52 protein-coding genes, 3 rRNA genes and 1 pseudogene (2 of these 56 only partly in view) are annotated in these 57,314 nt (G+C 69.9%); 21 read left to right on the top strand and 35 right to left on the bottom strand.

The genetic code is table 11. The features are described 5' to 3' along the window. A protein-coding gene (argS, locus tag OG842_RS22355; RefSeq protein ID WP_266733744.1) for an arginine--tRNA ligase crosses the window boundary here: on the top strand, positions 1-132 show its end. Its footprint begins 1,641 nt before the window's first position; only the last 132 of its 1,773 coding nucleotides appear in the window; the start codon falls outside the window, past its left edge; it ends in the stop codon at positions 130-132. Positions 133-199: 67 nt separating this feature from the next. Here the strand turns inward: argS and OG842_RS22350 are convergent, their stop codons facing one another. Continuing rightward, entirely contained in the window at positions 200-1,588 is a 1,389-nt protein-coding gene (locus OG842_RS22350) for a helix-turn-helix domain-containing protein (RefSeq protein WP_266732009.1), read from the bottom strand. Between the two features lie 315 nt (positions 1,589-1,903). Here OG842_RS22350 and OG842_RS22345 point away from each other — a divergent pair, with 315 nt between their 5' ends. Further along, the gene (locus OG842_RS22345) at positions 1,904-2,644 is read left to right on the top strand and encodes a DUF4232 domain-containing protein (RefSeq protein WP_266732007.1); all 741 of its coding nucleotides are present in this window, start codon (positions 1,904-1,906) and stop codon (positions 2,642-2,644) included. Positions 2,645-2,688: 44 nt separating this feature from the next. Here the strand turns inward: OG842_RS22345 and OG842_RS22340 are convergent, their stop codons facing one another. After that, positions 2,689-3,282 (bottom strand): serine hydrolase domain-containing protein, encoded by a 594-nt coding sequence (locus OG842_RS22340; protein WP_266732005.1) that lies wholly within the window; start codon positions 3,280-3,282, stop codon positions 2,689-2,691. 270 nt (positions 3,283-3,552) lie between these two features. On the opposite strand from OG842_RS22340, the gene OG842_RS22335 reads away from it, so the two are divergent. Continuing rightward, entirely contained in the window at positions 3,553-4,290 is a 738-nt protein-coding gene (locus OG842_RS22335; RefSeq protein ID WP_266732004.1) for a hypothetical protein, read from the top strand. A 65-nt stretch (positions 4,291-4,355) separates the two neighbouring features. Here OG842_RS22335 and OG842_RS22330 read toward each other — a convergent pair whose 3' ends face one another. Both OG842_RS22330 and OG842_RS22325 read right to left on the bottom strand, forming a co-directional pair. Further along, positions 4,356-4,973: a GNAT family N-acetyltransferase gene (locus OG842_RS22330; RefSeq protein ID WP_266732003.1), complete on the bottom strand. Its 618-nt coding sequence runs from the start codon at positions 4,971-4,973 to the stop codon at positions 4,356-4,358. 41 nt (positions 4,974-5,014) lie between these two features. Next, entirely contained in the window at positions 5,015-5,482 is a 468-nt protein-coding gene (locus tag OG842_RS22325; RefSeq protein WP_266732001.1) for a hypothetical protein, read from the bottom strand. A 68-nt stretch (positions 5,483-5,550) separates the two neighbouring features. Between OG842_RS22325 and OG842_RS22320 the strand changes: the two genes are divergently transcribed. From OG842_RS22320 to OG842_RS22280, 9 genes and pseudogenes are all read left to right on the top strand, one after another. Then, entirely contained in the window at positions 5,551-6,354 is an 804-nt protein-coding gene (locus OG842_RS22320; protein ID WP_266731999.1) for a HEAT repeat domain-containing protein, read from the top strand. 117 nt (positions 6,355-6,471) lie between these two features. Continuing rightward, positions 6,472-7,256, top strand: a pseudogene (locus OG842_RS22315) (helix-turn-helix domain-containing protein). Continuing rightward, on the top strand, positions 7,253-7,504 hold the full coding sequence (locus OG842_RS22310) for a DUF397 domain-containing protein (protein ID WP_266731997.1): 252 nt from the start codon (positions 7,253-7,255) through the stop codon (positions 7,502-7,504). The pseudogene OG842_RS22315 and the gene OG842_RS22310 overlap by 4 nt, the downstream one beginning before the upstream one ends. A gap of 30 nt (positions 7,505-7,534) precedes the next feature. Further along, positions 7,535-8,206 carry a maltokinase N-terminal cap-like domain-containing protein gene (locus tag OG842_RS22305; protein WP_266731995.1) on the top strand — a complete coding sequence of 224 codons (672 nt, stop codon included), beginning with the start codon at positions 7,535-7,537 and terminating at the stop codon, positions 8,204-8,206. Positions 8,207-8,273: 67 nt separating this feature from the next. Beyond that, positions 8,274-9,065: a DUF4253 domain-containing protein gene (locus tag OG842_RS22300; RefSeq protein ID WP_266731994.1), complete on the top strand. Its 792-nt coding sequence runs from the start codon at positions 8,274-8,276 to the stop codon at positions 9,063-9,065. A 71-nt stretch (positions 9,066-9,136) separates the two neighbouring features. Continuing rightward, positions 9,137-9,499 (top strand): DUF983 domain-containing protein, encoded by a 363-nt coding sequence (locus OG842_RS22295; protein WP_266731993.1) that lies wholly within the window; start codon positions 9,137-9,139, stop codon positions 9,497-9,499. 25 nt (positions 9,500-9,524) lie between these two features. Beyond that, positions 9,525-9,983 (top strand): hypothetical protein, encoded by a 459-nt coding sequence (locus tag OG842_RS22290; RefSeq protein ID WP_266731991.1) that lies wholly within the window; start codon positions 9,525-9,527, stop codon positions 9,981-9,983. A 184-nt stretch (positions 9,984-10,167) separates the two neighbouring features. After that, a complete protein-coding gene (locus OG842_RS22285; protein ID WP_266731990.1) occupies positions 10,168-12,132 on the top strand; it encodes a transglycosylase domain-containing protein in 1,965 nt (654 codons plus the stop codon). A gap of 186 nt (positions 12,133-12,318) precedes the next feature. Beyond that, positions 12,319-13,596 (top strand): choice-of-anchor A family protein, encoded by a 1,278-nt coding sequence (locus OG842_RS22280; RefSeq protein ID WP_266731988.1) that lies wholly within the window; start codon positions 12,319-12,321, stop codon positions 13,594-13,596. Between the two features lie 57 nt (positions 13,597-13,653). Here the strand turns inward: OG842_RS22280 and OG842_RS22275 are convergent, their stop codons facing one another. The 7 genes from OG842_RS22275 to OG842_RS22245 form a co-directional block, all read right to left on the bottom strand. Further along, positions 13,654-14,184 (bottom strand): hypothetical protein, encoded by a 531-nt coding sequence (locus OG842_RS22275; protein ID WP_266731987.1) that lies wholly within the window; start codon positions 14,182-14,184, stop codon positions 13,654-13,656. 102 nt (positions 14,185-14,286) lie between these two features. Then, positions 14,287-15,285, bottom strand: coding sequence for a porphobilinogen synthase (gene hemB / locus OG842_RS22270; protein WP_266731985.1), 999 nt, complete (start codon positions 15,283-15,285; stop codon positions 14,287-14,289). 168 nt (positions 15,286-15,453) lie between these two features. Continuing rightward, positions 15,454-17,124 carry a bifunctional uroporphyrinogen-III C-methyltransferase/uroporphyrinogen-III synthase gene (locus OG842_RS22265; RefSeq protein WP_266731984.1) on the bottom strand — a complete coding sequence of 557 codons (1,671 nt, stop codon included), beginning with the start codon at positions 17,122-17,124 and terminating at the stop codon, positions 15,454-15,456. Continuing rightward, the gene (gene hemC, locus OG842_RS22260; protein WP_266731983.1) at positions 17,121-18,107 is read right to left on the bottom strand and encodes a hydroxymethylbilane synthase; all 987 of its coding nucleotides are present in this window, start codon (positions 18,105-18,107) and stop codon (positions 17,121-17,123) included. Before hemC ends, OG842_RS22265 begins: the two co-directional genes overlap by 4 nt. Further along, positions 18,104-19,600, bottom strand: coding sequence for a glutamyl-tRNA reductase (locus OG842_RS22255; protein ID WP_266731982.1), 1,497 nt, complete (start codon positions 19,598-19,600; stop codon positions 18,104-18,106). Before OG842_RS22255 ends, hemC begins: the two co-directional genes overlap by 4 nt. Continuing rightward, entirely contained in the window at positions 19,597-20,364 is a 768-nt protein-coding gene (locus OG842_RS22250) for a redox-sensing transcriptional repressor Rex (protein WP_266731981.1), read from the bottom strand. Before OG842_RS22250 ends, OG842_RS22255 begins: the two co-directional genes overlap by 4 nt. Positions 20,365-20,636: 272 nt before the next feature. After that, on the bottom strand, positions 20,637-20,912 hold the full coding sequence (locus OG842_RS22245; RefSeq protein ID WP_266731979.1) for a glutaredoxin family protein: 276 nt from the start codon (positions 20,910-20,912) through the stop codon (positions 20,637-20,639). 147 nt (positions 20,913-21,059) lie between these two features. Here OG842_RS22245 and OG842_RS22240 point away from each other — a divergent pair, with 147 nt between their 5' ends. From OG842_RS22240 to OG842_RS22230, 3 genes are all read left to right on the top strand, one after another. Further along, positions 21,060-22,013 carry an HAD family hydrolase gene (locus tag OG842_RS22240; protein WP_266731977.1) on the top strand — a complete coding sequence of 318 codons (954 nt, stop codon included), beginning with the start codon at positions 21,060-21,062 and terminating at the stop codon, positions 22,011-22,013. Between the two features lie 368 nt (positions 22,014-22,381). Continuing rightward, complete coding sequence (locus tag OG842_RS22235) at positions 22,382-23,158, top strand: ECF subfamily RNA polymerase sigma factor, BldN family (protein ID WP_266731976.1); 777 nt, start codon at positions 22,382-22,384, stop codon at positions 23,156-23,158. A gap of 225 nt (positions 23,159-23,383) precedes the next feature. Next, entirely contained in the window at positions 23,384-24,571 is a 1,188-nt protein-coding gene (locus OG842_RS22230) for a DUF5667 domain-containing protein (RefSeq protein WP_266731974.1), read from the top strand. Positions 24,572-24,657: 86 nt separating this feature from the next. On the opposite strand, the gene OG842_RS22225 is transcribed toward OG842_RS22230, so the two are convergent. The 12 genes from OG842_RS22225 to OG842_RS22170 all read right to left on the bottom strand — a co-directional run bounded on the left by OG842_RS22225 (position 24,658) and on the right by OG842_RS22170 (position 38,448). Next, positions 24,658-25,734, bottom strand: coding sequence for a lysophospholipid acyltransferase family protein (locus OG842_RS22225; protein WP_266731972.1), 1,077 nt, complete (start codon positions 25,732-25,734; stop codon positions 24,658-24,660). Between the two features lie 19 nt (positions 25,735-25,753). Continuing rightward, positions 25,754-26,848, bottom strand: coding sequence for an NAD-dependent epimerase/dehydratase family protein (locus OG842_RS22220; protein ID WP_266731970.1), 1,095 nt, complete (start codon positions 26,846-26,848; stop codon positions 25,754-25,756). Between the two features lie 209 nt (positions 26,849-27,057). Beyond that, positions 27,058-27,156 (bottom strand): 30S ribosomal protein bS22, encoded by a 99-nt coding sequence (locus OG842_RS22215; RefSeq protein ID WP_003948845.1) that lies wholly within the window; start codon positions 27,154-27,156, stop codon positions 27,058-27,060. A 110-nt stretch (positions 27,157-27,266) separates the two neighbouring features. Next, positions 27,267-27,479 (bottom strand): helix-turn-helix domain-containing protein, encoded by a 213-nt coding sequence (locus tag OG842_RS22210; RefSeq protein ID WP_014046653.1) that lies wholly within the window; start codon positions 27,477-27,479, stop codon positions 27,267-27,269. 128 nt (positions 27,480-27,607) lie between these two features. Beyond that, positions 27,608-28,423: a phosphatase gene (locus OG842_RS22205; protein ID WP_266731969.1), complete on the bottom strand. Its 816-nt coding sequence runs from the start codon at positions 28,421-28,423 to the stop codon at positions 27,608-27,610. Between the two features lie 122 nt (positions 28,424-28,545). Next, the gene (locus OG842_RS22200) at positions 28,546-29,718 is read right to left on the bottom strand and encodes an acetoin utilization protein AcuC (protein ID WP_266731967.1); all 1,173 of its coding nucleotides are present in this window, start codon (positions 29,716-29,718) and stop codon (positions 28,546-28,548) included. Then, complete coding sequence (locus OG842_RS22195) at positions 29,687-30,892, bottom strand: MFS transporter (protein ID WP_266731966.1); 1,206 nt, start codon at positions 30,890-30,892, stop codon at positions 29,687-29,689. The genes OG842_RS22200 and OG842_RS22195 overlap by 32 nt, the downstream gene beginning before the upstream one ends. 42 nt (positions 30,893-30,934) lie before the next feature. Beyond that, entirely contained in the window at positions 30,935-31,579 is a 645-nt protein-coding gene (locus tag OG842_RS22190; protein ID WP_266731965.1) for an HAD family hydrolase, read from the bottom strand. A gap of 74 nt (positions 31,580-31,653) precedes the next feature. Further along, a 5S ribosomal RNA gene (gene rrf, locus OG842_RS22185) occupies positions 31,654-31,770 on the bottom strand. 76 nt (positions 31,771-31,846) lie between these two features. Beyond that, positions 31,847-34,970 (bottom strand): 23S ribosomal RNA (locus tag OG842_RS22180). A 297-nt stretch (positions 34,971-35,267) separates the two neighbouring features. Continuing rightward, positions 35,268-36,793 (bottom strand): 16S ribosomal RNA (locus OG842_RS22175). Together the 16S, 23S and 5S rRNA genes form the textbook arrangement of a ribosomal RNA operon. Positions 36,794-37,458: 665 nt before the next feature. Further along, the gene (locus OG842_RS22170) at positions 37,459-38,448 is read right to left on the bottom strand and encodes a GlxA family transcriptional regulator (protein ID WP_266731963.1); all 990 of its coding nucleotides are present in this window, start codon (positions 38,446-38,448) and stop codon (positions 37,459-37,461) included. Positions 38,449-38,522: 74 nt separating this feature from the next. On the opposite strand from OG842_RS22170, the gene OG842_RS22165 reads away from it, so the two are divergent. Continuing rightward, complete coding sequence (locus OG842_RS22165; protein WP_266731962.1) at positions 38,523-39,107, top strand: cysteine hydrolase family protein; 585 nt, start codon at positions 38,523-38,525, stop codon at positions 39,105-39,107. A 1-nt stretch (position 39,108) separates the two neighbouring features. Here the strand turns inward: OG842_RS22165 and proC are convergent, their stop codons facing one another. The 6 genes from proC to OG842_RS22135 form a co-directional block, all read right to left on the bottom strand. Beyond that, entirely contained in the window at positions 39,109-39,918 is an 810-nt protein-coding gene (gene proC / locus OG842_RS22160) for a pyrroline-5-carboxylate reductase (RefSeq protein WP_266731960.1), read from the bottom strand. A gap of 74 nt (positions 39,919-39,992) precedes the next feature. Continuing rightward, a complete protein-coding gene (locus OG842_RS22155; protein WP_266731958.1) occupies positions 39,993-40,781 on the bottom strand; it encodes an ABC transporter permease in 789 nt (262 codons plus the stop codon). Then, positions 40,778-41,545 (bottom strand): ABC transporter ATP-binding protein, encoded by a 768-nt coding sequence (locus tag OG842_RS22150; RefSeq protein WP_266731957.1) that lies wholly within the window; start codon positions 41,543-41,545, stop codon positions 40,778-40,780. The genes OG842_RS22155 and OG842_RS22150 overlap by 4 nt, the downstream gene beginning before the upstream one ends. Positions 41,546-41,576: 31 nt before the next feature. Continuing rightward, positions 41,577-42,410, bottom strand: coding sequence for a class I SAM-dependent methyltransferase (locus tag OG842_RS22145; protein ID WP_266731956.1), 834 nt, complete (start codon positions 42,408-42,410; stop codon positions 41,577-41,579). Positions 42,411-42,509: 99 nt separating this feature from the next. Next, on the bottom strand, positions 42,510-43,031 hold the full coding sequence (locus tag OG842_RS22140) for a hypothetical protein (RefSeq protein ID WP_266731954.1): 522 nt from the start codon (positions 43,029-43,031) through the stop codon (positions 42,510-42,512). A gap of 55 nt (positions 43,032-43,086) precedes the next feature. After that, positions 43,087-43,428: an SH3 domain-containing protein gene (locus tag OG842_RS22135; RefSeq protein ID WP_401875453.1), complete on the bottom strand. Its 342-nt coding sequence runs from the start codon at positions 43,426-43,428 to the stop codon at positions 43,087-43,089. A 130-nt stretch (positions 43,429-43,558) separates the two neighbouring features. Here OG842_RS22135 and OG842_RS22130 point away from each other — a divergent pair, with 130 nt between their 5' ends. Then, complete coding sequence (locus OG842_RS22130; RefSeq protein WP_266731950.1) at positions 43,559-45,763, top strand: serine/threonine-protein kinase; 2,205 nt, start codon at positions 43,559-43,561, stop codon at positions 45,761-45,763. A gap of 40 nt (positions 45,764-45,803) precedes the next feature. Here OG842_RS22130 and ilvD read toward each other — a convergent pair whose 3' ends face one another. The 4 genes from ilvD to OG842_RS22110 all read right to left on the bottom strand — a co-directional run bounded on the left by ilvD (position 45,804) and on the right by OG842_RS22110 (position 50,301). Next, complete coding sequence (gene ilvD / locus OG842_RS22125) at positions 45,804-47,654, bottom strand: dihydroxy-acid dehydratase (protein ID WP_266731949.1); 1,851 nt, start codon at positions 47,652-47,654, stop codon at positions 45,804-45,806. A 124-nt stretch (positions 47,655-47,778) separates the two neighbouring features. After that, the gene (locus OG842_RS22120) at positions 47,779-48,417 is read right to left on the bottom strand and encodes a TetR/AcrR family transcriptional regulator (RefSeq protein ID WP_266731947.1); all 639 of its coding nucleotides are present in this window, start codon (positions 48,415-48,417) and stop codon (positions 47,779-47,781) included. Next, positions 48,414-49,241: a sugar phosphate isomerase/epimerase family protein gene (locus OG842_RS22115; protein ID WP_266731945.1), complete on the bottom strand. Its 828-nt coding sequence runs from the start codon at positions 49,239-49,241 to the stop codon at positions 48,414-48,416. The genes OG842_RS22120 and OG842_RS22115 overlap by 4 nt, the downstream gene beginning before the upstream one ends. Positions 49,242-49,347: 106 nt before the next feature. Continuing rightward, on the bottom strand, positions 49,348-50,301 hold the full coding sequence (locus tag OG842_RS22110) for a Ppx/GppA phosphatase family protein (RefSeq protein WP_266731943.1): 954 nt from the start codon (positions 50,299-50,301) through the stop codon (positions 49,348-49,350). Between the two features lie 40 nt (positions 50,302-50,341). Here OG842_RS22110 and OG842_RS22105 point away from each other — a divergent pair, with 40 nt between their 5' ends. Then, on the top strand, positions 50,342-51,202 hold the full coding sequence (locus OG842_RS22105) for a hypothetical protein (protein ID WP_266731942.1): 861 nt from the start codon (positions 50,342-50,344) through the stop codon (positions 51,200-51,202). A gap of 71 nt (positions 51,203-51,273) precedes the next feature. On the opposite strand, the gene OG842_RS22100 is transcribed toward OG842_RS22105, so the two are convergent. Further along, the gene (locus OG842_RS22100; protein WP_266731940.1) at positions 51,274-53,154 is read right to left on the bottom strand and encodes a BACON domain-containing protein; all 1,881 of its coding nucleotides are present in this window, start codon (positions 53,152-53,154) and stop codon (positions 51,274-51,276) included. Positions 53,155-53,371: 217 nt separating this feature from the next. Between OG842_RS22100 and radA the strand changes: the two genes are divergently transcribed. Beyond that, entirely contained in the window at positions 53,372-54,784 is a 1,413-nt protein-coding gene (radA, locus tag OG842_RS22095) for a DNA repair protein RadA (protein WP_266731938.1), read from the top strand. An 80-nt stretch (positions 54,785-54,864) separates the two neighbouring features. Continuing rightward, a complete protein-coding gene (gene disA, locus OG842_RS22090; protein WP_266731937.1) occupies positions 54,865-55,989 on the top strand; it encodes a DNA integrity scanning diadenylate cyclase DisA in 1,125 nt (374 codons plus the stop codon). 88 nt (positions 55,990-56,077) lie between these two features. Here disA and OG842_RS22085 read toward each other — a convergent pair whose 3' ends face one another. After that, positions 56,078-56,890, bottom strand: a complete 813-nt coding sequence (locus tag OG842_RS22085) for a hypothetical protein (protein WP_266731935.1) — start codon at positions 56,888-56,890, stop codon at positions 56,078-56,080. Positions 56,891-57,074: 184 nt separating this feature from the next. On the opposite strand from OG842_RS22085, the gene OG842_RS22080 reads away from it, so the two are divergent. After that, positions 57,075-57,314, top strand: partial view of a phosphatase PAP2 family protein gene (locus OG842_RS22080; protein WP_328512445.1) — the 5' end (the start) only. 408 nt of this gene lie beyond the right edge of the window; 240 of the gene's 648 nt are visible here — the first part of the coding sequence; its start codon is at positions 57,075-57,077; its stop codon lies off the right edge, out of view.

The following is a 57,314-nucleotide window of genomic DNA, read 5'->3' as shown; positions in this document are numbered from 1 at the left end:
CAGTGCCCGGTGCTCAAGCCCGAGGTGCCGGGCGATGTGGCCGAGAACCGGCTCTTCCTCTCGGACCTCACCGCCCGCACCCTGCACCAGGGCATGGAGCTGCTCGGCATCCGGACCCCCGAGCGCCTCTGACCAGGACGTCGGTCAGTCAGTACGGATTCCGTACGCCCCGGCCCGGTGGCCGTGACCACGAGGGACGCTAGTCCCACTCCTTGGTCACCCACTGGGCCGTGTCGTACCGGTACATGTACTTCGGCCGCGCCTGGATGCTGCTGGTACGGAACGGCTTCCCGCCGTCGTCGATGCGCAGCATCCCCGTCCGGCCGCCACTGCTCCACTCCAGGTCCAGGTACCAGCTGACGTCGTGCCCCTCGACGTGGACCTTGAGGTCGAACACCTCCACATCGGTGGAGGACACCCGGAACGGGAAGTCCTTCGGCGGCACCCGCTCGTCCCCCTGCTGCCCCGCCACCGGGGTGAGGTTCGGCCGGCCGTCGTCGAGGTCGACGTCGAAGGACTGCGGGGTGATACCGCTCCCGCAGCCCTCGCCCATCGAGTACGCCGACCACGCCAACGGCGCCTTCCGGGACAGCGTCCGCACATGCAGTCCGTTCAGCACGACGGCCTGCCCCGACTTCCCCTGCACGGTGAGCTCGAGCTGCATGCTGCCGCCGTCCACCCCGCCGAGCGCCTTGGCCCAGCCCCGGGTGCCCTGCGGCGAGGGCGGCGGAGGCACGTCCTCCGGCTTCTGGTCCAACACGTAGTGCTGGCCGCAGGGCTCTTCCCAGTTGTACGAGCTGATGGTGGCGCTCAGCGGCACGCCCCCGCTCTGCCGCCCACTCGAACCGGATCCCGTGCCGCGCCCCCCGGTCGTGGCGGAGGCGCCGCCGGACGGCGGGGACGAGACGGTCGCCGAGCCGGACGGCACGGGCTTGCCCGACTTCTTCGCCCCGCTCGGTGAGGCGGTGGCGCTCGCGTCGTGGCCGGGCCCGGCGAGCTCGGGCTCGTCCGGGTCCTTCGGGTCCACGGCGGGTGCGTTGCTGAGATCGTCCTTGTCCGTACCCGACAGATTGCTGACGACGATCGAGGCCGGCACGGTCAGCGCGACGACGGCGACGGCCGCGAGCAGCACCCGCGTCCGTGCGGAGGCCAGGAACCGCCGGGGCCGTCCCGCCCCACCGGCCAGGATCGCGGGTTCGGATTCGGGCGTGAGCTCGGAAACCGCATCCCGCACCGGCTCCGCAGGCGCAGAAGCAGGCGCAGGCGCAGGCGCGGAAACAGGATCAGGATCAGGATCAGGCGCAAGAACAGCCTCGGGCGGCGCAGCCACGGCAGGGCGTCTACGCGCCGCATCCGCCACGATCCACCGCCGGTGCAGCTCCACCAGCTCCTCCGGGGTCGCCGCACACAACCGCGCCAGCCGCTCCACCGGGGCGTACTCATTGGGCACCGCGTCCCCGTTGCAGTACCGGTGAAGTGTTGACGTACTGACGTGCAGTCTTCCGGCAAGGACCCCGTAACTGCGTCCCGAACGGTCCTTCAGTTCCTTCAGCAGAGCCGCGAATTCTGCGGCCTCCGGCGTCGCCACTGCAGCGTTCCCCCTCCTTGTCCGTCCCGGAACACCGTTCCAGGGACGTGGAATCTGCCCAGGTCACAGTACGCGCAGCCATTCCAGCATCCCCAATGGGCTGTTCGGCGTTGCGGCCGGAATCCGTCACCCCGCAATCTGTGGACACACCGCAGCGACCACTGGGACAACGCAGTGCGAATCCACTTCCGCATCGAGCTCATCGATGCCGTGGCCATCAGCGTGGTGATCGTGTCCACCACGATCGTCATCGCCCTGATCTGCCACAACTGACCGAACATCAACACCGGCCCACGCACGGGGAGTACCACCACCATGCGCAACAACCGCATCCGCACCACCGCCCTCGCCGCGACCGCCCTCCTGGCCGCCCTCTCGCTCACCGCCTGCAACGGCACCGAGGACGGCGCGATGTCCGGCCCGTCGACCACGGCGAGCGACTCCGCCGCCACGGACACGGGCAAGGAAACGGGCAAGGACACCCAGGGGACCGGAGCCGACACCGACTCCGGCACCGACTCCAAGTCCCCGGCCGAGAACACGGCCTCCGGCTCCAAGAACTCCACCGGCTCCACCAGCGGACGGAAGAGCGACACCAACGGCCAGAGCAGCACCACCGGGAACAGCAGCAAGTCCCCCGTCACCTGCACCGGCTCGAACACCAAGGTCACCGTCACCAAGGTGAGCCGCCCCATCAACCACCTGCTGCTCACCGCGACCAACACCGGTTCCGGCCCCTGCTACGCCTACCACGCCCCGGCGCTCCGGTTCGACGACGCCCAGGCCGCCTTCCCGGTCCTCCGCGACAGCATCCCGCAGGCCGTGGTCACCCTTGAGCCGGGGCAGTCCGCCTACGCCTCGATCGGGCTGTCCGGTGAGCCCGACGGCCAGGAACTGCACAAGGGCACCCACCTCTCGGTGTACTTCACCGGCAAGGCCAACCAGGGCTCCACGGGTGCCCCGGCCGAGCTGACGCTCCCCGCCGGCACCTCCTGGGGCGACAACGGCTTCGTCACCTACTGGCAGAGCGAAATGGACGCCGCCCTCACGTACTGATCCTCCGGTGCCCGGTCCCGGCGAAGGCGGCGAGCTCGGACACGCTACCCGCGGGCCGAGAGACGGCCCGCGGACAGGGCCGTCCGGACCGCCGCCTCGATGTCATCGCTCTGGGCGTCCGAACCCCCGGGGCCGAGATTCACCATGACCGTCGCCCGCCTGCCGTCGACCGTGGCACCGGCCATGGTCTCGAACCCCAGGAAGTCACCGGCGTGCCCCCAGTAGAGACCCCCGCCGGGCAGCGGCCTGCTCTCCAGACCGAGGCCGTACGCACGGCCGTCCTCGTTGCCGGTGTCCCGGGTCCTCATCATTTCCCGGAGCTCGGCCGGGTGCAGCAGGTCTCCGCGGAGGAGGGCGCCCAGGAACCGGTTGAGGTCGGTGCCGCTGGAGATCATCCCGCCGGCCGCACCGCCGACGGACGGGTCGACCTCCGTGATGTCCAGGAGCGGCGCGTCCTCGCCGGGCTGCGCGTAACCGCGCGGGTGCGGTCCGGGGATCGCCGAGGCGCGCGGCACGTATGTCTTGCGCAGATGCAGCGGTTCGATGATGCGCTTGCGGATCTCCTGGGCATACGTGTGACCAGTCACCTTCTCGATGATCAGGCCGGCGAGCAGGTAATTCGTATTGCGCTTCGTCACGTGTACGTCCTCAATCCTTGAAGTCACGGCAGCGGCGACGCACCTGACGGTTCATCAATCTCCGCTGCTCTGTGCCCTCCACGGTGCCCGCCGGGTGCGGGTCGGCACGATGGGGCGGTCATCCGCATCGGCGATCGGGGTATCCCCCCTTGTCGCGGTGACCGCACCCACTCCGCGACCACCACGAAGGCGAGACTCGGCGCTCCGGCAACTCACGTTCCCCCGAGGGCAGTCGATCGTAGAATCGGAGATCGAGCCCGAGGGGGAAACGTGCGTACGAAGAGCGGTCGCATACCGCCGTCATCACGCAGCCACGCTGCCGCTGCCGCGACCGCCGCCACGGTCGCGGCGCTGGCGCTGATCACCGGATGCGGGAAGGCGGGCGACGACCATCCGTCGGACCTGACCCAGGCATCCGCCACCGCCGTCGCCCCGCCGGCCCCCTCCGTGAACCCGTCGTACGGAGAGCAGTTCCTCGCCGAGGGTGAGTGCGCGGCCGCCGAGCCGGGCCAGAAGGTCGTCTACCGCGAGGTTCCCTGCGACGGCCCCGAGGCCGTCGCGAAGGTCATCTACCGGGTCGACACCGGCTTCCCCGATCCGTTCGAGGCCACTCTCTGTTCCGACAACTCCGACTTCGCGGTCAACGTGCCGGTCAGTATCGCGATCCTGGAGGACAAGCCGGTCTCCGGCGAGGGTTACGCCTGCATGCGCAACCTGAAGGCCCCGCACCCCGGCGACCCCGGCGGGGGCGGTGGCCCGCGGATCGAGGTCGGTGACTGTGTGCACAGCGCGGCCAAGAACGGGAGCCCTGTCTCGGAAGTGGCCTGCCGCACCAAGGGCAAGAAGGACGGCGCCACCCACAAGGTCACGAAGATCCTTGAGGACGCCGTCGTGGGCGGCTTCGACGACCCGTGCGACGGCGAGGCGGACGCCATGTTCACCGAGAACTCGTTGATCGACAACGACCCGGTGCACAGCGAACGCCTCCTCTGCGCCGACAAGCTCTAGCCGCTCTCCGACTGCTGCGGAACGTGGAGTCGGCCAGTCTCAGCCAGTCGGTCGGTACGCGGTCCTCAGGCGCCGTCCCGCGTACGGGGAGCGCGCCGCATGGCCCACAGCTTCGGTCCGCCGCCCGGCAGTTCCGCCTCGCCGAGCACGGTGAAGCCGAAGTGCTCGTAGAAGGGCAGGTTGTCCGGCTTGGAGGACTCCAGGTAGACGGGCAGGCCCGCCGCGTCGGCCTTGGCCAGGCCCGAACGCAGCAGTGCCGCCCCGTGCCCCTGCCCCCGGGCGGCCGGGTCCGCGCCGACCACCGCCAGATACCAGTGGGGCTCCTTCGGCCCGTGCTCGGCCGCTGCCTCGACGGCCTCACGGAACAGCGGAGCCCGGTCGCCGAGAATGTTCTCGAGCTCCTGGACGGTCTCCGCGTCGGGAACGGCCTTCTCCTGGCCCTCCGGCGACACCCAGAAGGCGGCCGCCGCGCCGGTCCGCTCGCACACGCCGTGCCGGACGTACTGCCGGGCGAAGATCGTGCTGAAGTAGCGGGCCATCCCCTCCTCGCGGGAGGAGTCCTCGGGGAAGAACCAACGCATCATCGGGTCGTCGTCGAAGGCACCGGCCAGCATGCGGCCGATCTCCTCAGCATCGTCGACCGTTGCCGTTTCAGGGGTGTTCGTTATCGACATACGACCCATTCTGCACTCTTGATGATCAACAACGGCCGGCGGGCCGCCTGCTACCCGATCCAGGTCTCCACGGATTCGGCGCTGTACACGGGTGCCCCGAGAAATAGATTCGACGGAGGGCGGCCGATGGCCGCGACGTTCACGAGCGTCATCCGGACCCGCCGGCGCCCGCTGGACGTGTCCCGCCAGCGCAGCCACTGCCCGGCCGCCAGCCGACGGGCAGGAGGAGCGGTGACCCGCCGGTTCCGGTCGGCGAAGACGCGTACGCCGTCGGCCTCCACCGCGAGCCGCAACGGCGTGTCGCTCTCCAGCGGGCGAAGACTGTCGATCGTACGGAAGCGCGGCACGAACCCGTTCGGCTCGTCGCAGTCCACACGGTGGACAACGGGCCCGGACACCCCCTCGGGCAGCAGGAACCCCTTCGGCACCCGGCTTCGAAGTCGGGCACCCTCGCCGCCCCGGGACGACACGGTCCACCGCACGACGATCATCTGCACGACCACGCTGCCCGTATCCACACCGCCGAGCATCCCAGAACACACACCGGACCCGGCCGACCGCACACCCACTCGTTAGCATCGCCCGCATGGCAATGTTCGTGCACCTGACACCTGCGGCGAACGCTCCACGCGTCCGCCGCTCCGGAATACGGGCCATCAGCCACGGCCGCGACGCCTCATTGCCACGGGGCCTCTACTGCTTCCCCGTCCTCCCCTCGTACACCCTCACCCACCAGTGGCTGCGCGAACTGTCCAGGCGCAGCGGCCCGCGCGGACTCGTCGCCGTGCACATCCGCCTGCCGGACGACGAACCCGTCACCCTGGGCCGCTACCACCGCGACCCCGCGACCGTCACGGCGGCCGAAGCCGTACGCCGGGTCTCCGCCCTGCCCGACCCGCGCGGCTGGGAGGTGTTCGTCCCCCGGCCGGTCACCAAGCGCGAGGTGCACCGCATCCGCGCGGTCAGCCAGGTCACCGGCTGGCGCTACTTCCCCGACTCGAACGGCAAGGTGCCCTGCACCTGCTTCGGCTGCCGGGTACGCGGCGAGTACGGCTCGCAGCGCCTGCGGCAACGCCGCCCGCACCCGCTCGACGGCCCTCCCCCCGCCTCCGCGGTCCTCGTGCGCCGGATCGCCGCGGCGGGCAGCCCCGGCGACTCCGAACAACTCGTCCAGGCCCTCCACTGGTTCGGGATGCGCCGACGGGGACCGGTCGACAAACTGGCGCACCTCGCGGACCACCCGGACCCGAAGGTCCGCAGGGCCCTCGTATGGGCCGTCGAGAACTGGTCGAGCCCGGCCGCCAAGGAACTCCTCCACCGCCTCGCCCAGGACCCGGACGCGACGGTCCGGGAGGCCGTCGAATGGACCCCGCCCGAGCCCCGGTCCTGACGGGACTCGCACCCGTACAGATTTCTTGTACGGGTCATGCGCGCGTGACGCGAGCGCGCACGTGGAAGTTCGCTCCGTATGCACCCCGGAAAGCGGAAGCGCAAGAACGCGTCGGCAATGAAACTCGTGGGCAGACTGGTCGCCGTCTTCCGCAGGGCGGCCGGCCTGACCCAGGCCCAACTCGCGGACCTGGTGGGCCATCAGGTGGAGACGATCGCCTCCATCGAACAGGGCAGACGCGCCCTGCTGCCCGACCTCGCCGCCAAGTTGGACGAACGGCTGGACATCAAGGGCGCGTTGAAGGAGGCGGTGGCGAACCTGCCGGAGATCGACCTGGTCCCGGCGTGGGCGGAGGAGTACTTGTAACTGGAACGGGAGGCCCTGGCGCTGTCCTGGTACGACAACCAGGTCGTACCGGGCCTCCTCCAGACGAGCCGCTACGCCGAGGCGGTGTTCCGCAATCGGGTCCCGGCCTTCAGCGAGGAGAAGGTCGCCATCCAGACGGAAGCCCGCTTGGAACGCCAGGAGATCCTTCATCGGCCGTCGCCCCGACCATCAGCTTCGTCGTCTGGGAACCGGTCCTGATGCTCCAACTCCTCGACGACGATGGGCATGCGGAGCAGCTGAACCACCTGCGGACGTGTGCCGCGCTCCCCGGCATCTGCCTCCAGGTCCTGCCGCTGAACCACCGCACCCACGCCGGACTGAACGGCCCCTTCACCCTGCTGGAAACGCCGGACTTCCAGCGCGTCGCCTACTCCGAGACACAGCGCGGCAGCCTGCTCGTCTCCGACCCCGATGAGGTCAGCATCCTCGCCCGGAAATATGCGATGCTGCGAGCCCAGGCCCTCAGCCCCGAGGCCACCGTGGGCCTGCTGGACCGTCTGCTGGGAGAGCAATGAGCACTGCACGTAAGTGGTTCAAGTCCAGCTACAGCGGCGACGAGGGCGGGCAGTGCCTCGAAGTCGCCTACGACTGGCAGAAATCAAGTTACAGCGGCAGCGAAGGCGGCGAATGCGTCGAGATCGCCGCCCACCCCGCCGCCATCCACATCCGCGACTCCAAGAACCCCGACGGCCCCGTCCTCACCGTCGCCCCCACCACCTGGACGGCCTTCGCCGGCTTCGCCGCCGACCCGCGACTCGTCTGAGCCCACGTCCCCGGGAGGAATACCACCGCCATGGCTGTCATCCACCACACCACCCTGACGCCCACCAAGCTGGAACTCCTCACCACCTGGCTGCCCGCACAGCCCTGGTACCGCGGCACGGGGCAGCAGCCCGAGCTGGCCCGGACCGGCGGATTCCGCCTGGACGACCCGAAGGGCGAGGTCGGGATCGAGTTCATGGTGGTCACCGACACCTCGGGGGACCAACCAGCCGAGTACCAGGTGCTGTTCAGCTACCGAGGCGCACCGCTCCCGGGCGCCGACGACGCACTCATCGGCACGACCGAGCACGGCGTGCTGGGGCAGCGCTGGGTGTACGACGGGGCGCATGACCCTGTCGTCGTGGCCCAGCTGCTCGCGCTCGTCGTCGGCGAGGCCGAGCCGCAGATGCAGAGCACGAGCGACACCCCGGACCCGTCCGTCACCGCCCGGCTCGACGAACCGGGCATCACGGCGGAGCTCGCCGCCTCCACCGCCACCAACAGCCCGGACGGCACAGCCATCCTGGTCACGACGGCACCCGACGGGCGCCAACTCACCCTCCGCGTCAACCGCGAACTCCGGCCCGGCCGGCCCGGCCAGAGCGCGAACGGCCAGGCGCTCGGCCACGTCACCGCGCCCGCACCACTGCCCGACGGCACCACGGCGCCCACCACGTTCGTCGAGGTTCACGCACACCCGTAGCCGCACCGCGCCACACCGCACTGCGGCGCCCGGCCGATTGTCAGTGGCCGCGCCTAGAGTCGTGGTCATGGCGACGCTCCCGAATCCGCTTCCGTCCCTGGCCACGTCAGGGCTCCAACTCCCGCCCGGCTCACTGGTGGACGCCACGATCGACGGCACCTGGCACGAGCCACTGCTCTGGTGTGCCGATGAGCCCGCGACCCACGGCACATGGCGCACGCTGCGCGCGGCCGGGCGGGCGGGCGGGCTGCTCCCCGTGCTGATAGACGGTGGGCGGCGCGACCAGTGGCCCGACACCTGGGACCTGATCCCGGACAGCACGTCGTACCCCGGCGATCACGACGCCGAGGAGGTGCTCAGCGAGTACTGGGAGGACTGCGCGCCCGAGGAGCTCGACGCCGCAGAAGGCGACTGGCCGGGCCTGGCCCCCGTCCCGGCCGCCGAGGGGCAGGACACCCCCGACGACCTGGCGGCCGCGATCGCCGAGGAGTGCGTCGGCCCGGACGGCTGGTACGCCGGCTCACGGCTGGCGCTCGTCCCGGCCCGGCGCAGCGCGGACATACCGGCGGCGATCGGCTGGTCGGGTCCGGTCAACTACGAGGAGGACACGGCCCGGCTCAGCGCCGTGCTCCGCTCCTGGGAGGACCGCTTCGGCATACGGGTCGTGGTGCTGGGCTTCGACACCCTGATGGTCTCGGTCGGCCGCCCGCCCACCACCCTCCCGGAGGCCCGCGCGGTCGCCGCCGAGCACTTCGCGTTCTGCCCGGACAACATCGAGCAGAACCCGCCGTACGACCTGGACGTCTACGCCGAGAAGATGGTGCTGAACCAGGAGACCTGGTCCTTCTGGTGGGACTGACCCGAAGCGACCGGAGGCCTTAGGTACGGCAACTCATGTGCCGTACCGGGGCGCCCGGTTGAATCACACGCATGCCCGACAACCTCACGGACGAAGCCCCCGACCGCACCGACGGCCCCCGGCACACCTGGATCGCCTCGCTGATCTCCACGGTCGTCACGCTCCCGCTCGCGTTCTTCGCCCTGGTGTACAGCATGCTTTCGCCGATGGCCTGCGACTCCTGCTCGGAGGCGGATGCCGACCGATTCGACGCGAGTTTCGGTCCGGCCTGGACGGTCTCCTGCTGCGGCCTGCTGCTGGCTCTGGTCGTCCTGGTGGCGAGCTGGGTGTTCACCAGGCGCAGGCCACCGGCCGCGATCGGCCTCGCCGTGGCTGCGCCCGCCACCGTGTTCTTCACCTGGGTCGCCTTCATGACCCTGATCAACTGGCCCTGAATCTCCGGACGGAGGAACACCGCCCATGAACCCCGAGTCGGCCCCGGACGACACCACCCGCGCCGACCGCCTCGCCCATCTCTCCCGCCTCGTCGAGGAGTACCGCGCCCTGCCGGCCGACAGCGACAGGAAGCGCGAGATCATCGCCGAACTGGACGGCAACGCGGCCGCGCAGCCGTTCCTCGTCTCGGTGCTCGCCGACGCGGGCGAGTACGACCTCGCCCGCGTCGAGTGCGCCACGGTCCTGCGTCTGTGGCCCCCGGCCGACCCCGACCTGCGACACCGCGCGGGCAGAGCACTGCTGGCGGCGCTGAACGACCCCGAGGAGGATCTGGTACGCCAGTACGCGGCGATGGCACTCGGCCCCTACGCATCGGACGACCCGGCGGTCGCCGAGGCCCTGATCGCCGCCGGGGAGTCCGAGGAGGACCCCCTCGTCCGGGCCTGCGCGAGGTCGGCCCTGGAAGAGGCGGGCCTCGCCTGAGCGCACCCGGTCGCAGGACCGGCCGACAAAGCCGGGCATCGCGGACTGTTCCTCCGGAAAGGCCGTCCGGTACAAGGTCATCGCTCCCACCGGACAGGCCCCGAGACAACCTGATCGCGATCCGGAACATCTTCTCTCACAAGCCCGCGCCACCGGTACGGGACGGTGAACGAGGAGCTGGACCATGGCCCGACGCCCCAACCGCCCGACCCGCCCGACCCGCCATCGCAGACTCGCTGTCGACTACCCCCGCCGGGGGAAACGTACTTGGCGCCGCTGGGTCCCTTCGTGGCGGCAGGTGCTGAGCGGGGTCATGCTCGGACTCGTCGCGCTGACAGGCCTGTTCGCCGCGGTGTACGCGTCCGTCGACATCCCGGACGAGAACGACGAGGCGCGCAGGCAGGGCACCGTCTACTACTGGGCGGACGGCAGCCAGTTGGTGAGCGTGGGCGCGGTCAACCGGCAGAACGTCACGCTCGCCGACATACCCGACTCGGTGGAGAACGCGGTCATCGCCGCCGAGAACGAGACCTTCTACTCCGACCCGGGGGTATCGGCGACGGGAATCGCCCGCGCGGCCGTAAGCATCGTCACGGGCGGTGAGACCCAGGGCGGCTCCACCATCACCCAGCAGTACGTGAAGAACACCTATCTCAGCCAGGAGCAGTCGGCCACCCGGAAGTTCAAGGAATTCTTCATCTCGCTGAAGCTGAACAACAAGCAGGGCAAGAAGGAGATCCTCCAGGGGTATCTGAACACCAGTTGGTTCGGCCGCGGCGCCTACGGCATCCAGGCAGCGGCGAACGCGTACTACGGAATCCCCGCGAAGGACCTCGACCCCAGCCAGGCGGCGCTGCTCGCGTCCCTGCTCAAGGGGGCGGAGCAGTACGACCCCGCGGGCAGCAAGGCCAACCACGAACGCGCCGTCGACCGCTGGGAGTGGATCCTCGACCGGCAGGTGGAGATCGGCACGATGACGAAGGCCGAGCGGGCCACGTACCGGAAGTTCCCCGAGCCGAAGCCGGCCGCTAAGCCGACCAGCCTCGGCGGCCAGACCGGCTATCTCGTCGACATCGCCAACAAGTACATCAAGAAGCGTTCGGGCCTCACCGACAAGGACCTCTTCCGGGGCGGCTACCGGGTGCACACCACCTTCGACAAGGCCAGGGTGGGGCAGCTGGAACGGGCCGTGCGGAGCGTACGCAAGCGCGACTTGGACCCCGAGAAGCGTCCCGAGGACAAGTACGTCGAGGTCGGCGCCGCATCCGTGCGCTCCGACGGGGCCGTGGTCGCGGTGTACGGCGGAGCCGACGCGGTCACCCACTTCGCCAACAACGCCGACACCGCGGGCGTCCCCGTCGGCTCGGCCTTCAAGCCCTTCGTACTGGCCGCGGCCCTTCAGCACGGCGACGGGATCACCCTGGACAGCGGCTACGACAGTGGCGGGCGTCTGATCAAGGACGGCCCGTACGCGCCCCCCGCCCCGTCGGGTTCCGGCCCCGGCCAGACGATGGTCACGGCGCCGACTTCCCTGCGCGATGCGCTGATCAAGTCGTCCAACGCCACCTTCACGCTGCTCGGCAAGGACATCGGGCTGAAGAAGGTGAAGGAACTCGCGGTATCGGCCGGGCTGCACAAGGAGAGCCTGGCCCGTCTGGACAAGTCCTTCCCCCTTGGCACGTCCACGCCGAGCGCGGTCAGGATGGCGGACGCGTACACCGCCTTCAGCAACGAAGGCATGCGGGCCGACCCCTACTCGGTGACCGGGATGACCCGGGACGGCGAGAAGGTCGAGGGCTTCGGGAAGCCCGAGCCGCGGCGCGCGATGGACGTCTCGGTGGCCAACGACGTGAACAACACCCTGGGGATGCTGGCCTGGACGCGGCTCGGCCAGGACGGGAAGCTCGCCACGTTCGCCAGGATCAAGGCTGCCGACAACCTCTCGGCGGGCGCGACCGGCGAGGACGACCGGATGAAGTCGGCGTGGTTCATCGGCCACGCCGACGGGCTGACCACGGCCGTCACGATGTTCCGCAACAAGCCGGGCACCCCTCAACTGCTGGGAATGCAGGGCGTGGGCGGGTCCGATTCGGAACGCGGCAACGTCTTCCCGCTCCGGATCTGGAACGCCTACGTCACGGGGAAGTAGGCCCATGGGCCAGGGGCTGACAACGGCGTGGGGCCGAGAGCCGGCAACGGCATGGGGCCAAGAACTGACAACCGGACAGAGCAGCACTCCGCGCATTGGTCTTGACCAATATCCTATTGTGTGAAGAACTTGGCCGAAGCTGCCACGGAATCTTTACAAGCACCTCCGCTGGAGAGACACGCCCCCATGCGCATATCCGCAACCGCCGCCACCGCATCCGCAGTTCTCGGCGGAGCCCTCGTCCTCGGTCTCACGGCCGTCCCCGCCGCTCAGGCCGCGCCCGCCGCCGATCCGACGGCCTGCACCACCGATGCCTTCGGAATCGCCGGAAAGTACGGCGAGTTCGTCCTCGGTGACGACGTCCACACCCCCGACGCGGAAGGCGCGGTGGCCGTGGGCGGCAACGCCGACTTCCGCGGCGGCTTCAGCGCCGCCAACGAACTGACGGCCGCCGAGGTCGACGCACTGCCCGGCCGGGCGTCGCTCGTCGTCCGCGGCGACCTGCTCAACGGCAGTTCGGTCACCGCGGTGATGAAGGGCAACGCGGTCGTCGGCGGCAAGGTCAGCGACCGCGCCCTCGAAATGCACTCCGGCACCTTCGGCAAGAACGCCGGACTGATCGATTTCGACGCCGAGTTCGGCAAGCTCCGGGCCTACTCCGCCGCACTGGCGAAGGAACCCGCGACCGGCGGCACCGAAGTGGAACTGAGCGGCAGCAAGCTCACCCTGGAGGGCGGGAACACCACCCGCAACATCTTCAAGGTGACGGCCGATCAGCTGGAAGCGGCCAAGGACATCTACCTCAAGGTCCCCGCCGGCTCCACCACGGTCGTCAACGTCAGCGGCACGACGTACGACATGGCCAAGGCCGGCACCACCGGCTTCTTCCTCTCCGGCGGCCAGGACTACGTACTGGACGACAAGCTCCAGAGCGCCTCCGACGGCAAGGTCCGCGCCCGCCTGCTGTGGAACTTCCCCGAGGCCACCACCGTCACCAAGAGCAGCCAGGCCGCCTGGCCCGGCAGCGTGCTGGCACCCGGCGCACACCTGGAGCTGGGCACCGGCGCCCCGGTCAACGGCTCGGTGTGGGTCGCCTCGCTGCACGGCTCGGGCGGCGCGGAGACGCACCACTTCCCCTTCACCGGCTGCCTCCCGGAGACCGGCGGAACGACGCCTCCGGCCACCCCGACCCCGGGCAACACCCCCGGAACCACACCCCCGACCGGCACGCCCTCCACCCCGGCGAGCACGCCCCCGGCAAGCGGCACACCGTCCGCCGGTTCGTCCGAGTCCGCACCGGCCACCCCGGCCCCGTCGCAGAGCACGACGCCCGGCGGCAAGGACGGCGACCTGGCCTCGACCGGCAGCAGCGGCACGATCCCGCTGGTCATCGGCACCGCCGTGGTCCTCGCCGCGGGCACCGGCCTGACCGTGGTGGCCCGCCGCCGCTCCAAGCGGGCCTGAAACAGCACGGTGCCTGTGGGAACCCCGCACCCGCGGGGCCCCACAGGCACCGTCACCTCACTGAGCCAGCCACTCCCGCAGCAGCCGCTCCCGCTCCGTCCCCCGGGGCGTCCCGTCCCCCGACGTACGGCCCCACTCGGACATCGCCGCCAGCGTCGTGGACATCGTCGCGGCACCCTCCGTGAGGCGGGCCATCAGTGCGCGGGAGAGGTCGACCTCGGTCTCGGGGTAACCGACGGCCGCAGCCGCGTAGGCCGCCAGCCGGTGCTCGCCCCTGGACGATTCCACGCGCACCCTCATCATCGGCGGGGGACCCTCCACCCGGCCCGTACCCATGGGCAGAGCCAGGTGCATCACCGTGTCCACAGCCAGGTCCTTGACCACGGCTGCCCGCCGCATCAGGGACTTCTCGGGGATGTCCGCCACCGTCAGGGCACGCACGTCCTCCCACAGGTGGAGGCCGGACTGCCCGTCGCCGACCGCCACCACCCCCTCGGGGGTCAGCCGCACCCCGGGCCCCATGCCGGACGGCTTCGCGCCCACGTACACATCGCCCTCGGCGATCCAGAACAGGCCGACCATGGCCATGGATTGCTCACTTCTCCCCGATGACGGCACCGCCGCCATGTCTCACAAATCCGTTCGCTCCGAACGGCCGGATCGCCCTCCGAGCAACGGCCCGAACGCGGCCTAGCGCCGCCCCAGCCGCTGCGCGACCTCAGTCGCCCAGTAGGTGAGGATCATCTGCGCCCCCGCGCGCCGGATCCCGGTCAGGCTCTCCAGAATGGCCGCCTCCCGGTCGATCCAGCCCTTCTCCGCGGCGGCCTCGATCATCGAGTACTCACCGCTGATCTGGTACGCCGCGACCGGCACGTCCACCGAGTCGGCGACCTTCGCGACGATGTCGAGGTACGGACCGGCCGGCTTCACCATGACCATGTCGGCGCCCTCTTCGACGTCGAGCGCCAGCTCGCGCAGCGACTCACGGGCGTTCGCCGGGTCCTGCTGGTACGTCTTGCGGTCGCCCATGAGCGAGGAACCGACGGCCTCGCGGAACGGCCCGTAGAACGCCGAGGAGTACTTCACGGTGTAGGCGAGGATCGAGACGTCCTCGTGGCCCGTCTGGTCGAGCGCGTCGCGGACGACACCGACCTGGCCGTCCATCATGCCGCTGGGGCCCACCACATGGGCGCCCGCGTCGGCCTGGACCTGTGCCATCTCGGCGTAACGCTCCAGCGTCACGTCGTTGTCGACCCGGCCGTCCTCGGTCAGCACACCGCAGTGGCCGTGGTCGGTGTACTCGTCCAGGCACAGGTCCGACATGATGACGAGATCGTCACCGACCTCCTGGCGCACCGCGCGCAGCGCCACCTGGAGGATGCCGTCCGGGTCGGTGCCCGCCGTGCCCCGGGCGTCCTTCTTCTCGTCCTCGGGGACACCGAAGAGCATGATCCCGGAGACCCCGGCCGACACCGCCTCGACGGCGGCCTTCCGCAGGGTGTCCAGGGTGTGCTGCTGCACGCCGGGCATGGCCGAGATGGCGACCGGGGCGTCGATGCCCTCGCGCACGAACGCGGGCAGGATCAGATTCGCCGCGTCGAGCCGTGTCTCAGCGACCATCCGCCGCATCGCCGGGGTCGTCCGCAGCCGCCGGGGGCGGGAGCCGGGGAAGTTTCCGTACACAGTCATCCTTCGAGATTAGACCCGTACACATCACCGTCTTACCGACACCCGTGCCGGAAAAAGACCGCGGAACGGGTGCAGAGCGGGCGCGGGACGAGCGCGGAACGGGCAAGGGCCCGGCCGCCGAAGCAACCGGGCCCCTCACACGTTCCGGACACGTTCCGACCGCGCGGGTCAGGTCGTCGTACGACGCCGCCGCGCTCCGGGACGCCGCTCGCTCGGCCGCGTCACCGGATCGCCGGCCTCCTTCGCCGCCTCCCGGCGCCGCGCGCCGAACTCGGCCAGCGCCTCGGCCAGCTTGTGCACCGAAGGCTCCGGGGAGAGGACGTCGACCCGCAGGCCGTGCTCCTCGGCGGTCTTCGCCGTCGCCGGGCCGATACACGCGATCACCGTCACGTTGTGCGGCTTGCCCGCGATGCCGACCAGGTTCCGGACGGTCGAGGACGAGGTGAAGAGCACCGCGTCGAAGCCGCCGCCCTTGATCGCCTCGCGGGTGTCGGCGGGCGGCGGCGAGGCGCGGACCGTGCGGTACGCGGTGACGTCGTCGACCTCCCAGCCCAGCTCGATGAGCCCGGCCACCAGCGTCTCGGTGGCGATGTCGGCACGCGGCAGGAAGACCCTGTCGATCGGGTCGAAGACCGGGTCGTACGGCGGCCAGTCCTCCAGCAGACCGGCGGCGGACTGCTCACCGGACGGCACCAGGTCCGGCTTCACACCGAAATCGACCAGCGCGGCGGCGGTCTGCTCACCCACGGCCGCGACCTTGATCCCGGCGAAGGCACGGGCATCGAGCCCGTACTCCTCGAACTTCTCCCGGACGGCCTTCACCGCGTTGACGCTGGTGAAGGCGATCCACTCGTAACGGCCCGTGACCAGGCCCTTGACCGCGCGCTCCATCTGCTGGGGCGTACGGGGCGGCTCGACGGCGATCGTCGGGACCTCGTGCGGCACGGCACCGTAGGAACGAAGCTGGTCGGAGAGCGACGCGGACTGCTCCTTGGTACGCGGTACGAGCACCTTCCAGCCGAACAGCGGCTTGGACTCGAACCACGCGAGCTGGTCGCGCTGGGCTGCGGAGCTGCGCTCACCGACCACGGCTATGACGGGCCGGTGACCCTCCGGGGAGGGCAGCACCTTCGCCTGCTTCAGGACCTGGGCGATCGTCCCGAGGGTCGCCGTCCAGGTGCGCTGGCGGGTCGTCGTACCGGCGACCGTCACGGTCAGCGGGGTGTCGGGCTTGCGGCCGGCCGAGACCAGCTCACCGGCGGCCGCGGCCACCGAGTCGAGCGTCGTCGAGATGACGGCCGTGGCATCGCTGGCGCCGACCTCGGTCCAGCAGCGGTCGGACGCGGTACGGGCGTCGACGAACCTGACGTCCGCGCCCTGCGTGTCACGCAGCGGCACACCGGCGTACGCGGGCACGCCCACGGCGTTGGCGACGCCCGGCACGACCTCGAAGGGGATGCCGGCGGCAGCGCAGGCGAGCATCTCGGCACCCGCGTTCCCGTCCAGTCCCGGGTCGCCCGAGACGGCACGGACGACCCGCCTGCCGCCCCTCACTGCCTCCATGACAAGATTGACCGCATCCCTGAGAACGGGAACACCGGCGGCTGCTGACTGCGCGTCAACAACCGTCAGCTCAGGTGCGCTTGCGCTTGCCCGCGCATGGCAGCGAACGACGCCGAGGACGTCCGGCTCGGCGACAAGGACGTCCGCGCTCGCAAGCGCCTCGACGGCGCGCAGAGTCAGCAGTCCCGGGTCGCCGGGACCGGCGCCGAGGAAGGTGACGTGCCCTTGTGCGGACAGGGCCGGAAAGTCGGATGCGGCGGGGCCGGTGGGGCTCAAAGTGCTCGCTCCCCCATAAGACCGGCCGCACCCTTGGCAAGCATCTCGGCCGCGAGCTCGCGACCGAGGGCCGCCGCGTCGTCCTGCGACGTGGGAACGGGACCGGTGGTGGACAGCTGCACCAGCGAGGAACCGTCGGTGGAACCGACGACACCGCGCAGGCGCAGTTCGTTGACAGCCTGTCCGTCGACCAGGAGGTCGGCCAGCGCACCCACAGGTGCGGAGCAACCGGCCTCCAGGGCGGCGAGCAGGGCACGCTCGGCGGTCACGGCGGCCCGGGTGTACGGGTCGTCGAGCTCGGCGAGCGCGGCGGCGAGGTCGGCGCTGGTCTCAGCGCACTCGATCGCCAGTGCTCCCTGGCCGGGAGCGGGCAGGACGGTGTCGACCGACAGGAAGTCGGTCGCCTCACCGCTCCGGCCGAGGCGGCTGAGCCCGGCCGCGGCGAGTACCACCGCGTCCAGCTCACCGCTCCGGACGAATCCGATACGCGTATCGACGTTCCCCCGGATCGGCACGGTCTCGATGTCGAGGCCGTGGTTCCGGGCGTACGCGTTGAGCTGCGCCATGCGGCGCGGCGAACCGGTACCGATGCGGGCACCGGACGGCAGCTGCTCGAAGGTCAGCCCGTCCCGCGCGACCAGTACGTCGCGCGGGTCCTCGCGCACCGGCACGGCGGCCAGCACGAGGCCCTCGGGCTGCGCGGTCGGCAGGTCCTTGAGCGAGTGGACGGCGAAGTCCACCTCACCGCGCAGCAGCGCGTCGCGCAGCGCCGCGACGAACACACCGGTGCCGCCGATCTGCGAGAGGTGCTCCCGCGAGGTGTCGCCGTACGTGGTGATCTCGACGAGCTCGACGGCGCGCCCGGTCACCTCGCTGACGGCGTCGGCGACCATGCCGGACTGCGCCATGGCGAGCTTGCTGCGCCGGGTGCCCAGCCTCAGCGGCTTGTCGGCCCCCGCGACCGGGGTTGAGTTGTCGGTCATGACCGCCCTCGATTCGGGTCGTTCAGGTCTGCCCGGGAGACGGCTGCGACCGTCTGCGGGTCGAGGTCGAAGAGTTCCCGCAGCGCATCGGCGTACCCGGCGCCGCCGGGCTCGCTGGCGAGCTGCTTGACCCGCACGGTGGGCGCGTGCAGGAGTTTGTCGACGACGCGGCGCACGGTCTGCGTGATCTCGGCGCGCTGCTTCTCGTCCAGATCGGGGAGGCGCCCGTCGAGCCGCGCGATCTCGCCCGCGACCACTCCGGCGGCCATCGTGCGCAGCGCGACGACGGTCGGGGTGATGTGGGCGGCGCGCTGGGCGGCGCCGAAGGCGGCGACCTCGTCGGCGACGATGGTGCGCACCTGGTCCACGTCGGCGGCCATCGGGGCATCCGCCGACGCCTCGGCGAGCGACTCGATGTCGACGAGGCGCACACCGTCGAGCCGGGCCGTCCCGCCGTCGATGTCGCGCGGCATGGCCAGGTCGAGCAGGGCCAGGCGTACGGGGCCGGAGCCCTGGGCGGGCACGGTGGCCCGCGGGGCCGTCCGGTGCACCGTGGCGGCGCTGCCGTTCTCCACCCAGGCGGCGTGCCGGTCGGCGTCGGCCGGGGCGGGCACCGAGAGCGTGGCTGCGGGCGTCTCGACGGCGTCGCCGACGTCCAGGCCGAGCGCGGTGGCAACGGCCTCGGCGGTCAGCACGAGACCGGTCGCGCCGGTGCAGGAGACGACGACATCGGCACGTGTCAGTTCATCGCGGACCGCGGCCATCTCCACGGCACGGGCGGTCACGCCGGTGCCCCCGGGCTGGACCAGGATCTCGACGAGCCGGTCGGCGCGGGCCCGGGTCCGGTTGGCGACGACGATCTCGGCGACACCGGTACGGGCCAGGGTGGCGGCGGCGAGCGAGGACATCGAGCCCGCGCCGATCACCAGGGCGCGCTTGCCCGCGGCCCAGTCCGCGACGTCCGCACCGGCCGCGAGCTGCTCCAGGCCGAAGGTGACGAGCGACTGCCCGGCCCGGTCGATCCCGGTCTCGCTGTGGGCCCGCTTGCCGACCCGCAGGGCCTGCTGGAACAGGTCGTTCAGCAGCCGGCCCGCGGTGTGGAGCTCCTGCCCCAGTGCCAGCGCGTCCTTGATCTGACCGAGGATCTGGCCCTCGCCGACGACCATCGAGTCCAGCCCGCACGCCACCGAGAAGAGGTGGTGGACGGCCCGGTCCTCGTAGTGCACATAGAGATACGGAGTGAGCTCGTCCAGGCCGACGCCGCTGTGCTGGGCGAGGAGCGTGGACAGCTCGGCGACGCCCGCGTGGAACTTGTCCACGTCGGCGTACAGCTCGATGCGGTTGCACGTGGCCAGGACGGCGGCCTCGGCCGCGGGCTCCGCGGCGAGGGTGTCCTGGAGCAGCTTGGCCTGCGCCTCGGCGGCCAGCGAGGCCCGCTCCAGTACGGAGACCGGGGCGCTGCGGTGACTCAGTCCTACGACAAGAAGACTCATGCCGGCATCACGGCGGGCATGTCCCCGTCGGGTCCCTTCCGTCCGGTGGAGGCCGAGCGCACCGGGGGTGCGGACGGGTCCGAGCTGCCCTCGGCGGTCTCCTCGCCGGCCTTGCGCTGCTCGTGGAAGGCGAGGATCTGCAGCTCGATGGAGAGGTCGACCTTGCGGACGTCCACGCCGTCGGGCACGGACAGCACGGTCGGCGCGAAGTTCAGGATGGAGGTGACGCCCGCGGCGACGAGCCGGTCGCAGACCTGCTGCGCGGCACCGGCCGGGGTCGAGATGACACCGATCGACACGCCGTTGTCGCCGACGATCTGCTCCAGTTCGTCGGCGTGCTGGACGGGAATGCCCGCGACCGGCGTTCCGGCCATCGCGGGGTCGGCGTCGATCAGCGCGGCGACCCGGAAACCACGGGAGGCGAAGCCGCCGTAGTTGGCGAGCGCGGCGCCGAGGTTACCGATGCCGACGATCACGACCGGCCAGTCCTGGGTGAGCCCGAGTTCGCGGGAGATCTGGTACACGAGATACTCGACGTCGTAGCCGACACCGCGCGTCCCGTACGAGCCGAGGTAGCTGAAGTCCTTGCGCAGCTTGGCGGAGTTGACCCCCGCCGCCGCGGCGAGTTCCTCGGACGAGACCGTGGGTACCGAGCGCTCGGAGAGCGCGGTCAGTGCGCGCAGGTACAGCGGAAGTCGGGCGACGGTGGCCTCGGGAATTCCTCGGCTACGGGTCGCCGGTCGGTGAGTTCGGCCAGTTGCCACGGTGCTCCTGCGGGATGAGCGGGGCTGCAGGCGGCCGTAGTTCCCAAGACCGCCCCGTCGAATGCAGGCTATGTCTTTGTGAACGCGTGCACAAAGATAGTGTCCGTTTTGTCCGGTCAAAGTGACCGGGGTCACGCACATTCGTCGCGCGATCCCGGAACCAAGGATCGCATCAGCCCGTTGCGGGCCCGAAGGGAGCAAAGCGGCACACACTCCTCACAGCCACTCCCCCGAGAGCACTCAAAACGCCCATGATGGTAACCGGCTTTCGCTCACGAGCGCAGTGCCGTGCGCAGCCTCCCCGGGTCCACCCGCCAGAACGTGTGCTGTTGGTCATCGATCAGCACCACCGGAATCTGCTCCCAGTACTCCCGGTACAGCTCCTCGTCCACGGTGATGTCCTTCTCCTCCCAGGACGCGCCGGTCTCCTCGCACACCTCCCGCACCACCTGCCTCGCGTCGTCACAGAGGTGACACCCGGGCTTCCCGACCAGGGTCACCACGCGCTCCGAGGGCTTCTTCTTCGTACGTCGCAGCAAGGCACTCATGCCTTCATTCTGCGCCGGGAGCAGACCTGTTCCGAGCTCGATCCGGTACGCCCGGTATCACCCGTTCATCGGATCGGCGGCCCAGAGTTCACGCCGCGGCATCCCAGCAGGTCGGGAACGGCCGAACCGACTGGCTATGCTCACGACATGGCCGCTCCTGGATGGCTCACACCCCGTAGGCGCCCCGCGACAGCACGGAGCGTGCTGGCCGGCGAGGCAGCAGCTGAGGCAGCACGGAAATCCACCCTCCCCGACGACCGGTCCACCGGCACCGAGCAGGACACCGCCGCGAAGGCGGAGGCCGAGGAGGCCCCCTTCCCCGTCGTCGGTGACGAACGCGCCGCCGCCTTCTTCGACCTCGACAACACCGTCATGCAGGGCGCGGCGATCTTCCACTTCGGCCGCGGTCTGTACAAGCGGAAGTTCTTCCAGCGCCGCGAGCTGACCCGGTTCGCCTGGCAGCAGGCCTGGTTCAGGCTGGCGGGCGTCGAGGACCCGGAACACATGCAGGACGCCCGCGACAGCGCCCTGTCCATCGTCAAGGGCCACCGGGTCTCGGAGCTGATGTCCATCGGCGAGGAGATCTACGACGAGTACATGGCCGACCGCATCTGGCCCGGCACCCGGGCCCTGGCCCAGGCCCACCTGGACGCCGGGCAGCGCGTCTGGCTGGTCACCGCCGCCCCGGTGGAGACCGCCACGATCATCGCCCGCCGGCTCGGCCTGACCGGCGCGCTCGGCACGGTCGCCGAATCCGTCGACGGCGTCTACACCGGCCGCCTGGTCGGCGAGCCGCTGCACGGCCCCGCGAAGGCCGAGGCGGTCCGCGCCCTGGCCGCCGCCGAGGGCCTGGACCTCGACCGCTGCGCGGCGTACAGCGATTCGCACAACGACATCCCGATGCTGTCCCTGGTCGGGCACCCGTACGCGATCAACCCGGACGCCAAGCTCCGCAAGCACGCCCGCGCGCGCGACTGGCGGCTGCGGGACTACCGGACGGGCCGCAAGGCGGCCAAGGTCGGCATCCCGGCCGCGGCCGGCGTGGGCGCGATCGCGGGCGGCACCGCCGCCGCCGTCGCCCTGCACCGCCGCCGCCGCTGACCCCCACCACCACCGCCCGGCCCCTCCGCGGGCCGGGCGCCGGGCCTGCCACGCCCGAACCCCGGCGGCCGATCCGAATCCCTTACCCGCCGACCGCTCCGGCCAGTCGTATTGCTCGCACACGACCACAACCCGTCGCGACGACAGGCAGATAGCGAAGTAATTCGATCAACAAACGGTCACGATGTGCTACTTGATACGTCGTTTAGTCGCTACAGAAGCGACGTAATCGATGATTTGAGCAACTGGGCGTAGCACTGCCTGTACGAAGCGTTATTCTCCTCAGACGCATTCCGGAACCCATCACTCACTACGACGAGTGACGGTTTCGCACTGCACGTGATGGAAGCTCTGCCTCTGGGAGTCCCGTGTACCCACACGTCGGGGTTGACGCCTCGGGCCTGGCTACGCTGCGCGCAACGGTCGCCAACCGCTTGCGCGGCTTCGTCCCCACCGCGTACGCCGTACCCGCATTTGCCACCCCTGCACCTGCCGGCCCCTGCTACGCCCTGGCCGAACGCAGTGCGGCGGTCGGAAGACGCAGCAACCGCGGCGCAACGACCACGTCCACCGTTCGTCGGCCGACGGCCGACAGCGACAGCGCGCGCATGATGGATCTCGTCGAGCGCGCACAGGCCGGCGAGGCCGACGCCTTCGGCCGCCTCTACGACCAGTACAGCGACACCGTCTACCGCTACATCTACTACCGCGTGGGCGGCAAGGCGACGGCGGAGGACCTCACCAGTGAGACCTTCCTGCGCGCCCTGCGCCGCATCTCCACGTTCACCTGGCAGGGCCGCGACTTCGGCGCCTGGCTGGTCACCATCGCCCGCAACCTGGTGGCCGACCACTTCAAGTCCAGCCGCTTCCGGCTGGAAGTGACCACCGGCGAAATGCTCGACGCCAACGAGGTCGAGCGCAGCCCCGAGGACTCCGTCCTGGAGTCCCTCTCCAACGCCGCACTCCTCCAGGCCGTGCGCCGGCTCAACCCCCAGCAGCAGGAGTGCGTGACCCTGCGCTTCCTGCAGGGCCTCTCGGTCGCCGAGACCGCCCGGGTCATGGGCAAGAACGAGGGTGCGATCAAGACCCTCCAGTACCGTGCCGTCCGCACGCTGGCCCGGCTCCTTCCGGACGATGCCCGCTGACCACACCCCCCGGCCGAGTCACTCTCGGCGACACCCCCATCACGCACTGGTCCGATCATCCTTCGTGCGTAACCCATGTGCCGCGCCCCTCGTTGTGCCGGTTGCAGACCCCCTGTCGTCACCCCATGTCCGCCGACACTCACTCATTCGTGTGGAAGCGCTCAAGGTGTGCAACCTTCCGGAACTCAGGGGAGTCGACCGTCATGACGAGAGGAGGTGCCGCCAGTGATCGCAAACGTTTCGGCACACCGGCGGGCGAACGCCTTCGCCCAGGCCCTGGAGGAGCAGTCGCTCCGTGGTGCGGCGGCCGCACAGCCCGAGGAACCGGCCGAATCGGCCGACCACGGACCGCTGTTGGCCCTGGCGAACGGCCTCGGTGAGGTACCGAGGCCGGAGTTGGATCCCGAGGTCAAAGTGGTGCAGCGAGCCCAGCTCGTCGCCGCCATGGAGGCCATGTTCACCCAGGGCGGCGCGCCCGCGGGCCCTACGGTGCCCGAACAGCGGACCAAGGGGGCCCACCGGGCCTCCCCGCTCCGGAAGTTGCGTCCGCGTTCACGCTGGACGAAGGGCCTCGCGGCCGGCGGGCTCACCGTCGGTGTGGCGGCGGGCGCCTTCGGCGGAGTGGCCGCTGCCAGTTCCGACGCCCTGCCGGGTGATTCGCTGTACGGGCTCAAGCGCGGCATGGAGGACATCCACCTCGGCATGGCCAGCGGCGACGCCGACCGCGGCGAGGCCTACCTCGACCAGGCATCCACCCGGCTCAGCGAGGCCCGCCGGCTGATGGAGCGCGCCCGCTCCGGCGACCTGGACCACGAACAGCTCGGCGAGGTCAGGCGAACGCTCAACGGCATGACGCACGACGCCAGCGAGGGCCACCGTCTGCTCCACTCCGCCTACCAGCAGGACGGCGCCATCGGCCCCATCCAGACCCTGGACTCGTTCTCCCGCTCGCACCGCGACAGCTGGAGCAGCCTCCGCGACCGGCTCCCCGTACAGCTGACGGACGTCGGCGACCAGGTCAGCTCGGTCTTCGACGCCATAGACCAAGAGGTCCAGCCGCTCCAGTCGCTGCTGCCCCGCACCCCGGACAGCGGCGACGCCCCGCAGTCGGACACCGCGGACCGGCGCACGCGCCCCTCGCGCACGGCCCCCTCCGCGCCCACGTCCCCGGAAGCCTCCCAGGGCCGTACGGACGGCAGCGCCTCGCCCCGCCCGTCGGGATCGGGCAGCGCCTCGTCCGAGGGCCTGATCGGCGGCACGGACGGCCTGTTCGGCACCCCGCCCCCCGGCACCGTCCCGTCCACCGACGGCCGCGCAAGCACCCCGCCCGCCCCGGACGTGACCCTCCCGCCGCTCCTCCCCGGCCTCCTCCCGGGCCTGGGGATCAACGGCGAGGACCTGAAGAGCGACTAGCACCGCCTCGCGCGGAGACGGAGGGGGACGGCTCGGCGAGCCGTCCCCCTCCGCGTGCCTGCACGCCCGTCAGAAGAACACCGGCCTCAGAAGAACACCGACCTCCGCTGCACCAGCAGCTTGTACAGCGTGTGCTGGATCTGTTCCCGCACCTGATCCGTCAGGTTGAACATCAGCATCGGATCCTCCGCCGCCTCCACCGGAAACCCGCTCGTGGAGATCGGCTCCCCGAACTGGATCGTCCACTTCGTCGGCAGCGGCACCGCCCCGAGCGGCCCCAGCCACGGGAACGTCGGCGTGATCGGGAAGTACGGGAAGCCCAACAGCCGCGCCAGCGTCTTCGAGTTGCCGATCATCGGGTAGATCTCCTCCGCCCCCACGATCGAGCACGGAATGATCGGCACCCCGGCCCGCAGCGCCGTGGACACGAAGCCGCCCCGCCCGAAACGCTGCAACTTGTACCGCTCCCCGAACGGCTTCCCGATGCCCTTGAACCCCTCCGGCATCACCCCGACGACCTCGCCCCGCCGCAGCAGCCGCTCCGCGTCCTCCGCACAGGCCAGCGTGTGCCCGGCCTTGCGGGCCAGCTCGTTCACCACCGGCAGCATGAACACCAGATCGGCGGCGAGCAGCCGCAGATGCCGGCCCGCCGGATGGTTGTCGTGCACGGCGACCTGGAGCATCAGCCCGTCCAGCGGCAGCGTCCCCGAATGGTTGGACACGATCAGCGCCCCGCCCTCGGAAGGGATGTTCTCGATGCCCTTCACCTCGACCCGGAAGTACTGCTCGTACAGCGGTCGGAGCATCGACATCAGGACCTGGTCGGTCAGCTCCTCGTCGTACCCGAACTCGTCGACGTCGTACTCACCCGTGACCCGCCGCCGCAGGAACGCGAGCCCGCCGGCGATCCGCCGGTCCCAGCCGCCACGCCCGTCCCGCTCCAGCGGCTGCCGCCCGGCCCGCTGAAGATCCTCCTGCGGCTCCTGTGGCGGCTTCGAGGCGTCCTGCTGCCCGGGAAGTGCGCTCACGGCCGCGGTCCCCACCACGGAGGCCGCAGTGGGCCCCCGGCCACCGCCCCCCGCGGGCCGGCGCCGTGCGGGGCGCGCTGAACCACCCGTCCGCGAACGGTCGTCGTCGAACGGAATGACCTTGGCATCCGCCATCGTCGGTGCGCTCCTCGCTCTACCTGGCGCTGGGGGCCGGCTCGGTGTCGCCGACCCCGGTGGTCCCCGAAACATCGCCGCCCGCCCCGGCGAACGGCATGGCGGCCAGTCGGTCGACCGCCCTGCCCACCGCCTCGGGCGGCAGCAGTCCGGGCCCCTGACTGCGCGCGAACTCCGCGAACGTCTCCGCGGTACTGAACCGGGGGTGGAAGCCGAGGGTCTCGCGCATCTGGACGGTGGAGACCACCCGGCCGTGGGTGAGCAGCCGGATCTGCTCCGGCGAGAAATCCGTCATGCCGACCGTACGCAGCGCCTGGCCGACCCAGGTGACCGCGGGCAGCAGCAGCGGCATCGTCGGCCGCCCCAGCCGCCGCGAGCACTGCGAGAGCAGCAGCACCCCGTCCCCGGCGATGTTGAACGTGCCGCTGTTCAGCGTCCCGCGCACCGGCTCGCCGGACGCGACTCCCAGAACGTCGACGACATCGTCCTCGTGCACGAACTGGAGCCTCGGGTCGTACCCGAACACCGTCGGCAGCACGGGCAGCGAAAGATAGTCGGCGAGCGGCGAATCGGCCTGCGGCCCGAGGATGTTCGCGAACCTGAGCACGCACACGGCGACATCCGGCCTGCGGCGCGCGAAGCCCCGTACGTACCCCTCGACCTCCACCGCGTCCTTGGCGAAGCCCCCGCTGGGCAGCGACTTGGGCGGGGTGGTCTCGGTGAACACCGCCGGATCGCGGGGCGCCGAGCCGTACACGTTCGTACTGGACTTGATCACCAGCCGCCGCACGCTCGGCGCCTTCTGGCAGGCACCGAGCAGCTGCATGGTGCCGATGACGTTGGTCTCCTTGACCGTCGTCCGGCCGCCCGTGCCGACCGCCTTGGCCGAGACGTCCAGATGCACCACCGTGTCGACGGAGTGCTCGGCAAGGACTCTGGCGATCGCTGGCTGGCGGATGTCCGCCGTCACGAAATCGGCGTCGCCCAACTCGTGTCCGGGCACGACCGCGTCGACGGCGATCACCCGGTCCACACCCGGATCACGCTGGATGCGCCGCACGAAGCGGCCGCCCAGCTGCCGGGCCGCTCCCGTGACCAGCACGACCTTCCCCAAGATCAGCGCCTTCCGTCGAAAGGTTTCCCCTAAGGGCCCGTAGCCGTCACCGTAGCGGGTGGATGTTGCCCTGTGATGACCGCGCGGCTGCCTTCCCCCAAGTCTTTGGGCCGAATGCGGGCGACCGCCGGGGGCGGCTGTCCCCGGAACGCACCGCAGCCCTCCCACCGGACCGGTGGGAGGGCTGCGGATTCACGAACCGCGTTCGCTTACTTCTTGTTGCGACGCTGAACGCGCGTGCGCTTGAGCAGCTTGCGGTGCTTCTTCTTGGCCATCCGCTTGCGCCGCTTCTTGATAACAGAGCCCACGACTACCCTCGCTCACTTCTTCTTCACTGGTGCGGGGCGTCTGGGCCCACACGACCTACGTCGGCCTAGCCTACCCGCCAGCGCGTGAGGGGCGTAATCCGAGGTGAACCTCAGGCGGACTCCACCCCCACAAAGGACTCGCGGAGATACTCGTGAACCGCTTGCTCCGGAACCCGGAAGGACCTGCCCACCCGGATCGCCGGCAGATGACCGCTGTGCACCAAGCGGTACACGGTCATCTTCGACACTCTCATGACCGAGGCGACTTCCGCCACGGTCAGAAACTTGACCTCGTTGAGAGGCCTCTCGCTGCCAGCAGCCATGACCCACCTGTACCTTCCGCACGAGACGCCCACCGGCTTCCCCTCCGGTGACTCTTCGTCGTTGTGCGCTCACTCCCCAGATTAGGGGCGGGTGATGCGAGTGGGGAAGAGGTGAGACTATCGGCCGCCTACCGTGACAGAAACGCCCGATTGAGTACATAGCGCGTCAGCGGCCGGTAGTACGCGGACGGCACCGCGTCGTCGAGCGGCACGACGACCGCCACCCGCCCCTCGGCCTCCCCGACGAACAGCGCGGGATCGTCCGTATCGGCGAGACCGATCGCCTCAATGCCCAGCTGACCTGCCCCGCAGACCCAGCCGTGGTCCCCCACGACCAGTTCCGGCAACCGCCCGCGACCCTCCGCCGCCGCCTCCAGGACCACCCTGACGGGCAACGGGGAATGGGTATGTGCGCCGGTGTCACCACCGTGCGACCGCACGCCGGGTTCACGCACCATCGCGACTCCCCGTACGTAGTCGAGGCTGCACGTGCGTACGCCGAACCGGGTCGTTATGTCGATACATCTCCCCTGCGCGGGGGTGAGTACGGAACACCCGGCCGCCGACATGGCGTCTGCCAGCGCTGCGTAGAAACCGAGCAGCCGGTGCGGATGACCGGTCCCGAACAGCACCGGCGCCTGCCGGACCGCGGCGTGCGACAACCGCTCGGCGAAAGCGTCCAGACCTGCCAGGGTCCGCTCCGGATCGATCACATCGGGCCCCGAGACATGAGCCGGATCGTCCGAGACCCCGCACCTGTCGGCCATCAGACGGAGCAGATCCCGCTCCTCCCAGCCCAGCCCGGGGTCGAGGCCGAGCGTCACCCGTGGATCCCGGGCCGCGAAGAGCCGATAACTCCGCAGACTCACCTCCCGCGAGGTGGCCACGGGCCCGGCCAGCCGGGCCGCCAGCAGATGCGCACGCAACGCTCCGGTGCTCAACACCCCACCGATGCTCCCCCAATCACCCGGACGGGGGGCCGGAAGCCCGGTTACGCCCCACAGTTGGCGTAACCATTACGCGCCACCGCACGGAAACGGCCACACCGCGACCGCCTCCGCCCGGCTCAGGTCAGCAGCCCCCGCAACGGGAACACCGCCCGCCGCGTCGCCAGCACCGCCTGGTCCAGCCGGTCCGCAGGGTCGTACCCCTCCTCCCACGACTTCCAGGAGGGCGTACGGCCGTCCGTCATCCGGGCCGGTCCCAACTGCCGGGTCCGGGCGTAGACCTCGTCCCGCCACGACGACGGAATCACCGACTCCGGGTCCACCGGCGCGTGCGCGGCGATCCCCACCAGATGCGTCCAGGACCGCGGCACCACATCGACCACCGCGTAACCGCCCCCGCCGAGCGCCAGCCAACGCCCGCCCTCCACGTACTCATGGGCAAGGTCGTGACAGGCCGACATCACCGCCCGCTGCGCGTCCAGCGACACCGCGAGATGGGCGAGCGGGTCCTCGAAATGCGTATCGGCCCCGTGCTGGCTCACCAGCACCTGCGGCCGGAAGTCCGCCAGCAGCTCCGGCACCACCGCGTGGAACGCCCGCAGCCACCCCGCGTCCCCCGTACCGGCCGGCAGCGCCAGATTCACCGCACTGCCCTCACCCGCCCCGGAGCCGGTCTCCTCCGGCCAGCCGGTCTGCGGGAAGAGCGTCCGCGGGTGCTCGTGCAGCGAGATGGTCAGGACCCTCGGGTCCTCCCAGAAGGCCGCCTGCACCCCGTCGCCGTGGTGCACGTCCACATCCACGTACGCGACCCGCTCGGCGCCCAGCTCCAGCATCCGCGCGATGGCGAGCGCCGGATCGTTGTAGACGCAGAACCCCGCCGCGCCGCCCGGCATCGCGTGGTGCAGCCCGCCCGTGAAGTTCACGGCGTGCGAGGTGTCCCCGCGCCACACCGCCTCGGCCGCCGCCACCGACTGCCCGGCGATCAGCGCCGACACCTCGTGCATCCCCGCGAACGCCGGATCGTCCACCGTCCCGAGCCCGTAGCGCTGATCGGCCCGCTCCGGATCCGCCGACGCGGCGCGCACCGCGGCCACATAGTCCTCGCGGTGCACCAGCCTCAGCGTCGACTCCCCGGCAGGCCTGGCCGACACCACGTCCACCGCGTCGTCGAGCCCGAACGCCCGGACCAGCCCCATGGTCAGAGCGAGCCTGACCGGGTCCATCGGATGACTTTCCCCGAAGTCGTATCCCGTTACTGCGTCATCCCACATCAACAGTGCGCGGCCGCTCATGCCCGCCACCGTATCGGGCGGACTCAGCGCCGAACGACTTGGCGTACACCAGCGTCGCGAGCACCAGCACCATCGGTACGAGCATCGCCCCCCGGTAGCTCCAGGCGTCCCCGAGCGCCCCCACCAACGGCGATCCCACCAGGAATCCCACGTAGTTGAAGACGTTCAGCCTCGCGATGGCCGAATCGCTCGCCCCGGGGAACATCCGCCCGGCGGCGGCGAAGGTCTGCGGCACGATCACACAGAGCCCGAGCCCCAGCATGGTGAACCCGAGCATCCCGGTCCACGCCCCACCGGCCACCGCCACCACGGCGAACCCGGCGGCGGCCAGCACGCTCCCGCCCCGCACCACGGCCACGGCCCCGAACCGCCGCACCCCGAAGTCCCCGACGGCCCGCCCCAGCAGGGTCGTCACCATGTAGACGTTGTACGGAACGGTCGACAGCTGCTCCGAGCTCCCCAGCACGTCCTGCAGGTACTTGGCGCTCCAGTTGGAGACCGTCGAGTCCCCGATGTACGCGAAGCTCATCACCAGACAGAGCGGCATCAGCAGCTTGAAGGAGACCGAGGCCGCCCCCTTGCCCTGCGCCTCTTCCGGCTTCGCGTCCGACTCCGTGCCTTCGGCGTACCAACGGCTCCCGATGAACGCGACGGGCAGCAGCACCACGACCGCCGGCAGGTAGGAGACCAGCAGCGAAAGGTCCCAGTGCGCCCCGGCCCAGGCCATGGATGCCCCGGCGATCCCGCCGAGGCTGTACGCGGCGTGGAACCCGAGCATGATGGATCGCCCGTACGCCCGCTGGAGGCTGACGCCCATCATGTTCATGGAGGCATCGAGCGCCCCGACGGAGAGCCCGAACACGCCCAGCGCCAGGGCCGCCTCCCACAGCGCGTTCCCGGCGCCGGCGCCGAGCAGCGCGAGCATCACGACGGGCTGTGCCCACCTCAGCACAACCCTGGGCCGCACCCGAACGACCAGCTTCTCGGTGACCACACTGCCCACCCCGGCCAGGATGGGCACGGCAGCCAGGAAGACGGGCAGCAGCCCGTCGGATATCCCGTACCGGTCCTGAATGGCGGGAATCCGAGTCACCAGCAGAGCGAAGGTGACCCCCTGCACGAAGAAACTCACCGCGAGGGAGGCCCTGCCGTGCCGCAAACGAGCATTTGTCATGGCCGCGAGCGTAGGGCCAGTTTCTACCGGTGGGTAGATGGATCAGGCGAGCAATTCCCGGAGTTGGCTCATGTCGGAGAAATGCCCGGTCACCCCGGCGAGCCGGTCCGCCGGCATCATCGACGTGAACCCGTACACATCCATCCCCGCGGCCCTGGCCGCCTCAACTCCGAGCGGGCTGTCCTCGATGACGACACACCGCTCGGGCGGGACCCCCATCCGCTCGGCGGCGAGCAGGAACAGGTCGGGCGCCGGCTTGCCCCGCCCCACGTCCTCCGCGCTGAAGATCCACTCCTCCTCGAACCACTGGTCGAGCCCGGTCCTGCGGTGCCCGACCCGGATCCGCTCGTGCGTACTGGAGGACGCGACGCAGTACGGAATCCCGTCGGCCACGAGCTTCCCGAGCACGTCCTCGACCCCGGCCACCGGTTCCAGCTCCCGCTCGAACGCGGCGAAGATCCGTGAGTGGAGCGTCGCGTCGAAGTCCGCGGGCAGCTTCTCCCCGGTCCGTTCCTCGACGAGATCGTGCACCCGGTGCACGGCGGACCCCATGTAGTCCCGAAGGCTCTCCTGGTACGAGGTGGGGTGACCGAGCTCCGTGAGGTACTCGGCCAGGATGGTGTTGGAGATCGGCTCGCTGTCCACGAGCACACCGTCGTTGTCGAAGATGACCAGTTCGTAGCGCATGGTTCGAGCCTAGACGTTCGGAAACGCAGAAAAGCCCCGTGTCCACAAGGACACGGGGCTTTCCCGTAAAAGGAGTTCGGCGGCGTCCTACTCTCCCACAGGGTCCCCCCTGCAGTACCATCGGCGCTGAAAGGCTTAGCTTCCGGGTTCGGAATGTAACCGGGCGTTTCCCTAACGCAATGACCACCGAAACACTATGAAATAAACAACACCGGAACAACACGGCCGTTCGTTATTTCAGAACTAACACAGTGGACGCGAGCAACTGAGGACAAGCCCTCGGCCTATTAGTACCAGTCAGCTCCACCCGTTACCGGGCTTCCACATCTGGCCTATCAACCCAGTCGTCTACTGGGAGCCTTAACCAATCAAGTTGGTGGGAATACTCATCTCGAAGCAGGCTTCCCGCTTAGATGCTTTCAGCGGTTATCCTTTCCGAACGTAGCCAACCAGCCATGCCCTTGGCAGAACAACTGGCACACCAGAGGTTCGTCCGTCCCGGTCCTCTCGTACTAGGGACAGCCCTTCTCAATATTCCTACGCGCACAGCGGATAGGGACCGAACTGTCTCACGACGTTCTAAACCCAGCTCGCGTACCGCTTTAATGGGCGAACAGCCCAACCCTTGGGACCGACTCCAGCCCCAGGATGCGACGAGCCGACATCGAGGTGCCAAACCATCCCGTCGATATGGACTCTTGGGGAAGATCAGCCTGTTATCCCCGGGGTACCTTTTATCCGTTGAGCGACAGCGCTTCCACAAGCCACTGCCGGATCACTAGTCCCGACTTTCGTCCCTGCTCGACCCGTCGGTCTCACAGTCAAGCTCCCTTGTGCACTTACACTCAACACCTGATTGCCAACCAGGCTGAGGGAACCTTTGGGCGCCTCCGTTACTCTTTAGGAGGCAACCGCCCCAGTTAAACTACCCATCAGACACTGTCCCTGATCCGGATCACGGACCCAGGTTAGACATCCAGCACGACCAGAGTGGTATTTCAACGGCGACTCCACAACCACTGGCGTGGCTGCTTCAAAGTCTCCCACCTATCCTACACAAGCCGAACCGAACACCAATATCAAACTGTAGTAAAGGTCCCGGGGTCTTTCCGTCCTGCTGCGCGAAACGAGCATCTTTACTCGTAGTGCAATTTCACCGGGCCTATGGTTGAGACAGTCGAGAAGTCGTTACGCCATTCGTGCAGGTCGGAACTTACCCGACAAGGAATTTCGCTACCTTAGGATGGTTATAGTTACCACCGCCGTTTACTGGCGCTTAAGTTCTCAGCTTCGCCGACCCGAAAGTCAGCTAACCGGTCCCCTTAACGTTCCAGCACCGGGCAGGCGTCAGTCCGTATACATCGCCTTACGGCTTCGCACGGACCTGTGTTTTTAGTAAACAGTCGCTTCTCGCTGGTCTCTGCGGCCACCCCCAGCTCGGAGAGCAAGTCTCCTCACCAGTGATGGCCCCCCTTCTCCCGAAGTTACGGGGGCATTTTGCCGAGTTCCTTAACCATAGTTCACCCGAACGCCTCGGTATTCTCTACCTGACCACCTGAGTCGGTTTAGGGTACGGGCCGCCATGAAACTCGCTAGAGGCTTTTCTCGACAGCATAGGATCATCCACTTCACCACAATCGGCTCGGCATCAGGTCTCAGACTTATATGCACGACGGATTTACCTACCGTGCGTCCTACACCCTTACCCCGGGACAACCACCGCCCGGGCTGGACTACCTTCCTGCGTCACCCCATCGCTTACCTACTACCACCTTGGTTCATCGGCTCCACCACTACCCTCAACTCCGAAGAGATCGGGCCGGCTTCACGGACTTAGCATTAATGGGCTCAGTATTGGGCGTTTCAAAGCGGGTACCGGAATATCAACCGGTTGTCCATCGACTACGCCTGTCGGCCTCGCCTTAGGTCCCGACTTACCCTGGGCAGATCAGCTTGACCCAGGAACCCTTAGTCAATCGGCGCACACGTTTCTCACGTGTGTATCGCTACTCATGCCTGCATTCTCACTCGTGAACCGTCCACAACTCGCTTCCGCGGCTGCTTCACCCGGCACACGACGCTCCCCTACCCATCCACACAGGCGTTGGCCCTTCATGTGTGAATGACACGACTTCGGCGGTACGCTTGAGCCCCGCTACATTGTCGGCGCGGAATCACTTGACCAGTGAGCTATTACGCACTCTTTCAAGGGTGGCTGCTTCTAAGCCAACCTCCTGGTTGTCTCTGCGACTCCACATCCTTTCCCACTTAGCGTACGCTTAGGGGCCTTAGTCGATGCTCTGGGCTGTTTCCCTCTCGACCATGGAGCTTATCCCCCACAGTCTCACTGCCGTGCTCTCACTTACCGGCATTCGGAGTTTGGCTAAGGTCAGTAACCCGGTAGGGCCCATCGCCTATCCAGTGCTCTACCTCCGGCAAGAAACACACGACGCTGCACCTAAATGCATTTCGGGGAGAACCAGCTATCACGGAGTTTGATTGGCCTTTCACCCCTAACCACAGGTCATCCCCCAGGTTTTCAACCCTGGTGGGTTCGGTCCTCCACGAAGTCTTACCTCCGCTTCAACCTGCCCATGGCTAGATCACTCCGCTTCGGGTCTTGAGCGTGCTACTGAAACGCCCTATTCGGACTCGCTTTCGCTACGGCTTCCCCACACGGGTTAACCTCGCAACACACCGCAAACTCGCAGGCTCATTCTTCAAAAGGCACGCAGTCACGACATGCAAGCAAGCTTGCATGCGACGCTCCCACGGCTTGTAGGCACACGGTTTCAGGTACTATTTCACTCCGCTCCCGCGGTACTTTTCACCATTCCCTCACGGTACTATCCGCTATCGGTCACCAGGGAATATTTAGGCTTAGCGGGTGGTCCCGCCAGATTCACACGGGATTTCTCGGGCCCCGTGCTACTTGGGTGTCTCTCAAACGAGCCGTCAATGTTTCAGCTACGGGGGTCTTACCCTCTACGCCGGACCTTTCGCATGTCCTTCGCCTACATCAACGGTTTCTGACTCGTCCCACGGCCGGCAGACCGTGGAAGAGAGATCCCACAACCCCGCATGCGCAACCCCTGCCGGGTATCACACGCATACGGTTTGGCCTCATCCGGTTTCGCTCGCCACTACTCCCGGAATCACGGTTGTTTTCTCTTCCTGAGGGTACTGAGATGTTTCACTTCCCCTCGTTCCCTCCACACTGCCTATGTGTTCAGCAGCGGGTGACAGCCCATGACGACTGCCGGGTTTCCCCATTCGGACACCCCCGGATCAAAGCTCGGTTGACAGCTCCCCGGGGCCTATCGTGGCCTCCCACGTCCTTCATCGGTTCCTGGTGCCAAGGCATCCACCGTGCGCCCTTAAAAACTTGGCCACAGATGCTCGCGTCCACTGTGCAGTTCTCAAACAACGACCAGCCACCCATCACCCCGCTCCGAAGAACAGGTTCACTGGGGCCGGCAACTGAAGGCGACCATCACGGCCGTACCCTCAGATACCCAACAACGTGCCCGACCCGATCCACCAGAATTCACTTTCCACGCCGAAGCAGTACTAACGAACTCTGAAGAACCGTGCCGAATAGTCAACGTTCCACCCATGAGCTGACCACCGTCGAACATTTGCCGACGTAGTGGCTCTGGATTCCTTGCGGAATCTAGATGCTCCTTAGAAAGGAGGTGATCCAGCCGCACCTTCCGGTACGGCTACCTTGTTACGACTTCGTCCCAATCGCCAGTCCCACCTTCGACAGCTCCCTCCCACAAGGGGTTGGGCCACCGGCTTCGGGTGTTACCGACTTTCGTGACGTGACGGGCGGTGTGTACAAGGCCCGGGAACGTATTCACCGCAGCAATGCTGATCTGCGATTACTAGCAACTCCGACTTCATGGGGTCGAGTTGCAGACCCCAATCCGAACTGAGACCGGCTTTTTGAGATTCGCTCCGCCTCGCGGCATCGCAGCTCATTGTACCGGCCATTGTAGCACGTGTGCAGCCCAAGACATAAGGGGCATGATGACTTGACGTCGTCCCCACCTTCCTCCGAGTTGACCCCGGCAGTCTCCTGTGAGTCCCCATCACCCCGAAGGGCATGCTGGCAACACAGAACAAGGGTTGCGCTCGTTGCGGGACTTAACCCAACATCTCACGACACGAGCTGACGACAGCCATGCACCACCTGTACACCGACCACAAGGGGGGCACCATCTCTGATGCTTTCCGGTGTATGTCAAGCCTTGGTAAGGTTCTTCGCGTTGCGTCGAATTAAGCCACATGCTCCGCTGCTTGTGCGGGCCCCCGTCAATTCCTTTGAGTTTTAGCCTTGCGGCCGTACTCCCCAGGCGGGGAACTTAATGCGTTAGCTGCGGCACCGACGACGTGGAATGTCGCCAACACCTAGTTCCCAACGTTTACGGCGTGGACTACCAGGGTATCTAATCCTGTTCGCTCCCCACGCTTTCGCTCCTCAGCGTCAGTAATGGCCCAGAGATCCGCCTTCGCCACCGGTGTTCCTCCTGATATCTGCGCATTTCACCGCTACACCAGGAATTCCGATCTCCCCTACCACACTCTAGCCTGCCCGTATCGACTGCAGACCCGGGGTTAAGCCCCGGGCTTTCACAACCGACGCAACAAGCCGCCTACGAGCTCTTTACGCCCAATAATTCCGGACAACGCTTGCGCCCTACGTATTACCGCGGCTGCTGGCACGTAGTTAGCCGGCGCTTCTTCTGCAGGTACCGTCACTCTCGCTTCTTCCCTGCTGAAAGAGGTTTACAACCCGAAGGCCGTCATCCCTCACGCGGCGTCGCTGCATCAGGCTTTCGCCCATTGTGCAATATTCCCCACTGCTGCCTCCCGTAGGAGTCTGGGCCGTGTCTCAGTCCCAGTGTGGCCGGTCGCCCTCTCAGGCCGGCTACCCGTCGTCGCCTTGGTAGGCCATCACCCCACCAACAAGCTGATAGGCCGCGGGCTCATCCTTCACCGCCGGAGCTTTCAACCCCGTCCCATGCGGGACAGAGTGTTATCCGGTATTAGACCCCGTTTCCAGGGCTTGTCCCAGAGTGAAGGGCAGATTGCCCACGTGTTACTCACCCGTTCGCCACTAATCCACCCCGAAGGGCTTCATCGTTCGACTTGCATGTGTTAAGCACGCCGCCAGCGTTCGTCCTGAGCCAGGATCAAACTCTCCGTGAATGTTTTCCCGTGATCGGGACAACACAACACGAGAGCGGAACGACCGGACGGAATAAGACCGGTCGTTCACAGCGTCCTCGCTGTGTAAATTGCCCACCAGGTCAGTGACCTCGCGGGACTTTCAAAGGAACCTCCAACCTGCCGAAGCAGGCCGGGGTATCAACATATCTGGCGTTGACTTTTGGCACGCTGTTGAGTTCTCAAGGAACGGACGCTTCCTTTGTACTCACCCTCTCGGGCTTTCCTCCGGGCTTTTCCCTTCGGTCTTGCGTTTCCGACTCTATCAGACTCTTTCGTGTCCGATTCCCGGTCGAAGCGGGATCCTGCTTTTTCGCTTTCCAGTTCTTCGCTTTCGCGTTTCCCTTTCCGGCGAGTCCGACTCTATCAGATCCTTTCGGGCCTGATTCCCAGTCAGCGGGGTTTGTCTTCCTGGCCGTTGGGCCGTTCCGACGAGTGAGACTTTAGCGGAATCCTGGGCCCCGACGCTAATCGGGGGTCCCGCTCCTTCGAACGTGGATTCCTCATTCCGCAAATGCGCACAGAAAGTCCGGCGACAGATGTCGCTGGTCAGATGTGGTTACTGCGGGATGGCTGTCCGGGGACCGACCGGAGTCGGCGCTCACGTCGGACAACTCGGAGCACATTACGGATGCGGGCAGGGCGTGTCAACCCCGGGCCGGGTCCGGTTGCCGGTGGAAGGCCAGGCGGTAGTCGCGGGGGCTGGTGGACAGGTGGGTGGCGAAGTGCTGGCGCATGGTGATCTCGCTGCCGAAGCCGGTGCGGCGGGCCACCTCGGGGAGAGGGAGGTCGGTGCGTTCCAGGAGCTTCTGGGCTGCGGCGATGCGTTGGGTGATCAGCCAGCGCAGCGGGGTCGTGCCGGTGGTGGCCTGGAAGTGGCGGGCGAAGGAGCGGGGGGACATTCCGGCACGGGTGGCGAGGGAGGCGACCGTGTGCGGTTCGGCCAGATGGGCCAGGGCGAAGGCGCGTACCGCGGCGAGGGTGTCGGCGTCGCGGTCGGCGCGGGGGGTGGGGTGCTCGATGAACTGGGCCTGGGTGCCGGTGCGGAACGGGGCCGTGACCATCGAACGGGCGATCGTGGCCGCGATCTCGGCCCCGTGCATCCTGCGTACGAGGTGGAGACAGAGGTCGATGCCGGCCGCGGTGCCCGCCGACGTCCAGATGTTGGCGTCGTGGAGGAAGAGGGCGTCCTGGGTCACCTTCACATGGGGGTAGGTGGCGCGGAGGTCGTCGGCGAGGCGCCAGTGGGTGACCGCTCGGCGGCCGGCCAGGAGGCCGGCCTGGGCGAGCGGGAAGGCTCCGCCGCACAGGGACGCGATCGGGGTGGCTCGGGCGTGGGCGCGGCGGAGGGCCTCCAGGACCGGGGCGGGGGCCGGGATCAGGTGGTCGTCGAGGCCGGGGACGACGATCAGGTCGGCGCGGGCGAGCCAGGCGAGGGTGCGGTCCGGGGTGAGGGAGAGGCCGCCGCGCAGGGCGATGGGGGCCGGTTCGGCGGCGGTGCGGCGCAGCTCGAAGGGCGGGACGCCGCGGTCGGTGCGGTCGACGCCCCAGACCTCCGTGATGACCGAGACGTCGAAAGCGCGTACGCCGGGGAAGGAGACGAGCGCGATGCGGGTGGGATCGGGGGTGGTCGCCATAGTGGCAGTAAAGCATCGATCGATGGCTTTCTGACCTCTGGGACGTGGCGCCGCCGGGCGGCAGGATCGTTCGCATGGAGATCGCAGAGAACGCGGCACTGATCGTGATTGACGTACAGAACGGCTTCGAGGAGGAGGCGTACTGGGGGCCTCGGAACAACCCGGAGGCGGACCGGAACATCGCGGGGCTGATCGATGCCTGGCAGTCGAGCGGGCGGCCGGTGGTGTTCGTACGGCATGACTCGCCCAAGCCGGACTCGCCGTTGCGGGTGGGTCAGCCGGGGAACGACTTCAAGGGGTACGTGGAGGAGCGGCGCGGGAAGGGCGGTGGGCCCGAACTGTTGCTGACGAAGAGCGTGAACTCCGCCTTCTACGGGACGCCCGATCTCGCCGAGTGGCTGGAGCGGAGCGGGATCCGGCAGCTCGTGGTGGTCGGGATCCAGACCAACATGTGCGTCGAGACCACGGCGCGGATGGGCGGGAACCTCGGGTACGAGGTGTTCGTACCGCTGGACGCGACGCACACCTTCGATCTGACCGGGCCGTGGGGGTGGACGCAGAGCGCGGACCAGCTGGCGCGGGCCACCGCCGTGTCGTTGCACGGCGGTGGCTTCGCGAAGGTGGTGCGCAGCGCGGAGCTGATCGCTGCCGCGGTGTAGGTCAGCCGTTGCCGGAGGCGAGTTCGCGGCTGCGGTCGCGGGCGGCTTCGAGGGCGGCGATGAGGGCGGCTCGTACGCCGTGGTTCTCCAGTTCACGGATGGCGCTGATGGTGGTGCCGGCCGGGCTGGTGACGGCTTCGCGCAGCTTGACGGGGTGTTCGCCGCTGTCGCGGAGCATCACGGCGGCGCCGATGGCGGCCTGGACGATCAGGTCGTGGGCCTGGGCGCGGGGCAGGCCGAGCAGGATGCCGGCGTCGGTCATCGCCTCGACGAGGAAGTAGAAGTACGCGGGGCCCGATCCGGACAGGGCGGTTGCCGCGTCCTGCTGGGACTCGGGGACGCGGAGGGTCTTGCCGACGCCGCCGAAGATCGCCTCCGCGGCGGTGAGGTGGTCGGTGGTGGCGTGGCTGCCGGCCGAGATGACGGACATGCCCTCGTCGACGAGGACGGGGGTGTTCGGCATGACGCGCACGACCGGGGTGCTCGCGGCGAGGCGGTCCTCGATGAAGGCGGTCGTGATGCCCGCGGCAGCGCTGATGACCAGGCGGTCGGGGGTGATGTGCCCGGAGAGCTCGTCGAGGAGCCGGCCCATGTCCTGGGGCTTGACCGCGAGGATGAGGATGTCGGCGCGCTCGGCGGCCTCGGCGTTGCTGACGGAGTCGACGCCGTAGCGGTTGTGGAGTTCCTCGGCGCGCTCGGAGCGGCGCGTGGTGACCAGCAGGTTCGCCGGGCGCCAGCCCGCCCGGATCATGCCGCTGAGCAGGGCCTCGCCGATCTTGCCGGTGCCGAGTACTGCGACTGTCTGGGTCATGTGGTTCACCCTCCGGGCTGTGCTGACGGATCTCGGTGCTCGGTGCTCGTGTCCGTCATCCTCGCACCGGCCCGTCAGGCGGTGCGGCGGCGGAGGGTGGCGGCGCCGAGGGCGAGTACCAGGAGGGCGCAGCCCGCCACGACCAGTACGTCGCGGACGAAGTCGCCGGTGATGTCGGTGTGGCCGAGGACCTGGTTCATGCCGTCGACCGCGTACGACATGGGCAGCACGTTCGAGATCGCTTCGAGGAAGGGGGCCATCCGGTCGCGGGCGATGAACAGTCCGCAGAGCAGGAGCTGCGGGAAGATCACGGCGGGCATGAACTGGACGGCCTGGAACTCGGAAGCGGCGAAGGCGGAGACGAACAGGCCCAGTGCCGTGCCGAGCAGCGCGTCGAGCAGGGCGACCAGGAGCAGCAGCCACGGGGAGCCGATGACGTCCAGGCCCAGCGCCCAGACCGAGACCGCGGTGGCCAGGAGCGACTGGACAATCGCCACGGCGCCGAACGCGAGGGCGTAGCCGGCGATCAGGTCGCCCTTGCCGAGCGGCATCGCGAGGAGGCGTTCGAGGGTGCCCGAGGTGCGTTCGCGCAGGGTGGCGATCGAGGTCACCAGGAACATCGTGATCAGCGGGAAGATGCCGAGGAGCGAGGCGCCGATGGCGTCGAAGGTGCGGGGGCTGCCGTCGAACACGTACCGGAGCAGGCTGATCAGCACGACCGGGACCAGGAGCAGCAGGGCGACGGTGCGGGCGTCGTGGCTGAGCTGGCGCAGGACCCGGGCGGCGGTGGCGAGGGTGCGGGCCGGGCTCAGGGGCGGGGTGCCGGTCGCCGGGGTGGGTGCCGGGGTCGGTGTCGTACTCATCGGGCGGGCTCCTGGCGGGTGGCGGCCTGGTCGACCAGGTGGAGGAACGCCGCTTCGACGGTGTCCGCGCGGGCGGCGGTGCGCAGCGCCTCGGGGGTGCCGTCGGCGAGGATCTCGCCCTCGCGCATGAGGAGCAGGCGGTGGCAGCGTTCGGCCTCGTCCATGACGTGCGAGGAGACGAGGAGCGTGGTGCCGCGGTCGGCGGCTAGGCGGTGGAAGAGGTTCCACAGGTCGCGGCGGAGTACGGGGTCCAGGCCCACGGTGGGTTCGTCGAGGACCAGGAGTTCCGGGGTGCCGAGCAGGGCCACGGCGAGGGAGGCGCGGGCGAGCTGGCCGCCGGAGAGGGTGCCGGCGAGGGCGTCGGCGTGGCTGGTCAGGTCGACCTCGGTGATGGCGCGGGTGACGGCGGCGCGGCGGGCGTCGCGCTGTCGGCGGCCCGGCCGGAGGATCGCCGCGAAGTAGTCCAGGTTCTGCCGGACGGTCAGGTCGGTGTAGACGGACGGGTCCTGGGTGACGTATCCGATGCGTGGGCGGAGCGCGGGGTGGCCCGCGGGGCTGCCGAGCACGTCGAGGGTGCCGGTGACCTTGGCCTGGGTGCCCACGACGGACCGCATCAGGGTCGATTTCCCGCAGCCGGAGGGGCCGAGGAGGCCGGTGATCCTGCCGGGTTCGACGGTGAAGTCGATGGAGCGCAGGACCGTGCGGTCGCCTCGTACGACCGTGAGGCCGTGGGCCTCGATGGCGGCACCCCGGTTATTCATCATGTGATGAATATGATCCCGGGGTGCCTGCCCGTCAAGAGGTGGTGCCAAGGCCGACGGGGACGACGGCCACGCTCAGGTCGACCGCGTAGCTCTCCTCGACCGTGCCGTCCGGGAAGAGTTCCGCGAGCCGGGCGCCCTCCTCGGCGAGGAAGCGCCGCGTGGGTTCCGCGCCGAGGACGAGGAAGGCGGAGTGGCTGCCGAGGTTGGCGAGGTGGGTGTCGAGGGGCACCCGCCGCGTCCAGGGCACCCGGCGGTGCGCGAAGTCGAGCCCGGACGGCAGGTCGCGGGAGCGGACGGCCGAACCGTGGGCGGAGTCGCCGGCGCCGAAGAAACGGCGCAGCCGGGCGTCCTGCTCGGCGATCCACGGGACGGAGTGGTCGGAGACGTTCCACCAGAGGGCGAGGGCGCCGCCGGGGCGAAGGACGCGCAGCGCCTCGGGGGCGGCGAGGGCCGGGTCCGTCCAGTGCCAGGACTGGGCGTACGTGATCAGGTCGGCCGATGCGGTGGCGAGGGGGAGGCGGTTGCCGTCGCCGCGTACGACGGGCAGGTGCGGGAACGAGCGGTGGAGCTCCGCCGCCATGCCGGCGCCCGGTTCGACGGCGGTGACCCGGGCACCGCGTTCGTGGAGGAGCCGGGTGGAGATGCCCGTGCCGGCGCCGATGTCGACGGTGCGGGCGCCGCGCAGGGGGCGGTGGGCCAGTTCCTCGACGGCGTCGAAGAGCGCGGGCGGGTAGCCGGGGCGGGCCGCGGCGTACTGGGCGGCGGCCCGGTCGAAAGAGAGCGCTCGGGGCGTGGCCGGGGTGGCCGGCGGTGAGGAGGTGGGGGCGGATGCGGGTGCGGGGCGGTGGGAATCGGCGGGAACCATGGGTTCATCGTGGCTCGCGCCGGGGGCGTGCGCCGGTGATTTCTACCGGGTCGGCGAGCGGGCGCGGGCGCACGCGCCGTCGGGACGGAGCAGGGGCGCCTACTTGCGCTTGGGACGCTTGCCCTTGGTGTTCTTGCGGGCCGCGGGGTTCCCGGTGCGGGCGGTGCGGCGCTTCTCGTAGCGGGCCAGGGCCGTCTCGTACTCCGTGCGGTGCAGCTGCTCGCCCGGTGCCTCGCGGAAGGTACGGAGGAAGTACGCGATCAGTGAGCCGACGAAGCCGATCGTCTTGAGACCGCGCAGATTGGCCTCGCGCGCCGGGTCGGCGGGGCGGCGGCTGAACCCTTCCCAGGTCTTGCGGAAGGCGATGGCGCTGCAGATGGCGAACATCAGCACGACCAGGATGCCGACGAAGCTGCCGACGTCGGCGATCTCGAGCCCCTGGTAGGCGAACCGGAGCACGAAGCAGGCGGCGACCGCGGCGGCCAGCGAGCCGACCGCCGCCCCGACGCGTCGCAGCCCGTAGCCCCCGCTGTGGTCGACCCAGGTCGTACCGAAGAAGCGCAGGGGCTCGGGCTGCGGGCCGGGCGTGCTGGAGCCGGGGGCTTCACTGTTCTCGCTCACGAAGCCGATTATCCCCGGGCGGTCGCGGCGCCGGACGCGCCGGGCACCGCCCCGGTCAGTCGCAGCGCGGTGCGATGTAGCCGTCGCTGCCCGTGTGGACGTAGGCGTCCGCCACGAACTGGCCGTTGGCGATGTTGTCCCAGAGGTTCGAGGTGCCGTACGGGCCGGTGACCCGCTCCCCCGGCTTCTGGCAGTAGACCGGGACCTTCATCCCGTACGGGAGGGTCCTGACGATCCCGTACTGGGTGCCCGGTCCGGTGCGGACGTTGACGCGGTAGCCGGGCGCGATCGGGTACCTGGTGACGTCGTCGGAACCGGCGAGCGCCGCCACGTCCTCGGTGACGTCGGCCGCGGCGGCGGTGGTGGCGGCGGTCGTGATGTCGGTGTGCTCGTCCATGGCCATGAGGCCCTCCCCCGTTGAGAGTCGGTGTGTACGACGCGCAGGCTACTAAGCCCCGTCCGGATCGCACGCACCATCGACTAGGCTCCGTGCGTCGCGCTTGCGGACGAACACACGGGGGTGGGCGATGCCGCCGCTGCGAGGTACCGGAGCCAACCCGGAAGCGGAGCATCCGGATTACGCCGGGCAGTACCGTCTTGAGGCACGTCTCGGCGCGGGCGGCATGGGGGTCGTGCACCTGGCCCGCTCCGCCTCCGGACTGCAGCTCGCCGTCAAGGTGGTGCACGAGCAGTACGCGGCGAACCCGGAGTTCAGGGCGCGTTTCCGGCAGGAGGTCGGGGCGGCCCGGCGGGTCAGCGGCGCCTTCACCGCGCCGGTCGTCGATGCCGATCCGGACGCCGAACGGCCCTGGATGGCCACCCTGTACGTGCCCGGCCCCACACTCGCCGATCAGGTGAAGCGGAACGGGCCGATGGCCCCGGCCGGGCTGCGCAGACTGACGGCCGGGCTCGCCGAGGCGCTGCGGGACATCCACCGGGCCGGTGTCATCCACCGTGACCTCAAGCCGAGCAACGTACTGCTCTCCGACTCCGGGCCCAAGGTCATCGACTTCGGGATCTCCCGCCCGTACGACAGCGATCTGCGCACCGAGACCGGCAAGCTGATCGGCTCGCCGCCCTACATGGCGCCCGAGCAGTTCCAGCGGCCGCGTGAGGTCGGGCCCGCCGCCGACGTGTTCGCCCTGGGGGCCGTGCTCGTCCACGCGGCGACCGGCCGGGGGCCCTTCGACTCGGACAGCCCGTACATCGTGGCCTACCAGGTGGTGCACGACGAGGCCGATCTGACGGGGGTGCCGTCGGACCTGGCCCCGCTGATCGGGCAGTGCCTGACGAAGGACCCCGCCGGGCGGCCCACTCCGGACGAGATCATGACGACGCTGCGTCCGCCCTCGTACGAGGCCGCAGCGTTCATACCGTCGCAGCGGCGGCCGGTCACCGGTCCGGCGCCCGTGCCGCAGGCCGGGGCCGACACCCCTTCCGGCGCGGAAGCGGACACGCACGTGGGCGAGGGCTCGGCGGTGCGGGGCGGGAAGGCGGCTGCCGGAAGCGGCAAGCGGCGGTGGCTGGCGGCCACCGCCGCGCTGCTGGTCATGGGGGCCGGCGGGGTGTGGGCCGTCGGCACGGGCGCCGATTCCGGCGGGGCCGGTGAGTCGGGCGGTACGGGCGGGACGAAGGACTCGGCGCAGGAGTTCGCCCCGTGGCGGACGGCCCTGCGGACCGCCGGCAAGGCGACCCCGGCCTGTTCCCCGGCGGACGGCGCCGGGGCGGAGGCGTCCGGTCCGCCCGCGCTGTACTGCGCGGCGGACGGCATCGGTGTCTCCCGGCTGGATCCCGCGGACGGCCGGGTGCTGTGGTCGCGCGGCGCCGAGGCCGACGCGCCGGCGGTCGGCGTGGTGTCGGTCTCCGGCGGTCTGGTGCACACGGCGGTGCCGGGCGGGAAGCTCCGGGCGTACGACCCCGCCAAGGGCGAACAGGTCTGGGCCGCGGACCTCTCCCCGTACCTGGGCACCCCCTTCGACGCGGGTGACGCGCTGCTGCTGGTCGCCGAGGACGGCACCACCGAGGCGCTCGACTCCGCGACCGGAGTGTCCCTCTGGCGGCATCGGCTCGCCGGGCACCAGCGCCCGGACTACGCGCTGTACGACGCCCGCACCGGGCTGGCCTACGCGTTCGAGCACTCGGCCTACGGATCGACCACGCTGGTCTCCGCCGTCCACGCCACGACGGGGCGCACGGCGTGGCAGCGGCGGCTGGACGGGATGCTGACCCCGGTGGGGACCTCGGACGGTGCGCTCGTCATGACGGCCATGAACGGGGATGCCCAGACCGTCGGGCTCGTCCGCTACGAACCGGGGGCGCGCAGCGCCGTACGGATGGCGCTGCCCTTCCGGATGAACGAGCCGGAGGTCGTACTGGGCGGGGACACCGCCTATCTGCTGGCGCACGGCGGGACGCTGGTCGCCGTCGACACCCGCCCGGCCGAGGGCGGAAAAACGGTGCGCTGGCAGCTGGAGACCGGTGCCGGGCGGACCTCCGCTCCCGTCCTCGCCGCCGGGGACCGGCTGTACTTCTCGACGGCGGACGGGCGGCTGCTGGCCGTGGACACCGAGCACGGGAAGCTGCTGGGGCAGACGGGCCCACGGCTGCGGAACGGGAGGCTCACGTACTCCTCGGCGCTGCCCGCCCCGGTAGCCGCCGGGCGGACCGTCTTCGGGACCGCGCCCGACGGGTCCGTGTTCGCCGTGGACGGGCAGGACCCCGCCCGCTGGTGAGAGCGGGCGGGGTCCGGTGGTCCGTCGGCCGGCGGGCCGGTCAGCCCAGCTTGGACACGTCGCGCACCGCGCCCCGGTCGGCGCTCGTCGCCATCGCCGCGTAGGCGCGCAGCGCGGCCGAGACCTTGCGCTCGCGGTTCTTCGGCGCGTACACGCCGTTCAGCGCCTCGCGGCGGGTGGCCAGCTCGGCCTCGGGGACGAGGAGCTCGATCGAACGGTTCGGGATGTCGATCCTGATCCGGTCACCGTCCTCGACCAGCGCGATCGTGCCGCCCGACGCGGCCTCCGGCGACGCGTGGCCGATGGACAGGCCCGACGTACCGCCGGAGAAGCGGCCGTCGGTCACCAGGGCGCAGCTCTTGCCGAGGCCGCGGCCCTTGAGGAAGGAGGTCGGGTAGAGCATCTCCTGCATGCCGGGGCCGCCGCGCGGACCCTCGTAACGGATGACGACGACGTCGCCCTCCTTGATCTCCTTGCGGAGGATCTTGTCGACGGCCTCGTCCTGCGACTCGCAGACGACCGCCGGGCCCTCGAAGGTCCAGATCGACTCGTCGACGCCCGCCGTCTTCACGACACAGCCGTCCTCGGCGAGGTTCCCCTTGAGGACCGCGAGACCGCCGTCCTTGGAGTAGGCGTGCGCCAGGTCGCGGATGCAGCCGCCGGCCGCGTCCAGGTCGAGGGTCTCCCAGCGCTCCGACTGCGAGAAGGCCGTCGCGGAACGGACGCATCCGGGGGCCGCGTGCCAGAGCTCGACGGCCTCCGGGGACGGGGAGCCGCCGCGGATGTCCCAGTCCTTCAGCCACTGGGCGAGGGAGTCGGAGTGGACCGAGTGCACGTCCTCGTCGAGCAGGCCGGCGCGGTGCAGCTCGCCGAGGAGGGCGGGGATGCCGCCGGCCCGGTGGACGTCCTCCATGTAGTACGTGCCGCCGGGGGCCACGTTGGGGGCGACCTTCGACAGGCAGGGGACGCGGCGCGAGACCGCGTCGATGTCGGCGAGGTCGTAGGACAGCTCGGCCTCCTGCGCCGCGGCGAGCAGGTGCAGGATCGTGTTGGTGGAGCCGCCCATCGCGATGTCCAGCGCCATCGCGTTGTCGAACGCGGCGCGGGTGCCGATGGAGCGGGGCAGGACCGTCGCGTCGTCCTGCTCGTAGTAGCGCCTGGTGATCTCGACGACCGTGCGGCCGGCCTCCTCGTACAGCGCCTTGCGGGCGGTGTGCGTGGCGAGGACGGAGCCGTTGCCGGGGAGGGAGAGGCCGAGGGCCTCGGTCAGGCAGTTCATCGAGTTGGCGGTGAACATGCCGGAACAGCTGCCGCAGGTGGGACAGGCGTTCTCCTCGATACGGAGGATGTCCTCGTCCGAGATGCTCTCGTCGACGGCGTCACTGATCGCGTTGACCAGGTCGAGCTTGCGGACCGTGCCGTCGACCAGGGTGGCCTTGCCCGCCTCCATCGGGCCGCCGGAGACGAAGACCGTCGGGATGTTGAGGCGCATCGCGGCCATCAGCATGCCGGGGGTGATCTTGTCGCAGTTGGAGATGCAGATCAGCGCGTCCGCGCAGTGCGCCTCGACCATGTACTCGACGGAGTCGGCGATCAGGTCGCGGGAGGGGAGGCTGTAGAGCATCCCGCCGTGGCCCATCGCGATGCCGTCGTCGACGGCGATGGTGTTGAACTCGCGCGGCACGGCGCCCGCGGCCTTGATGGCGTCGGAGACGATCCGGCCGACCGGGGCCAGGTGGGTGTGGCCGGGGACGAACTCGGTGAAGGAGTTGGCGACCGCGATGATCGGCTTGCCGATGTCCTCGCTCGCTACGCCCGAGGCCCGCATAAGGGCGCGGGCGCCCGCCATGTTGCGGCCGTGGGTGACAGTGCGGGACCTCAGCTGGGGCATCGTCTCTCGCTCCTTCGACGTTTAAGACTGCCTCCGAGCGTACGCCTCCGGCTCCAAGATCTGGACACAGTGTCCGAAATGCGGGACGAAGTGCTCGGTGGATGGGCGGGGTGCCCGTGCGGGTTCAGGACTCCGTCAGATAGCGCTGGAGCGTCGGGGCGACCATCGCGATGATCTCCTCGGGGTCCGCCGAAGCCAGCGGTTCCGCCCGGATCACATAGCGGAGCATCACGATCCCGAGCATCTGCGAGGCCGCCAGCTCCGCGCGGAACGTGGCGTCCGGTACGTCCAGTGCCTCCGCGATCCGTTCCAGGAGCCGGCGCAGCACGAAGCCCCGCAGGACCTTCGCGGCCGCCTCGTGGGTGAGGGCGGATCGCATGACGGCCAGCAGCGGGGCCCTGGACGCCGGGTTCTCCCACACGGCGATGAAGTAGCGGGCCAGCCGCTCCCCCAGCCCGTCCGTGCCGTCGCCGAGGACGGCCGGGATCACCAGGGCCGGCTCGAAGGACAGCTCGATGGCGGCCGCGAAGACCTCTTCCTTCGTACCGAAGTAGTGGTGGACCAGGGCGGAGTCGACGCCCGCCGCCTTGGCGATGCCCCGGACCGACGTCTTGTCGTAGCCGCGCTCCGCGAATTCGTTGCGGGCCGCCTCCAGGATGCGGGTGCGCGCGTCGGGGCCGGTGGTCTCGGCGGTACGGGAGGGGCGGCCGCGGCGCTTGGGGGGTGTGGGGCCGGTGGAGCCAGCGGGGCCGTCGCCTGTCATGGGCGCGGTGCCCGGGTCGGGGACGACGCCAGGTGGAGCCGGGTGAAGGCCAGCGCCTCCGCCAGATCGGCCTCGCGTTCGGCGGTGGACATGGCACGGCGGGTGTTGACCTCGATGACGACATGACCGTCGAAGCCGGTGCGGGCCAGGTGCTCCAGGAGTTCGGCACAGGGCTGGTCGCCGCGGCCGGGCACCAGGTGCTCGTCCTTGTTGGAGCCCTTGCCGTCGGCGAGGTGGATGTGGGCGAGCCGGTCGCCCATCCGGTCGACCATCGCCATGCCGTCCGTGCGGGCCGTCGCGGTGTGCGAGAGGTCCACGGTGAAGTGGCGGTAGTCGTCGTTGGTGACGTCCCAGTCGGGGGCGTACGCGAGCATCTCGCGGTCCCGGTACCGCCAGGGGTACATGTTCTCCACGGCGAACCGCACATCGGTCTCGTCCGCCATGCGCCAGATCCCGGTGACGAAGTCACGCGCGTAATTGCGCTGCCAACGGAACGGCGGATGGACGACCACGGTCGTCGCCCCGAGCTTCTCCGCCGCGGCGCGGGCCCGCTGGAGCTTCACCCACGGATCGGTGGACCAGACGCGCTGGGTGATCAGCAGACAGGGCGCGTGGACGGCGAGGATCGGCACCTGATGGTAGTCGGAGAGCCGCCGCAGGGCCTCGATGTCCTGGCTGACGGGGTCGGTCCACACCATGACCTCGACACCGTCGTAACCGAGGCGCGCGGCGATCTCGAAGGCCGTCGCCGTCGACTCCGGGTAGACGGAAGCCGTCGACAGGGCGACCTTCGCATCCGGGATGCGCACCACTGGTTCTGCCACTGGGACAGCGTACGGGCAGTGGTACGCCCCGCCGAGAGGTCCCGGCGGAAAGTGAGCAGTGCCATGGCGGGTTTCCGGCCGCCCGGCGACGCCCGGCCCGGCGCGCTCAGCCGCCCAGCGCGTCCGGCTCCTCCGTCGGCAGGTGGTCCAGGCGGCGCAGGATGACGCCCTCGCGCAGCGCCCAGGGGCAGATCTCCAGCTCCTCGACCCCGAACAGGTCCATGGCGCCCTCCGCGACCAGCGCCCCGGCGAGCAGCTGCGCGGCCCGGCCCTCGGAGACGCCGGGCAGGCCGCCGCGCTGCTCGGCCGTCATCGCCGCCAGCTTCGGCACCCACTCCTCCAGCGATTTACGGGTGAGGGCGCGCTGCACGTACAGGCCCTCGGTGGAGCGTGCGGCGCCGGCGATTCTGGCGAGCTGCTTGAAGGTCTTGGACGTGGCCACGACATGGTCCGGGCGGCCGAGGCGGGTGAACTCCCCGACGCTCCGGGCGATCCTGGCCCGGACATGGCGGCGCAGCGCCTTCACCTCCGCCGGGTCCGGGGGATCGCCCGGCAGCCACCCGGCGGTGAGCCGTCCGGCCCCGAGCGGCAGCGAGACCGCGGCGTCCGGCTCCTCGTCGATGCCGTACGCGATCTCAAGCGAGCCGCCCCCGATGTCCAGGACCAGCAGCCGCCCGGCCGACCAGCCGTACCAGCGGCGCGCGGCGAGGAAGGTGAGCCGGGCCTCCTCAGCGCCGCTGAGGACGGCGAGGTCGACGCCGGTCTCCTCGCGCACCCGGGCCAGCACCTGATCGGCGTTGCTCGCCTCCCGCACCGCGGACGTGGCGAACGGCAGGACGTCCTCGCACCCCTTGTCCTCGGCGGCCTGGAGCGCGTCGGAGACGGTCGCCACGAGCCGGTCCACACCTTCGGGGCCGATCGCCCCGTCCTCGTCGAGCAGTTCGGCCAGGCGCAGCTCCGCCTTGTGCGAGTGCGCGGGCAACGGGCGTGCGCCGGGGTGCGCGTCCACCACCAGCAGATGCACCGTGTTCGAACCCACGTCGAGGACTCCGAGTCTCATGGCAGGAACGCTACCGGGACGACAGACTTACTCTTGGCGCGTGCCAAAGACGAAAAAGGCGAAGCCGGGCAAAAACACGAAGAAGCAGAGAACCAAGCAGGAGGCGCAGCAACAGGAAGTGAACGGACCGGTCCGGTCCGAGGACGAGACGGGGATCGACTTCGCGCGTGCCTGGGTCGAGTTTCCGGACCCGGGGGACGACGAACAGATCTTCCGCTGCGACCTGACCTGGCTGACCTCCAGGTGGACGTGCATCTTCGGCAGCGGCTGCCAGGGCATCCAGGCGGGCCGCGCGGACGACGGGTGCTGCACGCTGGGCGCGCACTTCTCGGACGAGGACGACGAGAAGCGGGTGGCGGGCCACGTGGAGCGGCTGACCCCCGAGCTGTGGCAGTTCCACGACGTCGGTACGGAGACGGGCTGGGTCCAGCTCGACGACGACGGGGAACGCCAGACCCGGCGCTGGAAAGGTTCGTGCATCTTCCAGAACCGGCCCGGATTCGCGGCGGGTGCGGGCTGTGCCCTGCACATCCTGGCGCTGCGGGAGGGCAAGGAGCCCCTGGAGACCAAGCCGGACGTCTGCTGGCAGCTGCCCATCCGGCGCACTTACGACTGGATCGACCGGCCCGACGACACCCGGGTGCTCCAGGTGTCGATCGGCGAGTACGACCGCAGGGGCTGGGGTCCCGGCGGCCACGATCTGCACTGGTGGTGCACCTCGGCGACCTCGGCGCACGGGGCCGGGGAGCCGGTGTATGTCTCGTACCGGCCCGAGCTCACCGAGATGATGGGCGAGAAGGCGTACGAGCGGCTCGTCGAACTGTGCGAGGAGCGGCTGTCCGCGCTGCTGCCGATGGCACCGCACCCCGCGGATCCGGTCCCTCCGGCCGATCCGGCGTGACCGTCCGGGGGTGGGCCCCGGCCGGTCCGCCCCTCGGCCCGTCGGATCGGCCCGTCGGGTCGGCCTGCCCCTCAGCCCGTCGGGGTCGTGCTCGGTCCCGGCCCGTCGGTGGGCGTCGGGTCCGTGCCGGCCGTCGGGTCCGGTGACGGGTCGGTCGGGCCCGGGTCCGTCGGGGTGGGCGTGGGGTCGCTCGGGTCGGTCGACGGCTTGGGATCCGGCGAGGACGTGGGCGGAGCCGACGGTCCGGTGGTGGCGGGCGGATCGGCGGGGACCGGGCGTCCCGGGCCGCCGGGCGTGAGCGGCGGTACTCCGCGCCCCCGGATCACCACCACGGAGCCCGACGGGGCGAGGGCGATGCGCACGCTCCACGGGCCGGCCGGTTCCCGCCGGTGGTCCACCAGGACGTGGAGCGTGATGCTCTCGCCCGCGGCGAGGGTGCCCGAGTAGCGGCTCAGCCGCACCCAGGACGCGTCCGGGCGGGCCGACCAGGCGACCGGCGCGCCGCCCGACGCGGTCAGCCGGATCAGGGTGGTGCCGCCGGACGAGCGGGCCTCGACGGTGAGCCCGCCGGCGCCGTCCCGGCCCGGACCCGCGCTGATCACCTCCGCCGAGACGTCCGGGGCGCGGCCGTCGGCGAAGCGGGCACCGGGCTGGGGGCGGGCATTGCCCGCGTTCTCGTAGTGGCCGTCCGCGGTGCCGTCGAGCTCCGGCCGGGCATCGCTCTCGGTGGCGGTGACCGACGAGCCCTCGTGGCCCTCGCCGGTCTGCGGCGCGCCCCGGTAGGCGGTCCAGAGCGCGATCACGGGGGCGGCGACGACCGTCGCCACCACCGTCGTCGTCACGACCCTGGCCCGCAGCCGGTCGCGGCGCGCGGCGTGGTCCTTCGGGTCCATGGGGAAGCCCGTCCGGTCGAAGCGCGGGCCGTTGGAGCGGTTGCGCTGGGCGTGGACCATCGCGACGTACGCCGATGGCCGGGGCGCCTCGACGACCGGCAGCGCGGCGGCCGCGGTGACCGCGGCGCCGGGCCAGGGGCCCTTCGCGCCGGCCCGTTCGGCGGCCCTGCGGCAGCGGGGGCAGTCGTCGACGTGGCGGACGAGTTCGCGGCGCAGGGCGGCGGAGAGCAGGACGCGGTGTTCGCCGGTGAGCCGGGCGACGGTGGGGCAGTTGCCGGTCTCGACGACGGCGAGGGCGGCGCGGGTGCGCTCCACCTCGCAGGCGGCGGCGGCCAGCAGCTCGCGGGCGGTCGCCGGTTCGAGACCCAGGACGGAGGCGACGGCGCGTGGGGGGAGGTGGTGGCGCACCGCGAGTTCGAGCGCCTCGCGCTGCTCGGGGGTGGTGCCCGCGGCCTCGGGCCAGGCCAGCTGGGCGAGTTCGCGGCGGTGCGCCTCGGCGGCGGCCTCGGTCTCGGTCTCGGGGGTGCGGGCGGGGCCTGCGGGGGCGCCGCCCGGCGTGAACGCGGCGGTGGCCGGAGCCTTCGCGGCGACGGCCGGGGGCGGGCGGCGTCCGGCGCGCGCCCCCTGGGGCACCGATCCGCCCGACGGCTGCTTGCCCGGAGGGCCGCCGGCCCGCTTCGTCTCCTGCTTCGAGGAGAGCCTGCGCGGCTGATTCCCCGCCTTGTGGCCGTGCGCCTGGCGGCCCTGTTTCTGCTCGGCGAGCTTGCGCAGACACATCCATCTGGCCAGCGCGTACAGCCAGGATTTACGTTCCTCCCCGCCCGCCGGGCAGCGGCCGTCCTGCCGTTCCGCGATCGCGAGCACACCGCCGAGCGCCTCGGTGGCGGCGTCGTGGTCGCAGAGCACGGAGAGGCAGTAGGTGAACAGGCCGTCGAGATGCGGCTCGTACCGGGCGGGCGGGCGGCGCGGCGAAGGGTGCGCCGGGAGGCGGGGCGCACCGCGTCGCGCCCGGTGTGCGCCGGTGGTGTGCGTGGGGGGCTCCAGACCGCTGCTCGTCACCTTGCGACCGTAGGCAGCACAGCGCACACCTTTCGCTCCCCTTCAGCACTTTTAATCCTTACGGGTGAACGTATCCCTCAAAAGGGGACAGGAATTACCTATTTCGCCGGAAGTACCGCGGCATTCCGCCGGAGCCACCCCGCCCCGGGAGCGAGCGCGCGCCGGCCTCCGGACCGCGCCGGGCGGCATTGTCGTACCCCACCTATACGGTTGCGCCATGGCTGCCCGTACGAAAACCGCGAAGGACCGGCCGTCCTACCGCTGCTCCGAATGCGGCTGGACGACCGCCAAGTGGCTCGGCCGCTGCCCCGAATGCCAGGCGTGGGGGACGGTCGAGGAGTTCGGCGGCGCCCCCGCCGTGCGGACCACCGCGGCCGGCCGGGTCAGCACCGCCGCGCTCCCCATCGGCCAGGTCGACAGCCGGCAGGCCACCGCCCGGTCCACCGGCGTCGGCGAGCTGGACCGGGTGCTCGGCGGCGGTCTCGTGCCGGGCGCCGTGGTGCTCGTCGCGGGCGAGCCGGGCGTCGGGAAGTCGACGCTGCTGCTGGACGTCGCCGCCAAGGCGGCGAGCGACGAGCACCGCACGCTCTACGTCACCGCCGAGGAGTCCGCGAGCCAGGTGCGGCTGCGTGCCGACCGGATCCGGGCGATCAACGACCATCTGTACCTGGCCGCCGAGACCGACCTGTCCGCGGTCCTCGGCCATCTCGACGCCGTCAAGCCCTCGCTCCTCATCCTCGACTCCGTGCAGACCGTCGCCTCGCCGGAGATCGACGGGGCGCCGGGCGGCATGGCGCAGGTCCGGGAGGTCGCCGGGGCCCTCATCCGGGCCTCCAAGGAGCGCGGCATGTCGACGCTCCTGGTCGGCCATGTCACCAAGGAGGGGGCGATCGCGGGGCCCCGGCTGCTGGAGCACCTCGTCGACGTGGTGCTGTCCTTCGAGGGCGACCGCCACGCCCGCCTGCGGCTCGTACGGGGCGTCAAGAACAGGTACGGCGCGACCGACGAGGTGGGCTGCTTCGAGCTGCACGACGAGGGCATCACCGGCCTCGCCGACCCCTCCGGCCTGTTCCTCACCCGGCGCGACGAGCCCGTGCCCGGCACCTGTCTGACCGTCACCCTGGAGGGCAAGCGGCCGCTCGTCGCCGAAGTGCAGGCGCTGACGGTCGATTCCCAGATCCCTTCGCCCCGGCGCACCACCTCCGGCCTGGAGACGTCCCGGGTGTCGATGATGCTCGCGGTCCTGGAGCAGCGCGGCCGGATCAGCTCGCTGGGCAAGCGGGACATCTACAGCGCGACGGTCGGCGGTGTGAAGCTCTCCGAGCCCGCCGCGGACCTCGCGGTCGCGCTGGCGCTGGCCAGTGCCGCGAGCGACACCCCGCTGCCGAAGAACCTGGTGGCAATCGGCGAGGTGGGCCTCGCGGGCGAGGTCAGAAGGGTCACCGGGGTCCAGCGCAGGCTGGCCGAGGCGCACCGGCTGGGCTTCACGCACGCGCTGGTCCCGACCGACCCGGGCAAGGTCCCGGCCGGTATGAAGGTCACAGAAGTCGCCAACATGGGCGACGCGCTGAGAGTCCTCCCGCGCCGGTCTCGCGCACAGGCCCCCCAGGAGGAGAGCGCACGCCGGTAGACTTTGCCCTGGTCTCGCCCGTCCGTACGAACGGTACGAGGGACGTAAGGGCACCGCAAACCTGTGACCGGAGGAGTGCAGTGGCAGCCAACGACCGGGCAGCATCGCCCGGAAAGTCCGGCCAAGGCACCGGTAATGAGGCGCTCATGCGCGCCTCGCTGAGCGCCGTGGCGCCCGGAATGGCGCTGCGGGACGGACTGGAGCGCATCCTCCGCGGCAACACCGGCGGACTGATCGTGCTCGGCATGGACAAGACCGTCGAGTCGATGTGCACCGGCGGATTCGTGCTGGACGTGGAGTTCACCGCGACGCGCCTGCGCGAGCTGGCCAAGCTCGACGGCGCGCTGATCCTCGACAAGGACATGACCAAGATCCTGCGCGCCGGCGTGCAGCTGGTGCCGGACGCCTCCATCCCCACCGAGGAGACCGGCACCCGCCACCGCACGGCGGACCGGGTCTCCAAGCAGTGCAATTTCCCGGTCGTCTCGGTTTCGCAGTCGATGCGCCTGATCGCGCTCTACGTGGACGGGGAGCGCCGGGTCCTGGAGGAGTCCGCCGCGATCCTCTCCCGCGCCAATCAGGCCCTCGCCACCCTGGAGCGGTACAAGCTCCGGCTCGACGAGGTCGCGGGCACGCTCTCCGCGCTGGAGATCGAGGACCTGGTGACGGTCCGGGACGTGACGGCCGTCGCGCAGCGGCTGGAGATGGTCCGCCGGATCGCGACCGAGATCGCGGAGTACGTGGTCGAGCTCGGAACCGACGGCCGGCTCCTCTCGCTCCAGCTCGACGAGTTGATCGCGGGCGTCGAGCCGGAGCGCGAGCTGGTCGTGCGCGACTATGTGCCGGAGCCGACCGCGAAGCGGTCCCGCACGGTCGCCGAGGCGCTGACGGAGCTCGACGCGCTCTCCCACACCGAGCTGCTCGAACTCGCGGTCGTGGCGCGGGCCCTGGGCTACAGCGGCTCGCCCGAGACGCTGGATTCGGCGGTCTCGCCGCGCGGCTTCCGACTGCTGGCGAAGGTTCCCCGGCTGCCCGGGGCGATCATCGACCGGCTGGTGGAGCACTTCGGCGGTCTGCAGAAGCTGCTCGCCGCCAGCGTGGACGATCTCCAGACGGTGGACGGCGTCGGTGAGGCGCGGGCGCGCAGCGTGCGCGAGGGCCTGTCCCGGCTGGCCGAGTCGTCGATCCTCGAACGGTACGTGTAGAGCCGGTACGCGCAGACCCGGCACAGCGGCAGGCGCAGGACGATCGGGGCCCGGGAGACCGGGCCCCGCCGCGTTCTCCCGGTCGGTCTCAGTCCTTCGCGAGGACGAACGAGGCGCGCTGCACCGGCTCGCCCGGCGACTTCGCCTCGACCAGATACGTACCGGGCCCGGCCGCCCCCGCGGGCGGCGTGGCGCACTGCGGGGAGCTCTTCCTGCGGTCCCACTCCACGGTGTGGACGACGGTCTCGCCCGCCGGGACCTTCAGCAGCAGCACGGCCGCGTCGCGCGGGCAGTCCTTGGAGGACCACACCTGGCTGTCGTCGCCGCCCGCCTCGGTGATGGTGAGCACCGCACTCTTCGGCCCGAGGTCGGCCTTGCAGGTGGTGGCCGAGTTGTTCTTGACGACCAGTTTGAACTTCGGCTTCTCGCCGGGGCTGTAGCTGAGTTCGGTGCTCAGGCTCAACTGGAGTGCCGCGGGGGTGCAGTCGGGGAGCGAGGAGGAGGCCGGAACCCGCTGACCCGTCGTACCGCTGCCGCTCGCGCCACCGGTCCCGGCGCCCGAGCCGCCGCCCGCCTCCGTACCGGCGTCGCCCGAACCGCCGCCGGGGCCCGTGTCCGTACCGCCGTCGTCCGAGCCGGATCCGCCCGAGTCGTCCGACTCGTCACGCCCGCCGGGCTGTTGGCTGATGGCCGGGCCCGAGCCGTCGGGTCCCGGCGTGATCTCCTGCGCGGGGCCCGAACCGGCGGGCCGGGAGTCGTCCTTGGTCTTCTCGTCCCCGCCCGAGGTGACGACCCACACGATCAGCAGCGCGAGCAGCGCAACGAGCGTCGCCGCTACGGCCCTCCGTCGCCAGTAGATGGTGGAGGGAAGCGGACCGATCGGATTACGCAAAGATCCCACGGCGCAAACTGTACGAGAGATCGGCGCGGACTCCCGCCCCACCCGCCGCCCCGGTCCGCAAGTTTTACGGATCATCATCACGGGCGGCCCGTTCAGGCCCCGCAGCGCCGCCGAGTCGGCCGCCTAGTTGGCTGCCGGGGAACGCCCGGATGAACAGCCGGTTTCATTGACTACCCTCTGTCACATGGATAGTTCAGTCACCGCGCCGCTCTACCGGGACATCACCGACTTCGCACATGACATGCCGTCATGGGTGCAACATCTGGCCGAGATATGGACGGAGCTCGGGCTCCTGCTCTTCGGTGTCCTGTTCATCACCGGGTGGTGGCGTGCCCGGCGCCAGGACGACGGCGCCCTGGCACTGGCGGTGCTCGCGCCCGTCGCGACCGCCTTCGGCTATGTGGTCAGCGAGGTACTCAAGTCG

Origin of the sequence: Streptomyces sp. NBC_00376 (assembly GCF_036077095.1) — a bacterium.
In the GTDB taxonomy this organism is placed as follows: Bacteria; Actinomycetota; Actinomycetes; order Streptomycetales; family Streptomycetaceae; genus Streptomyces.
The sequence above is the reverse complement of the archived record's forward strand: the minus strand, read 5'-3'. Positions and strand labels throughout refer to the sequence as shown.

What these genes read in the sequence shown, in the direction of transcription:
- OG842_RS22290 (WP_266731991.1), top strand. Translation starts at nt 9,525, where the DNA reads ATGAACCCCGAGTCGGCCCCGGACGACACCACCCGCGCCGACCGCCTC.
- OG842_RS22320 (WP_266731999.1), top strand. Translation starts at nt 5,551, where the DNA reads ATGGCAATGTTCGTGCACCTGACACCTGCGGCGAACGCTCCACGCGTC.
- OG842_RS22155 (WP_266731958.1), bottom strand. Translation starts at nt 40,781, where the DNA reads ATGAGTACGACACCGACCCCGGCACCCACCCCGGCGACCGGCACCCCG.
- OG842_RS22120 (WP_266731947.1), bottom strand. Translation starts at nt 48,417, where the DNA reads ATGACAGGCGACGGCCCCGCTGGCTCCACCGGCCCCACACCCCCCAAG.
- OG842_RS22195 (WP_266731966.1), bottom strand. Translation starts at nt 30,892, where the DNA reads ATGACAAATGCTCGTTTGCGGCACGGCAGGGCCTCCCTCGCGGTGAGT.
- OG842_RS22285 (WP_266731990.1), top strand. Translation starts at nt 10,168, where the DNA reads ATGGCCCGACGCCCCAACCGCCCGACCCGCCCGACCCGCCATCGCAGA.
- OG842_RS22190 (WP_266731965.1), bottom strand. Translation starts at nt 31,579, where the DNA reads ATGCGCTACGAACTGGTCATCTTCGACAACGACGGTGTGCTCGTGGAC.
- OG842_RS22295 (WP_266731993.1), top strand. Translation starts at nt 9,137, where the DNA reads ATGCCCGACAACCTCACGGACGAAGCCCCCGACCGCACCGACGGCCCC.
- OG842_RS22130 (WP_266731950.1), top strand. Translation starts at nt 43,559, where the DNA reads ATGCCGCCGCTGCGAGGTACCGGAGCCAACCCGGAAGCGGAGCATCCG.
- proC (WP_266731960.1), bottom strand. Translation starts at nt 39,918, where the DNA reads ATGACCCAGACAGTCGCAGTACTCGGCACCGGCAAGATCGGCGAGGCC.
- OG842_RS22280 (WP_266731988.1), top strand. Translation starts at nt 12,319, where the DNA reads ATGCGCATATCCGCAACCGCCGCCACCGCATCCGCAGTTCTCGGCGGA.
- OG842_RS22255 (WP_266731982.1), bottom strand. Translation starts at nt 19,600, where the DNA reads ATGAGTCTTCTTGTCGTAGGACTGAGTCACCGCAGCGCCCCGGTCTCC.
- hemC (WP_266731983.1), bottom strand. Translation starts at nt 18,107, where the DNA reads ATGACCGACAACTCAACCCCGGTCGCGGGGGCCGACAAGCCGCTGAGG.
- OG842_RS22275 (WP_266731987.1), bottom strand. Translation starts at nt 14,184, where the DNA reads ATGGCCATGGTCGGCCTGTTCTGGATCGCCGAGGGCGATGTGTACGTG.
- OG842_RS22170 (WP_266731963.1), bottom strand. Translation starts at nt 38,448, where the DNA reads ATGGCGACCACCCCCGATCCCACCCGCATCGCGCTCGTCTCCTTCCCC.
- OG842_RS22240 (WP_266731977.1), top strand. Translation starts at nt 21,060, where the DNA reads ATGGCCGCTCCTGGATGGCTCACACCCCGTAGGCGCCCCGCGACAGCA.
- OG842_RS22210 (WP_014046653.1), bottom strand. Translation starts at nt 27,479, where the DNA reads ATGGCTGCTGGCAGCGAGAGGCCTCTCAACGAGGTCAAGTTTCTGACC.
- OG842_RS22225 (WP_266731972.1), bottom strand. Translation starts at nt 25,734, where the DNA reads ATGGCGGATGCCAAGGTCATTCCGTTCGACGACGACCGTTCGCGGACG.
- OG842_RS22110 (WP_266731943.1), bottom strand. Translation starts at nt 50,301, where the DNA reads ATGAGACTCGGAGTCCTCGACGTGGGTTCGAACACGGTGCATCTGCTG.
- OG842_RS22165 (WP_266731962.1), top strand. Translation starts at nt 38,523, where the DNA reads ATGGAGATCGCAGAGAACGCGGCACTGATCGTGATTGACGTACAGAAC.
- radA (WP_266731938.1), top strand. Translation starts at nt 53,372, where the DNA reads ATGGCTGCCCGTACGAAAACCGCGAAGGACCGGCCGTCCTACCGCTGC.
- OG842_RS22305 (WP_266731995.1), top strand. Translation starts at nt 7,535, where the DNA reads ATGGCTGTCATCCACCACACCACCCTGACGCCCACCAAGCTGGAACTC.
- OG842_RS22150 (WP_266731957.1), bottom strand. Translation starts at nt 41,545, where the DNA reads ATGATGAATAACCGGGGTGCCGCCATCGAGGCCCACGGCCTCACGGTC.
- OG842_RS22345 (WP_266732007.1), top strand. Translation starts at nt 1,904, where the DNA reads ATGCGCAACAACCGCATCCGCACCACCGCCCTCGCCGCGACCGCCCTC.
- OG842_RS22135 (WP_401875453.1), bottom strand. Translation starts at nt 43,428, where the DNA reads ATGGACGAGCACACCGACATCACGACCGCCGCCACCACCGCCGCCGCG.
- OG842_RS22310 (WP_266731997.1), top strand. Translation starts at nt 7,253, where the DNA reads ATGAGCACTGCACGTAAGTGGTTCAAGTCCAGCTACAGCGGCGACGAG.
- OG842_RS22245 (WP_266731979.1), bottom strand. Translation starts at nt 20,912, where the DNA reads ATGAGTGCCTTGCTGCGACGTACGAAGAAGAAGCCCTCGGAGCGCGTG.
- OG842_RS22330 (WP_266732003.1), bottom strand. Translation starts at nt 4,973, where the DNA reads ATGGGTCGTATGTCGATAACGAACACCCCTGAAACGGCAACGGTCGAC.
- OG842_RS22145 (WP_266731956.1), bottom strand. Translation starts at nt 42,410, where the DNA reads ATGGTTCCCGCCGATTCCCACCGCCCCGCACCCGCATCCGCCCCCACC.
- OG842_RS22300 (WP_266731994.1), top strand. Translation starts at nt 8,274, where the DNA reads ATGGCGACGCTCCCGAATCCGCTTCCGTCCCTGGCCACGTCAGGGCTC.
- hemB (WP_266731985.1), bottom strand. Translation starts at nt 15,285, where the DNA reads ATGACTGTGTACGGAAACTTCCCCGGCTCCCGCCCCCGGCGGCTGCGG.
- OG842_RS22200 (WP_266731967.1), bottom strand. Translation starts at nt 29,718, where the DNA reads ATGAGCGGCCGCGCACTGTTGATGTGGGATGACGCAGTAACGGGATAC.
- ilvD (WP_266731949.1), bottom strand. Translation starts at nt 47,654, where the DNA reads ATGCCCCAGCTGAGGTCCCGCACTGTCACCCACGGCCGCAACATGGCG.